Source organism: Mesorhizobium sp. M7A.F.Ca.US.010.02.1.1 (genome assembly GCF_004023085.1).
In the GTDB taxonomy this organism is placed as follows: domain Bacteria; phylum Pseudomonadota; class Alphaproteobacteria; order Rhizobiales; family Rhizobiaceae; genus Mesorhizobium.
In genome coordinates this window covers 1-56,447 of record NZ_RZRV01000041.1, presented here as the reverse complement: position 1 = coordinate 56,447, position 56,447 = coordinate 1, and the positions used below count along the sequence as shown (strand labels likewise).

Sequence of the window (56,447 nt, the reverse complement as noted above, 5' to 3'; positions counted from 1 at the left end):
CCCCTACTCCCCTACAACTTATCCCCCTCCACCTCCGTATCTCCCCCCATGAACCTGATCTACGCCGCCCTTGCCTTCCTGATGGCGCTTGTCTTCGGCTTTGTCGGCGTCACCCGCGTCGGATCATGGCTGATCGAGCGCCGCAATCCGCCGATCGGCGAGTTCGCCGAAATCGACGGCGCCCGCATCCATTATGTCCATGTCTCGGCACCCGCCAATGCCGAGCTGCCGCCGATCGTCTTCATCCACGGCGCCAGCGCCAACCTCAGGGACCAGATGCTGCCGCTGCGCCCCTTGCTCGAAGGCCGCGCCGAAATGTTGTTCTTCGACCGGCCAGGCCATGGCTGGTCGGGTCGCGGCACCAACAACGAGAACCCGTCGGCGCAGGCCAACACCATTGCCGCACTGATGGACCATCTCGGCATTAAGAAGGCTATCATCGTCGGCCACTCCTTCGGCGGCGTGGTGACATCGGCCTTTGGCCGGGAGCATCCCGACAAGACGCTCGGGCTGGTCTTCCTCGCACCGGCGACCCACCCATGGCCGGGCGGCGCAACCGCCTGGTACTACAATCTGACCACCATGCCGGTGCTCGGTTGGTTGTTTTCCGAGATGCTGACCTATCCGGCCGGTACACTGCAGATGGCTGACGCCACCACCTGCGTCTTTTCGCCCAACAAGGTGCCGGACAATTATCTCAGCTCGGCCTCTATCCCGCTGGTGCTGCGACCAACAGCCTTTCGTGCCAACGCCACCGATGTCGCCGGGCTCTATCGCTATGCCCTCGGCGCCGCACCGCGCTACAACGAGATCAAGGCGCCAACCGTGGTCATTTCAGGCGATCGCGACAAGGTGGTCTATGCACATATCCATTCGGTCGGCCTGGCGCGCGACATTGCCGGTGCCGAACTCGTCTGGGTGCACAATCTCGGTCACAAGCCAGACTGGATCGCGCCCGACCTGACCGTCGGCGCCATCGAGAAGGTCGCCGGGAAGAGTATAGACCTGCAGGCGATGGCCAGGACCGTGGAGGCGCGCATCGCCGGCGACGCCTACGGCGCCGGCAGATGCGCCGATATCAAGGTACCGCAGGCCGAACTCGCGCCGACCTAAAGCGGATCGCCTGAATCCGTTCAGAGGCGACACGCTTTAGGAATCTAGCGGCTGACTTGTGTGTCCGATCCGATATAGGCGATGCGCAGCATGTTGGTCGAACCCGGTGTCCGCAACGGTACGCCCGCGGTGATGATGACGCGGTCGCCCGGCTTGCCGAAGCCTTCGTCGAAGGCGATGCGGCAGGCGCGATTGACCATGTCGTCGAGGTCGACGGCGTCGGGTGAGACGACGCAATGCGTGCCCCACAAAAGCGACAGCCGCCGCGCCGTGTTGAGGATCGGCGACAGCGCGATAACAGGCACTTGCGGCCGCTCGCGGGCGGCGCGCAGGCCTGTGGTGCCTGATGCGGTGTAGGTGATGATCGCCGCCAGCTTCAGCGTTTCGGCGATCTCGCGCGCGGCCAGCGAAATGGCGTCGGCACCGGTCGCCTCCGGCTCGGAGCGCTGGGCGTTGATGATGCCGGCATAGGTCGGATCGGTTTCGACCTTGGTGGCGATACGGTTCATCATTGCCACGGCCTCGACGGGATAGGCACCCGCCGCCGATTCCGCCGACAGCATGATGGCATCGGCGCCTTCGAAGACGGCGATCGAAACATCGGACACCTCGGCGCGGGTCGGCACCGGTGCCGTGATCATCGATTCCAGCATCTGCGTTGCAACCACCACCGGCTTGCCGGCGCGGCGTGCGGCGCGCGTGATCTGCTTCTGGATGCCGGGCACCGCCTCGAGCGGCATCTCGACGCCGAGATCGCCGCGGGCGACCATCAGCGCGTCGGACAATTCGATGATCTCGGCCAGCCGGGCGACGGCCTGCGGCTTTTCGATCTTGGCCATGATCAGCGCCCGGCCGCGTGCGATCTTGCGCGCTTCGGCCAGATCCTCCGGCCGCTGCACGAAGGACAGCGCCACCCAGTCGACGCCCGTGGCCAGCACGGCATCGAGGTCCTTGCGATCCTTCTCGGTCAGCGCGCCGACCGGGAGGTCGGTGTCGGGCAGGCTGACGCCCTTCTTGTCGGAAATGGTGGTGCCGGCGACGACGGTGCAGACGATCGACTTGCCGTCGCTCTTCACCGCCTTCAGCTCGAGCTTGCCATCGTCGATCAGCAGGCGATGGCCGGCTTCGACCGAGCTCAGGATTTCCGGATGCGGCAGATAGACCCTGGTCGAGGTGCCAGGCTCTGGATTGTCGTCGAGGGTGAAGGTCTGGCCTTGCGTCAGCACTTCCTTGCCGTTGGCGAACTTGCCGACGCGCAACTTTGGCCCTTGCAGATCGGCCAGGATGCCGATCGGCCGGCCAACCGCTTCCTCGACAGCGCGGATGCGTCCGACCAGCGTGCGCATCAGTTCATGGTCGGTATGGCTCATATTGATGCGGAACACATCGGCGCCCGCTTCGAACAGTTTCTTCAGCATCTCCTCCGACGAGGAGGCCGGACCGATGGTGGCTAGGATCTTGACCTTGCGGCTACGTCTCATTGACTGTTTGTTCCCGGGGCGGCTGGAGCGCCTCCCGTTGTGGACTCATCGGTCAGCTGGACCATCCAGCTTGCCTGTTCGCCCGTGTCATATTCCTGGAATCCGGCGCGCTGGAAGCCCCGGGCGACGCAGTCGGTTACGCCGGCGATCTTGAACTCTTTTTCAGCCACGCACATGTTGATCGGGCCGTCCCAGCGTCCACCGCGCTCGGCGTCTTCTGCATAAAGATAGTAAAACCTTGATGACAGCGGCCCTTCGATCAGCGTCTTGCAACTCGATCCCTCGATGTGCCACCAGCCTTCGGTGATCCAGCCGGCCTTGGCGCGATAGCCGATGCCGACACCGACCAGGTTCTGCGTGGCGTTGCAGACGCGGAAATCGGCGCGCGCCGGCGAAGCCACGACCATGGCCGATAGGCCGATGGCAAGAGTGAGGAGCGGCATGGCAAAGGCAGAGCGCATGCGCTGCCCGCCGGCGGAACTCATCCGAAAACCCCTCAAAAACCACATCAGCATCTCTCTGCGCCCCTTTTCGGAAAAGTCCGGGCGCATGTCAACGCACCGTTTTGTCCAATTCCAATCGATTTAGAAAGGCTCCGGCGCACAATTCGCCGACTCGTGCCAGATTTCCGGGGAAACCTTGGCCAAACAACGGCATTGCGCAAGCGTCGTCTTCGTGGAATGACGATAGCACCCTCCCCGGAAGCCAGCGAACAGACCATTTCCCGCCAATGACCCGATCCACAGTTTTCGCGCCTTTCGACATCATCGAGGGCGATCGCAGGCGAGGCATCGTGCTGTTGGGCGATCATGCCCGTCGCGACCTGCCCGACGACTACGGCAGCCTCGGCCTGCCCTCAGCCGAGTTCGACCGCCACATCGCCTATGACGTCGGCGTCGAGGCGGTGACGCGCGAACTGGCTGCCCTGCTCGGCGTGCCGGCGGTGCTTGCCAATTTTTCGCGGCTGCTGATCGATCCCAACCGCGGCGAAGACGACCCAACGCTCATTCGCCAGCTTTATGACGGCACTGTCGTACCTGGGAACTACCCCATCGCTGCCGAGGAGCGCGAGAGGCGGCTCGACGGGTTCTACCGACCCTATCACGACGCCGTCGGCGCCATGATCGCCTCGGTCGCACAGGCTTCCGCCCAGGCGCCCTTCATCTTTTCGGTGCATTCCTTCACCCCTGCCATGCAAGGAATCCAGCGTCCTTGGCACGTCGGCATCCTGTGGGACCTCGACGACCGCGTGGCGCGGCCGTTGATAGACATGCTGGCGCAGGACAAGAACCTCGTCGTCGGCGACAACGAACCCTATGACGGCGCGCTGCGCGGCGACACCATGTACAAGCACGCCATCGTCAACGGCTTCGCCCATGCGCTGATCGAGATCCGACAGGATCTGATATCGGACCAGAAGGGCGCGCTCGCCTGGGCCGAACGGTTGGCGCCAATCGTTGACGCGATCGATCGCCGTCCCGATATACATGTGGTGAAGATGTTTGGCTCGCGCACCGGGCCGCTATGACGGAGGTTTCGATGACCGAACTCAGCGACGAGCAGCAACGCGATTTCGAAGCGGCCGCCTTCCGCCGGCTGGTCGAGCATCTGCGCGAGCGCAACGATGTGCAGAACATCGACCTGATGAATCTCGCCGGCTTCTGCCGCAACTGCCTGTCGAACTGGTATCGGGAGGCAGCCAATGCCGAGGGCGTCGATCTCACCAAGGATCAGTCGCGCGAGATCGTCTACGGCATGCCTTATGGGGAATGGCAGACGCTGAACCAGACCGAGGCCTCCGACGCCAAGAAGGCCGAATTCGAGGCAAGGCGCCCCCAGGACCATTGACGCCGTCGTCCCCGCGATCGCTTAAGGCTATGTTGGCCCAAAATGCTTCCTGAAAGAGCCTTGACTGAAAATTGAATCGATCTAATTTGCCGCGCGAAGCCATTTTCAGCGGGATTCGCCTCATGAACGCATCAACTGCCAAGCTGACTGCCATTCGCGGACGATGGGCGCTCGCGGCCATTTTCCTGGCCAACGGCTTCCTGACGGGCAGCTGGGCGCCGCAGATTCCGGTGTTCCTGACCCGGCTGGAGATCTCGAAGTTCACGCTCGGTCTGCTGATACTCTTATTCGGCGTCGGTGCCGTCGTCGCGATGACCTGGTGCGGCCATTTGATTTCCAGACATGGCTCGCGCACCGTACTGCGCTGGTTCGCCCTGTGCGGCAGCCTCGGTCTGATGGTCGTGGCGCTGGCGCCCAACGTACCGCTGGCGGCCGCGGCCATGATCATCTTCGGCGGCTCGATCGGTGGCATGGACGTTGCCATGAATGCCAATGCCGTGGTGGTCGAACGGCGGCTCTCCCGCGCCGTCATGTCGTCCTCGCACGGCTTCTGGAGTCTCGGCGGCTTCGCCGGCGGCGGCCTCGGCGGCTTTGCCATCCAGCACTACGGCCACCTCGCCCACGCGGCGGCGGTAACGGTGTTTGCCTTCGCGGTGATCGCGGTGGCCGTTCGCCATCTCCTCACCGAAGACAGACCGCAGGCAGCCGAGCACCACAAATTCGCACTGCCGGCAAACCCGCTGGTTTATCTGATCGGACTGATGGCGCTGCTGGCGATGATCTCCGAAGGCGCGGTGCTCGACTGGGCAGCCCTGTATCTGCGCCAGGAACTCGGCGCCGATCTCGCCGTTGCCGGCCTCGCCTACGCCGGATTTTCGGGCGTCATGGCGGTTACGCGGTTCTTCGGCGACGGCATACGCAATCGCTTCGGCGCGGTGACGACGCTGCGCGTGTCGGCCCTCGTAGCCGCGGTCGGCATGCTGGTGGCTGGCCTGGCGCCCTCGCCCTGGCTCGCTATTGCAGCCTTTGCCTTTTGCGGCTTCGGCATCGCCAATATGGTGCCAATCATCTTTTCGGCCGGCGGCAACCAGGAAGGCATGTCTTCCGGCACCGGCATGAGCGTGGTCACCACTATCGGATACTGCGGCATACTGGTGGCGCCGTCGGCGATCGGCTTCGTTGCCGAGCATTCCAGCTTCGGCCCGATCTTCATCACCATGTCGGGACTGCTGATCATCGTGTTGCTGATGGCCGGGCTCGCTCACCGCGCCGAATTCGCGCCAGCACCCGCCGAATAGCGTTTCAGCTCCTCATGCAGAAAATCCACCACCCGGCGGATGCGCACGCTGGTACGCACATCGCGATGCATCGCCAGCCACACCGGCAGAACTGGCAGCGGCAGGTCAGGCAGCACCTTCTCTATCAAAGGATCCCTGTCGGCCAGCGGCTCCTGACCGAGGCCGATGCCGTTTCCCGCCCGCACCGCTTCCCACAAAACGATCTGGTTGTCGGCCCTGAAGCGGAAGCTGCTCCGGGTGACGGGGATGCCATACTGGGTAAAGCCCCTGATGATCTCGTCGCCGCGGTCGAAGCCGACCAGGTCGTGGCCGACAAGATCGGCAGGCTTCAGCGGACGGCCGCGCCTGTCGAGATAGGATTTGGCCGCGCAGGCGCAGAGCTCGATATCGCAGACCCTGCGTGCCATCAGCTCGTTCTGCGCCGGCTTGACCATGCGGATGGCGATGTCGGCATCTCGACGCAGCAGGTTCTCGACCTGGTTGGAAGCAACGATCTCGACCTCGATGCCGGGCTCCTCGATCCCCAGCCGCATCGTCATCTCAGGCAGGACATAGGCCGCCACCACCTCGCTGGCGGCGATGCGCACCGTGCCTTCGATGGCCTCGACCGAACCCAGCGCCAGGAGTGAGAAGGCGCTTGCCTGCTCGCTGACCGCCTTGCCGCGTTCGAACAGCGTGCTGCCGGCCTCCGTCAGTTCGTAACCGTGCCGTCCTCGACGGAACAGTGTGACGCCGAGTGCCCGTTCCAACTCGCCGATGTGACGGCCAAGCGTCGGCTGGCTGGCCGAAAGCTTTCGCGCGGCGGCCGACAGGCTGCCGGATTCCGCCACGGCGACAAAGCTCTTGATCAGGTTCCAGTCGATTTCTGTCATTCATTTATGAATATCAGAACGCCATATGTAGTCAATTTCCATTCGCGTTCGGAGCGACCATATTCCGGCTGCAGACACCAACACGGACTGCAAACACCAACCAGGAGAACTCAGATGACCAAGATCGCTCTCACCACCGCCGCCATCCTCATTTCCGTCAGCGCCGCCTTTGCCGGCAGCGACAAGTTTGGCTCGAACGACGCCAGCCAGCCGGCTGTCACCAGCACCGACAACACGACCACCGCTTCGATCCACAACCCGGATGCGGCCGTCCGGCAGCCGGTCACGCAAGGCAGCAACCGCGACCTCTTCGGCAACCGCTGATCTCGATCGCGCTTGTCGCTGATCCCGATCGCGCGTCCAGACCGACCACGCAAATCCCAACCCAGGAGTGCTTCCAATGACCAGTATCGCAATTCTCGGTGCCAATGGCCGGCTCGGCCGCGTGGTCGCCAAGGCCTTCATCGACGCGGGCTACGAGGTCCGCGCCGTCACCCGCAACGGCAAACTGCCAACTGAACTTGAAGGCGCTACGGCCGTTGCCGGTGACGCGCTCGACCGGGAAGCGCTGATCCGCGCCACGGAAGGTGTCGACATCATCTTCAACGGCCTCAACCCGATCTACACCGAATGGGTCAAGTGCCTGCCGATCGCCGAGAATGTCATGACCGCTTGCCATGCCAACAACGCACTGCATCTCTTTCCCGGGACCGTATACAATTACGGATCGCCGATGCCGGAGGTGATCACGGAAGACACGCCGTTCCGCCCGACGACCGACAAGGGGCGCATCCGCGTCGCCATGGAGGACCTGTTTCACCGCGAGGCCGAAGCACGCCGCGTCCGCACCATCATTTTGCGGGCCGGCGACTTCTTCGGCGGCACCGGCAGCGGCTCGTGGTTCGACTTGGTCGTCGCTGCCAAGATCAACAAGGGTATCTATACGGCGCCCGGCCCGGTCGACCTCGTACATGAATGGGCCTACCTACCGGATCTGGCCAGGGCTTTCGTCGGACTGGCGCAGAACCTGGACAAGCTCGGCGCTTATGAAGCCTTCAACTTCCCCGGCCATCCCGTCACCGACCTGGAGATCAAGGCAGCCGCAGAGAAGGCGCTTGGGCGTCCGCTCAAGATGACCTCGATGGCCTGGTGGGTGCTGCGCGCCGGTAGCCCGTTCGTGGCGATGTGGCGTGAGATCGTGTCGATGTCCTATCTGCGCTTCGAACCGCACCAACTGGCGTCGGCAAGGCTGGAAGGCATCATCGGCGCGATCCCGCACACGCCGCTGGATCAGGCCGTCACTGAAGCTCTCGGGGATATCGGCATTGCCACCGTGACCGGCGTTGCGAAAGCTGCCTGACGTCCGCGATGGCGGGCGATGCTCCTCCGCACATTGACAATCTCCGCGGACTGAGAGGGCGCCTCAGAGCCGTCCCATCAACAGCAGCACCATAAGCACCACCAGCACCACGCCGACAATACCCGAGGGCCCATAGCCCCAGGAGCGCGAATGTGGCCAGGCCGGCACCGCGCCGATGAGGATAAGGACCAGGACGATGATGACGATGGTGGTGATCGGCATGAGAACCCCGCAATTCGACGTTTCGCCCAAGAACAATGCAAAAGGCCGCCCGGTTGTTCCGGGCGGCCTTTTGCGGTCAAATCGGCATTGGTCTATTCGGCGGCTTTCGGAAAGGCGATATCCGGCTCGGCTCCGGTATCCTGCCCCTGCGCATCGGTCGAGGAAATCTCGCCCTTGCCACGCCGGAACAGCCGGCTGAACCAACCGCGCCGTGCGCCCGGCTTGACCTTGGCGCGGGTGAACACGATCAGCATCGACGGCGTCACCACCAGCGTCAGCACGGTGGCGAAGGACAGGCCGAAGACGATCGCCGAGGACAGCGAAATCCACCATTGCGTCGACGGCGCGTTGATCGTCGTCTCGTGATGGAAGATTTCCAACCCGAGGCCGAAGGCGATCGGCAGCACGCCGAGAATGGCCGAAACAGCCGTCAGCACCACCGGACGGGCGCGCTCGCGGCAAGTCTGCAGCACCGCCTCGACCTTGTCCCAGCCTTCTTCACGCAGCCGGTCATAGGTGTCGATCAGCACGATGTTGTTGTTCACCACCACGCCGGCCAGAGCGATGACGCCGATGCCCGACATGACGATGCCGAACGTCTCGCCTGTTATCAGCAGGCCGAGGAACACGCCGATCGTCGCCATGACCACGCAGGACAGCACCAGCCAGACGCTGGTGAACTTGTTGAACTGCGCCAAGAGCACCAGGAAGATCAGGAAGATCGCCGCCCCGAAGGCCTTGCTAAGAAAGGCGCTGGCTTCGGCGCTGTCCTCGTTCGAGCCGGCCAGCTTCCAGCGGATGCCGCTGCCGAGATCCATGTCGGAGACGGCTTTGGTGACCTGCTCCTGCACAGCCGCGACCTGAGCGCCGGCGGCGACGTTGGCCTGGACGACCACCGTACGCGCGCCGTCGATGCGGTTGAGGATGCCGACCGTCGGCTCGGGCTTGCGCACGACGAAGTTCGAGATCGGCACCGAGCCTTGTGAGGTCTGCACCCTGAGTTCGTCGAGCGTCGACAGCGTGCGCCGGTCTTCGGGCAGCCGCAGCCTTATGTCGACCGCGTCGTCGGCTCCGGCAGGCCGGTATTCCGAGAGCTTCAGCCCGTTGGTCACCAGTTGCACCACCGTCCCGACCGAGGTTGGGCTGATGCCGTACTGCGCCGCCTTGGCACGGTCGACCTCGAGCGCCCAGTCGACACCGGGCGGCGGCAGGCCGTCGGAAATATCAATGACGCCGGGCACCTTGCCGATGCGCGCCGCAACCTCACGGGCCTTGTCGTCGAGCCCCTTGGGGTCGACGGCCGAAAGCCTGATCTGGATCGGCTTGCCGGTCGGCGGACCGGCTTCCGGCACGCGCACCTCGACATCGACGCCGGGAATGCCGGCCATGACGCCGCGCAGATCGTCCAGGATGTGGTTCGCCGCCTTGCGCTCGCGCCAGTCGATGAATTCGTACTGGATGACGCCGACGACGTCTTCGGGGATATCCTGGCCGCCGCCTTGCGTCTTGCCGACGCGGGTGTAGACCGACTTCACGCCCGGCCAGCCGAGCAGCCTGTCTTCCGCGATCTTGGTCGCGGTATCCATTTCGGCCAGCGAAAGATTGCCGCGCGCATGCACGTAGAGCAGGCCGTAATCCGGTTCGACATTCGGGAAGAACTCGACGCCGGCGCCGTATTTCGAATAGGCAAAGCCGACGCCGAACAAGAGCGCGACGGTCAGCACCAGCACGGTGATGGGGAAGCGCACCGCCTGCTTGACGATCGCCATGTACCAGCCGTCGCGATTGTCATCCTCATGATGCGGCGGCGCCTTGGCGAAGATCGCACCCAGCGTCGGCGCGAAGACAAGCGCATAGAGCATCGAGGCCGATAGCGTGACGATCAGCGTGATCGGCATGTACTTCATGAAGTCGCCGATGATGCCCGGCCAGAACAGCAGCGGTGAGAAGGCGGCGATGCGCGTCATCGTCGCGGCGATGACCGGACCGGCCATGCGCTTGGCTGCGAGCGCGAAGGCTTCCTCCTTCGGCATGCCTTCGCTCATCCGCCGTTCGGCGAACTCGGTGACGATGATGGCGTCGTCGACCAGCATGCCGACGGCCAGGATCAGGCTGAACAGCACGATCATGTTGATCGTGTAGCCCATCATCGCCAGCAGCAGGATGCCGATCAGGAACGACGACGGAATCGCAAGCCCGATGAGCAGCGAGGCGCGGCCGGACAGCGCGTAGAGGATGACGATGAACACCAGGATGACGGCGATCATCACATGGTTCTGCAGGTCGCCGAGCAGCTGGTTGACGAAGACCGACTTGTCCTGCGTGTAGGTGACGTTCATGCCCTCGGGCATCGACTTGACGAACTCGTCGGACACCGTTCGCACCTTGGCGATGGTGTCGATCAGGTTGGAGCCGATGCGCTTCTTGACTTCGATGGCGATGGCCGGCTTGCCGTTGAGACGGGTCACCGTCTCGGCATCCTTGAAGGTCGAACGGATCGTCGCGATGTCCTTGGCCTGCACCACGGCATTGGGGCCGGCGACCACAGGCAGTGCGGCGACATCCTCCGGCGTTTCGATCAGCGACGGCACCTTGACGGCGTATTTGCCCTCCGAGCCTTCGATATTGCCGGCGGCGACCAGGCTGTTGGAGTTGCCGACCGCACCGATCAACTGATCGAGCTGCAATCCATAGGAAGACAGCTTCATCGGATCGATGACGACCTCGACGAGATCGTCGCGCGCACCCTGCAGCGAGCCTTCGAGAACACCGGGAACCTCCTCGATACGGTCGCGTAGTTCGCGCGCGGCGGCGGTCAGCACGCGTTCGGGCAGATTTCCCGAGAGCGTGACGACGAGCACGGGAAATTCGGAAATGTTGACTTCGGTAACGACGGGTTCTTCCGCCGCCTGCGGCAGGTCGGCCTTGGCGTCCTGCACCTTGCTGCGCGTGTCCTGCAGCGCGGTGGCCAGATTGGTCTGCGGCTGGAATTCGACCAGCACGTAGCCGCCGCCCTGGAAGGCGGCCGAACGCATCTCCTTGAGGCCCTTCAGGCTTTTCAGCTTGCTTTCCATCGGCCGCAGCAGAAGCCGCTCCGAATCCTCGGGCGAAATGCCCTGATAGATCAGGCTGACATACATCATCGGAATCGGAACGTCGGGCTCCGCTTCCTTTGGCGTCGCCTGATAGGCGACCCAGCCCGCCAGCAGAAGGAAGACGAGGACCGAAATGGTCAGGCGGGCATTGTTGATTGCGAGTCTGACGATATCCATGGCTAACGCCTGTTCTTGAATTTCCACGAGCTGCGTCGCAGCCGATTGTCCCCGCCCAGGGCTAGTCCGTCGCGACTTGTGCTACGCTACTGGGTGCCGGTCGTCGCCTCGCCGAGCAGCTTCTTGATGATCGCCTGGTCGGCCTCGACCGGATTGACCAGATCGCCTTCCTTCACCAGTTCCTGGCCGGCGACGATGATGCGGGCGTCGGCCGGTATGCCGCCGAGGACGAGGCCGGTCGGCGTGTCGTCAACGAGGTCGATCGGGAAGAACGCCACCTTGTTGTCCTTGCCGACGGCACGGATGCCGAGGTCGCCCTTGTCGCCGAGCGTCACAACCGAGCGCGGCAGCAGCACCGCGTCGGTCGGCTGTGCGTTGAGCGCGATTTCCGCCGTCATGCCGGCCGGCACGGAGCCGTCGGCATTGGGGACGGCAACCTCGACGCGGAAGGTGCGGGTCGCCGACGAGGCGTCGCGGCTGATGTAGCGCACGGTGCCTTCGACCGTCTGGCCGCTGACCAGCCGTATGGTGGCCTTGTCGCCGAGCTTGAGATAGCCGAGATCGCGCTCGCTGACTTCGCCACGGGCAATCACCGGATCAAGCTTGAGGATGGTTGCCACCTCGCCGCCTTGCATGACGGAACTGCCAAGTTCCACCGGCACCCGGTCGATAACGCCGTCGAAAGGCGCCTTCACCTCGTTGCGGTCGAGTTCGGCCTGTGCCGTTTCCAGCAGCGACTGCGCCGAGGTCAGGTTCGAGCGCGCGGTGTCGAGCTGCAGCTTCGGCAGATTGCCGGTCTTCATCAGCCGCAAGGCTGCGTCCAGCTCGGCCTGGCGCTGCACCACCAACTGCTTGGCGTTGTCGACCATCGAGATCTTTTCTTCCGCCGCAAGCATCAGCACCAGATCCCCCGTCTTGACGTGATCGCCTTGCTTGACAGGTAGCTTGTCGATGACACCGGCGACGCGCGTCGCCAGCACCGCCCGCTTGTCGGCTTCGGTCAGCCCGGAAATGCGGATGGCGCGTGCATAGGTCTTGCGTGGCGGCGTCACCACCGCGACGGTGCGCAGCGGTGCCTTAGGCTCGGCTTCCGCCGTCTTCGGCTTGCTTGCGTCCGGCGCCTTGGCCTGTTCGGCTTCGGCTGCCTTGGCTTTGTTGGCGGCTACGCTGCCGACCGACGAAAACTCGCCTGTCGCCATCCACGCCGCGAAACCAATGAGCACAACAACGGCTGCAAGCTTGTGAAACCTGATTCTCATCGTCGTTTTTTCCACTGCGGGTTCGGCCAGCGTCCTCATAACGCGGGCGCGTCGCCGATATGGGTGCGCGCCGAGCCGTGTTCAATTTGCCGTGATCGGCGAAGCGCGCTTCTACATCAAAGTTGCACCGCAATATAGTCTGAAAGTTGCAAGATCATTGCGCCGGCGGACAAGATGCGCCGGCCGCTGCCCAGTTTTCGATCGCTTGATAGGTTGCTTCGGCGGAGCCCGGGGCTGGTTCACGACCCGATCCTGGCGCCCAGCCCCAGGCGACCAATCTGTCGTCGCGAACATGCAGCGCGATATCCTTCAAGCTACGGTTGCCGTTGCGCAGGGGATCCTTGATCTGGGCGCAGATTTCGGCCGAGGATTTGCCGAACCAGGCCATCTCGGCTGGCGCCAGATGCCAGTTCTCGGCCCCGGGCGGACCGTGCAATGCCTTGGAATTGCTGGCGAAATGGCAAGTCGTGCAGCGCAGGCCCGGATTGCCGAAGCCCGACCCGTCAGCACCCCGCTGGACATTGAAGGCGTGAACGCGCGTACCGCCGTAATGCGCACCCGACCAGCGCGGCCGCTCGTCCGCGACATGACAGTCGGCGCAGCGCGGATGCGAGAACACCGCATAGACCTTGTCCCATTCGGACAGGCCTTTCGCCGCGTCGACGGTCGCCGGCGCCGGCATCTGGCTCTCTTGCGCGATCGCAAACGGCGCTGCGAGCACGAGCATGGCAGCAGGCGTCAGCATGATGAGGAGCTTCTTCATGCGAAGGCCACCGTTTTCGACAGCGGCAGCGTGCGGACGCGCTTTCCGGTGAGCGCGAAGATGGCGTTGGCGAGCGCCGGAGCCGCCGGCGGTGTGCCGACCTCGCCGACGCCGCCCATCTTGTGGAAGTTTTCCAGGATGGCGACTTCGAAGACCGGGCACTGGAAGATCCGCATGGCGTCGAAATCGTGGAAGTTCGACTGTTCGACCATGCCGTCGGCGAAGGTGATTTCCTGACCCATAGCTGCGGAGAGTCCGTAGATGGCGGCCGAAATCAGCTGCGCCTCGATGATGCCGGGATCGAGCGCGGTGCCGACATCGGCGGCGATCCACACCTTCTCGATGCGGATGCCGGCCGGCGTGTCCGCCACCTGGACGATCTCGCCGACCCAACTGCCGAAGGACAGCGTGAAGGCGATACCCCTGGCCTTGCCGGCGGGCAGCGCCTCGCCCCATTTCGCCATCGCGGCGACTTTCTCCACCACCTTCACCGCCGAGGGATAAGCGGCCATCAGTCTCTTGCGCATCTCGACCGGATCGATTTTTCCGGCAATGGCGATCTCGTCCATGAAACCCTCATGGAAGAAGCCGTTGACCGAACTGCCGACCGAGCGCCAGGAGCCGACAGGGATGGAGACCGGCGCCGCGATACCGCTGACCCGGTAGTTCGGAATGGTGTAGGGCTGGTCATAGGCACCGTCGACGATGCTCTTGTCGGGACCGAGCGGCGATATCGAAGGAAACAGCCGGCGCAGCATGCCGGCAATCACCGATGGCGAGGCCATCCTCATGTCGACGGCGACCGGCATGCCATCGTCGCCGAGCCGCGCCTGGAACTTGCCGATAGCGGCCGGCCGGTAGGCGTCGTGGCGCATGTCTTCTTCACGCGTCCAGGTCACCTTGATCGGGCGCCCGCCCGTCTCCTTCGCCATCAGCGCGGCGCACAGCGCGTAGTCAACCTCGACGCGCCGGCCGAAACCGCCGCCCATGAAGGTGGTGTGCACAGTGATCTTGTCCTGCTCGATGCCGACCGCGTTGGCGCAAAGCTGCCGCACCAGGGTCGGCGCCTGGTTGCCGCACCAGATGTCGAGCGCGCCGTCCCTGAGCTGCGCCGTGGCGTTCATCGGCTCCATCGTCGCATGCGCCAGATAGGGCACCGCATAGTCGGCCTCGACGATCCTTTCACGCGGCGCGTCGGCAAAGGCGGTGTCGACGTCGCCATTGTCGCGCATCACCGACCCCTTGGTGCCGAGCGCCTGCTTCAGGACATCTGAAATAGCGGCGCTGCTGAGCGGGTATTCGGGATCGGACCACTGGGCATCGATCGCCTCGGCCGCCTTGAATGCCGCCCATGTGTTGTCGGCGATGATGCCGAAGCCATGGCCGTAATTCGTCTCCAGCGGCACGATCTTGATCACACCGGGCATTTTCTCGGCTTTCGAGAGGTCCGCCTTGATCGGCGCCGACCAGAAGCGCGGGCTCATCTTGACCGTGCCGTAGACCATGTCCGGCAGCCTGACATCGATGCCGAAGATCGGCGCCCCGGTCACCTTGGCCAGCATGTCGATGCGCTTTTGCGGCTTTCCCAGCAGTTTCCAGTCGGCCCGGTCCTTGAGCCTGACTTCGGCCGGCGGCGCCATCGCGGCGGCGGCCGCGGCGACCGCGCCATAGGTCAGCGACTTGCCGGACGCTTTGTGCAGGATCGAACCGTCGGCCGTTTCCAGATCGGCGGCGGCGACACCGAGTTTTTGCGCCGCAGCCGCGATCAGCATCTGCCGGGCGACTGCACCCGCTTGCCGCATCTTGTCAAAACCGTCGCGTGTCGAAGCCGAACCACCGGTGCCCTGCAGGGCAAGGAACTTGCCGACCACACCGAGACCCGAGCGCACCGCCTGCGCGGTCATGCTCTCGTCGAAGAAGGCGAACGGACCGCCCTCTTCGAGGATCGCGGCGTTGTAATAGGCATGGGAGGCGGGGCCGTGCTCGACCTTGACCCGGTCGAGGCTCACATTGAGTTCTTCGGCGACCATGACGGCGAGCGTCGTCGAAATGCCTTGCCCCATCTCGGCCCGCGGCGCGACGATGGTGAGGGTGTTGTCGGCGCCGATCTTCACATAGGGGTTGAAGGTCGCCTCGCCCTTGCCGAGCTCGGCCTCGAGCGGGTTCGGAAAAGGCTTGCGATAATAGTAGTAGCCGACGGCAACGCCGCCCGCGACGGCGGCAGCGCCGATCAGAAACGTGCGGCGGGCGATCTTTCCGACACTGGCCATGGTCAGAGCCCCGCCGTCTTGAGCGCCGCGGCCTTCTTGATGGCCGAGCGGATTTTGGGATAGGTGCCGCAGCGGCAGAGATTGCCGCCCATGGCGTTGTCGATATCGGCGTCGCTTGGGTTGGCGACTTCGTCGAGCAGCGCCACCGCGCTCATGATCTGGCCGGGCTGGCAGTAGCCGCATTGCGCGACCTGTTCCTCCAGCCATACCTGCTGCACCGCATGCAGTCTGCCTGCTGTGCCGATGCCTTCAATGGTCGTGACAGCGCCACTGACCTGCCCAACCGGGAGTGAGCAGGAACGCATCGGCTGACCGTCCACATGCACCGTGCAGGCGCCGCAGGCGGCGATACCGCAGCCGAATTTCGGCCCGGTCTTGCCAATGAGATCGCGCAGCGCCCACAGCAGCGGCATGTCAGGATCGGCATCGATATCGAAAGACTGACCGTCGACGGTAAGGCGCATGGGGATACCCTTTGTTGTCGTCCACTGCCAAGGGCGAAGCGTCCCCTCGGCCGTTTGGCCCAATACAGATTGACAAATTTCGTCATTTTGTCAAATAGGATTTTGCAGGATAGAATTGCTCCATGAACCAGATCGAAGACATCGCCGCCACAGATCCCAAACGCGTCCGTATCCTGGATGGCGCGATGAAGGTGTTTTTGGCCTATGGCTTCACCCGCACCACCATGGACGACATCGCCCGCGCCGCAGACATGTCGCGCCCGGCGCTCTATCTCTTGTTCAAGAACAAGACCGACATTTTCCGCGCCATCGCCATGATGATCCTGTCGCGCTCGGTCGAGGCGGCAAAGATTGCCCTATCCGGCGATGGCCCTTTCATCGAGCGCATGATCCGCGCCATCGACGAGGCGTTCATCTCGATGATGGGCGCCGTTGTTGCCTCGCCGCACGGCGCCGAACTGCTGGACATGAAATCGAGCCTTGGCGATCTGGTCGGCTGCTGGCGCGGCGGGCTTGGCGAACATATTGCCGCCGCGATCCAGGGCGAGGCAGCCAGGAACGGCGTCGACTTGGCGGCCAGGGGCCTGTCGACACAACTGCTCGCCGACATGCTGCTCGACGGGTTGGAAGGCATGAAGGCGCGGATCAGAGATCCGGAGGGACAGCGGCAGGCGGCCGCTGCCCTGATCAGGGTGATCGACCTAACCTTGAAAGCTCGATGAAACCAGCTGTATCGGGTTTCAGTTCAGGCCCGACGGCGAACCACCTCCGGATTTTTGCGCACAGCGAGGAATTCCTTGACCCGCCGGCCGGGTGCCGGACCGCGCACCGGCTTGAAGCCGTCATCGAGTTCACCGGAGAGATCGAGCGTCGGTCGCTTGCCGACGGCGTCGTAATTCTCTTCCAGCCAGTCGCTGGCGGCTGTGCGGCCGAGGTCTCTGAGATACGTCAGGAACGCCCATTCGGCATTGACCTTTGATGACGCCGACAGGTCCTTGAACGCCTCGTCGGCATCGATGCGGTGCATGCGGATGTCGCGATATTCGCCATGCGGCAGACGGCCGGCGGCGATCAGTTCCTTGACGAAGGCGATCGAGCGGAATTCTCGCAGCAGCCCGGCGTTGAAGGTGATCTCGTCGATGCGGTTCTGGATCTCGTTGGCGCTCCTTGGCGTTCCCTCCCGCACCACCGGATTGATCTGCACCAGGAGCACATCCTCGGTCGCCGCGGTCTTGAAGAACGGATAGAGCGCCGGGTTGCCGCCATAGCCGCCGTCCCAGTAGGGCACGCCCTTGATCTCGACGGCGCGGAACAATTGCGGCAGACAGGCCGAAGCCATCACCACGTCGAGGTCGATCTCGCCGTCGGAAAAAACGCGCAACTGTCCGGTCTCGACATTGGTCGCCGAGATGAACAGTTCCATCGACTTGCAGGCGCGGACATTGTCGAAATCGATCTCCTGCTCCACCACGTCGCGCAGCGGGTTAAGGCCGAGCGGATTGGCGACGTAAGGCGAGAACACCCGCGACATGGTGTCGAAGAAGACATAGCCAGGCGTATTCTCGATCGACCAGTTGCCCCAGGCGACATCCCACGGCATGCGCTGCACTGGGCTGAACCGGCCCTTGGCCGCCACCGCGCGCCAGAAATCCTCAAGTTTTTGCCGCGCTCCCTCGACACCGCCGCGCACATATCCGTCGGCCAGCGCCACCGCGTTCATGGCGCCGGCGCTGGTGCCGGACACTGCTGATATCTCCAGCCTGCCGTCCTCCAGCAGCCGGTCGAGCACACCCCAGGAAAAGGCCCCGTGCGAGCCGCCGCCCTGAAGTGCGACGTTTATCTTCTTCGTCTCCTCCGCCTTGCCGTTTTTGGTCATGGCGTCGTCCTTGGTTCGTTTTGGGTAGATGAGAAGATTTCGCGCCTCACGCGGCGGTCCAGCCGCCATCTACCGAGAGATGCGTGCCGTTGATCTGCGCTGCCGCGTCCGAGCACAGGAACACCGCCGCTGCCGCGATCTGCTCCACCGTGACGAATTCCTTGGTCGGCTGCTTGTCCAGCATGACCTCACGGATGACGGTCTCGCGGTCCATCTGATGGGCCTTCATCTGATCGGGGATCTGCGCCTCGACCAGCGGCGTCAGCACATAGCCCGGGCAGATGGCGTTGCAGGTGATTTTTTCGCGCGCCAGTTCGAGCGCGACGGTCTTCGTCAATCCCATGATGCCGTGCTTGGCCGAGACATAGGCCGACTTGAACGGCGACGCGACCAGGCCGTGTGCCGAGGCGATGTTGACGATCCGCCCGCCGCCGGCCTTTTTCATCAGCGGAATGGCGGCTGCAATGGTGTGGAATGCCGACGACAGGTTGATGGCGATGATGGCGTCCCATTTCTCGATCGGGAATTCTTCCACCGGCGCGACATGCTGGATGCCGGCATTGTTGACCAGGATATTGACCGAACCGAATGTTGCGGCCGCCTTGGCGACAAGCGCCCGGCATTCCGCCGGTTTCGACATATCGGCCTTGATGTAGGCGGTCTTCACTCCATACTGTTTGGCAATCGCGTCGGCCATGGCGTGGTCGGCGGTCGTGTCGGAGAAAGAGTTGACGACGACGTTGCGGCCTTCGGCCGCCAGCGCCTGGGCGATGGCCAGGCCAATGCCCGATGTGGAGCCGGTGATGACTGCGGTTTTTCTGGCGGCCAAGGGCGGAATCCTCTGGTTACGGCAAGAATGCATCTATGTTGCAGTGCAGCATATATGCTCAATACGACGCAATAACAGCGGCCAGATTTGTGGGCGAGATGAAATTTTCGTCATAAGCGGCCACACGGCCGCTCACCAGGAGGATATCGTTTGGATCGCCGGTCGCTCGCCAGGCGCCGATAAGCCTCAGGCAGCCAGCTCCGGCACAGGCCCGACATAGCGCGACTGCGGGCGGATCAGCCGCCCGATCGTCTGCTGCTCGCGCGCATGCGCGATCCAGCCGGCGACGCGCCCGGTGGCAAAGACATTGCTGAAAGCTTGTGGCGGAAAGCCCGCCGCCTCCAGCAGCAGCGCGGTGTAGAACTCCACATTGGTCTGCAGCGAGCGCGACGGCTTGGCGATCCGCAGCACGTCGAGCGCTAGCTGTTCCACTGTCTCCGCGAATGCCAGCCGGCGGCCGGTTTCGCCCTCGCCGCCGAGTTGCCGCACGACGGACTTCAGCACATCGGCGCGCGGATCGCGCACGCGGTAGATGCGGTGGCCGAAGCCCATGATGCGCCTGCCGTGCGCGATCTCGTCGCGAAGCCAGCCGGCGGCATCGCCATGCGCCTGGATCGCATCCAGCATCTCGATCACCGGACCGGGCGCCCCGCCATGCAGCGGCCCCTTGAGTGCGCCGAGCCCGGCCAGCACGGACGATGTCAGGCCGGCCAGTGTCGAAGCGACCACGCGGGTGGCGAAGGTCGATGCGTTGAGGCCGTGGTCGCAGACGGTCACCAGATAGGTGTCGAGCGCCTTCGCCAGCGCCGGCGAGGCGACGCTGCCGTTCAGCATCCTCAACATGTCGGCGGCATGATCGGCCCGGCTGTCCGGCGCGATCGGCTCCTCGCCGCGCTGCAGGCGCAGCAGGGCCGGCGTCAGCACGGCGGGCGCTGCGATGAGCAGCAAGGCGTTCGTCGATGTGTCGCCGTCCGGCAGCAGCGCCATGCCGGCGCGCATGGCGCTGTAGACATCGAGCGACGCCAGCCGGGGCAACGAGGGCAATAGTCGCTCGAACACCTCAGCACGTGCCTGGCCCAGCGCACCCGTCAGCTTCGCATCGCCGGGAAGATTGTCGAAGAAGCCGTCGAGCAGCAGGCGCATCACCTGAGCATAGTCCCAGCGGCCGGCCAGCTCGGGCAGCGAATGACCTCGGATCGTCAGACGGCCGCCAAGACCATCCACATCGGAAAGCACGGTTTCCGCCGCCACCACGTCATCGAGCCCATTCGCCATAGCCTGTCTCCTTGAAGCATTTCCAGATCGGAGATAGAGATGGGCAACGTTTCCATCAATCTTGATCAATAGAATCAATATTGGGGTTCGATATGTCGGAGTGGTTGTCCAGGGAAGAAGCGCTGGAGAGGCTCAAGGTGCGGGCGCAGACGCTGTACGCCTATGTCAGCCGTGGGCGCATCGGCATGCGGCCCGACCGCGCCGATCCGCGCCGCAGCCAGTATCGTGCCGACGATATAGAAGCGCTGGCAACGCGGAGGGCGCGCGGACGGAGCCCATCAGCCATCGCTGAAAGCGCCATTGCCTGGGGCGAGCCCTCGATCGCAACGGCGATCTCGACCGTCTCGCACGGTCGGCTCATCTATCGCGGGCAGGACGCCGCGGTGCTCTCCGGGCACGCCACACTGGAAGAAGCCGCCGCCGTTCTCTGGGCTCTGCCGGAACCGGCGGCTTTCGAAGCACCATCGCCGGACGCACCCCATCAAGCTGGCCGGGCTGCGGCCTTTGCGCGACTTGCCGTGCTTGCCGGCCAGGGGCGCCCATCGCTTGGGCGCAGCGCCGCCTCGCTGCATGCCGACGCCGCGCACGCGGTCGGCGTGCTGGCCGCCGCGCTGGGCGCACCGGCGGGGCCGGATCCGGTCCATCAGCGGCTTGCGCAGGACTGGTCGGTGGATGCCGGCGGCGCAGATGCGATCCGCCGCGCGCTTGTCCTGCTTGCCGATCATGAGCTGAATGCATCGACCTTCGCCGCGCGCGTCGCAGCCTCCACCGGCGCGCCGCTGGCCGCTTGCCTGCTGGCCGGGCTCGCGACGCTGTCAGGCCCTCGCCATGGCGGCGCCGGCGAGGCGGTGATGCAACTGGCCGAGGATGCTGCGCGGCATGGCACCGATGCGGCGATTCGGCGCTGGCTCAGCCATGACCGGCCGCTGCCGGGGTTCGGTCATCAGCTCTATCCCGACGGCGACCCCCGAGGGGCAGCGCTTCTGTCGGTGATCGAGGTTGACGGCACACTATCGTCGCTGCGCGACGCTGCCTTTGCGGCGACCGGCGCGCTTCCCAACATCGACTTTGGGCTGGCCGCGCTGACGCGCAGTCTTGGCTTGCCGCGCGATACGCCGTTCCGCCTGTTTGCGCTCGCACGCAGCGTCGGCTGGGCAGCGCACACGGTCGAACAGATAACAGGCGGAGGCCTTATCCGGCCGCGCGGCCGCTACGAGGGAATACTGCCGTAAGATCGCGAGAGCGCCAGGCGCTCACGACATCGTGTCGAGTTTGCGCTGCATGGCCGCGATCTGGTCCTTCAGCTCCTGAAGGTCGTCGGGCTTGTCAGCCGTTTCCTTCCTGGCCGGCTCGGGCGTTGGCGCAGCCGCCGGCGTAGAGCCAGCGGGCGGGAACGGCGTGAACAGCCGCATCGCATTCTGGAACATTTCCATGTTGCGGCGTGTCTGTTCCTCCAGCGCCTTGATCGGCGTAGTGATCTTCATCATGTCGAGCGGCGACTTGCCGATCGCCCCCTTCATCTGCTCGCGAAAGCGCTCCTGCTCCTTGGAAAAGGCGAGCATCGACTGTTCGAGGAAGCTCGGCACGATCATCTGCATCTGGTCGCCGTAATAAGCGATGAGCTGGCGCAGGAACGGGATCGGCAGCATGTTTTGCCCGTCCTTGTTCTCCAGTTCGAAGATGATCTGGGTCAGCACCGGATGCGTGATGTCGTCGCCGGTCTTGGCGTCCTGGACGGTGAACTCCTCGCCCTTCTTGACCATCTCGGCGAGGTCCTCGAGCGTCACATAGGTGCTGGTGCCGGTGTTGTAGAGGCGGCGATTGGCGTATTTCTTGATGATGATCGGATCGTCTTTAGCGGCCATCTACATCCTCCCGGGGACACCGGCGCGCCTCTGAGCAAGCCGCCGATAACGATTGTGCCTTTTTTTTGAGGATATGCGCAAAAGCTTCACAATTCCAAGCAGTTTGTGCAGTGCGGGATCACTAAATGCTGCATAGCAGGCAAAATATGCTGCGCAGCAATGGACGAATGGCCGCCATGGCAAGGCACGACCTGCTTGCGGCGCATGGGCGCCCTGCCTATTTCCGGTTTGACTTGGGGTTGGGAAAGGGCAAGAAAAGTCCCTAACGACAGAACGACACCCTTGAAGTCTGGAGAAGAAAATGTCCGCTTCCATCGTCATTGCCAGCGCGGCGCGCACGCCGGTCGGCTCCTTCAACGGCGCCTTTGCCGCCACCCCGGCGCATGAGCTCGGTGCCGTTGTCATCAGGGAATTGCTGTCACGTGCCGGTGTCGAACCAGGCGAGGTCGACGAGGTCATCCTCGGCCAGGTGCTGACCGCCGCGCAAGGCCAGAACCCGGCCCGCCAGGCATCGATCAATGCTGGCTTGCCCAAGGAAACCACAGCCTGGGGCCTCAATCAGGTTTGCGGCTCGGGCCTGCGTGCCATTGCGCTCGGCATGCAGCAGATCGCCACCGGCGATGCCAAGGTCATCGTCGCCGGCGGCCAGGAATCGATGTCGCTTTCGACCCATGCCCAGCACCTGCGCGCCGGCGTCAAGATGGGCGACTTCAAGTTGATCGACACCATGATCAAGGACGGGCTGTGGGATGCCTTCAACGGTTATCACATGGGCAACACCGCCGAAAACGTGGCACGTCAGTTCCAGATCACCCGCGAAGACCAGGATCAGTTTGCGCTGGCTTCGCAGAACAAGGCCGAGGCCGCGCAAAAGGCCGGCAAGTTCAAGGACGAGATCGTCGCCGTCACACTCAAGGGCAAGAAGGGCGACACCATTGTCGACCAGGACGAATACATCCGCCATGGCGCCACGCTCGACGCCATGACCAAGCTGAAGCCGGCCTTTGACAAGGACGGCACGGTGACCGCCGCCAACGCCTCCGGCATCAATGACGGTGCCGCCGGCGCGCTGCTGATGAGCGAGGCGGAAGCGGTGAGGCGCGGCATCACCCCGCTGGCACGCATCGTGTCCTGGGCAACCGCCGGCGTCGATCCGCAGATCATGGGCACCGGCCCGATCCCAGCATCGCGCAAGGCCTTGGAAAAGGCCGGCTGGTCGGTCGGCGATCTCGACCTGGTCGAGGCCAACGAGGCCTTTGCCGCGCAGGCCTGCGCCGTCAACAAGGACATGGGCTGGGACCCCTCGATCGTCAACGTCAATGGCGGCGCCATCGCCATCGGCCACCCGATCGGTGCTTCCGGCGCCCGTGTCTTCAACACGCTGGTCTTCGAGATGCGCCGGCGCGGCGCCAAGAAGGGTCTCGCTACCCTGTGCATCGGCGGCGGCATGGGCGTCGCCATGTGTATCGAAGCACTCTGAAGAACTCACCAACCGGGCGGCGCGAGCCGCCCGTTCTGTATCCAGTGCCTGCCAAGCCCGACAACAGGGCGGTATCAAAAAAAGGGGAAATGCATGACCAAGGTAGCAATCGTCACAGGCGGATCGCGCGGCATCGGGGCGGCGATCTCGATCGCATTGAAGACCGTCGGCTATTCGGTTGCCGCGAACTACGCCGGCAATGACGCCGCAGCGGCGAAATTCAAGGCCGAGACCGGCATTCCGGTCTACAAATGGTCGGTCGCCGACTATGATTCCTGCGCGGCCGGCATCAAGCAGGTCGAGGCCGATCTCGGCCCGGTCTCGGTGCTAGTCAACAATGCCGGCATCACCCGCGACGCCATGTTCCACAAGATCACGCGCGAGCAGTGGAAAGAGGTCATCGACACCAACCTGTCCGGCGTCTTCAACATGACGCATCCGCTGTGGAGCGGCATGCGCGACCGCAAGTTCGGCCGCGTCATCACCATCTCGTCGATCAACGGCCAGAAAGGCCAGGCCGGCCAGGTCAACTATTCCGCCGCGAAGGCTGGCGACATCGGTTTCAGCAAAGCCCTCGCTCAAGAGGGAGCTCGCGCGGGCATCACCGTCAACGTCATCTGCCCTGGCTACATCGCCACCGAGATGGTCAAGGCGATCGACGAGAGGGTGCTCAACGACCGCATCATCCCGCAAATCCCCGTCGGCCGCCTCGGCGAACCGGAAGAGATCGCGCGCTGCGTCGTCTTCCTCGCATCCGAAGATGCCGGCTTCATCACCGGCTCGACCATCACGGCCAACGGTGGCCAATACTTCGCCTGATGACGTGGCGATGTAGGAGATCGACGGGCCGGCACACCGGCCCGTTTCCGGCACGGTCCCTTTGACGTGCTCGCGACCGTAGCTGACCCAATTCGGCACGCGAAGGTTAACAGCCGGCAGCCGCCCTGTGCAAAAGCTCCCTGGCAACCTGTGGATTCTCGGTGGATAAACTGTTCACAACACAAGATATTGGGGTGAACAAATCGGGAAAATTACGCCATCGCCGATTCGTCGCCGATTCGTTCCGGCTATGAGCTGAACGTTAACGACGACAGCCGGAATCGCCTGCCCAACTGCTTAACGCAGGTTAAGAAAGATCAACAATTTCATAATGTTGGTCGAGGCGCGCCAAGCCACCGTGATTGTTTCCAGGCAAAGGTTAACGGCAACGCCCTCTTAGCATCAAACGGGCCAGTTCAGCGATTCAGCATGTGGTGCGACTCGCGGTCGCGAAATCCACATGTAGCCGTGAACAAAAGCTGAATCTGCAGGAGTCACTGATTCGTCGCCGATTCGTTCCAGACTCGTTCTATCCGTTAATCCGCAGCCGATTGAAAGCTTGACAAAACCACCTTCTCGCCGCCGACGGAACATTCCGCTTTCGCTTCGCGCCCGAAATCCCTATGTGTCGCCTGTCATACGCGCCATTTGAGGCACGCTCCCGACAACCAGAGGCCAAGAAGCCTTATTTCCAGGTCCCAGAAGCCTTATTCTAGGTTGATGAACATCCAGCCCAAACACACCGAGCCGCTGATCCTGTCGGGCCGCGACGTGACCGCCGTGCTCGGGCCGACCAACACCGGCAAGACCCATCTCGCAATCGAGCGCATGGTGGCGCATGAGAGTGGTATCATCGGCCTGCCGCTCAGGCTGCTGGCGCGCGAGGTCTACGCCCGTGTCTGCGAAAAGGTCGGCGCCCACAAAGTGGCGCTGATCACCGGCGAGGAAAAGATCCAGCCGCCGGGCGCCAGATATTCGGTCTGCACTGTCGAGGCCATGCCGCGCGAGACCGACGCCGCCTTCGTCGCCATCGACGAAGTGCAGCTCGCCGGCGACCTCGAGCGTGGCCACATCTTCACCGACCGCATCCTGCATCTGCGCGGCCGCCAGGAAACGCTGCTGCTCGGTGCAGCCACCATGCATGGCATTCTGCAGCGCCTGCTGAGGGGTGTCTCGGTGGTGACGCGGCCGAGGCTGTCGCATCTTGCCTATGCCGGCTCCAAGAAGCTGACCCGCCTGCCGCGGCGCACGGCGATCGTCGCCTTCTCGGCCGACGAGGTCTACGCCATCGCCGAGCTGATCCGCCGCCAGCAGGGCGGTGCCGCCGTTGTGCTCGGCGCGCTCTCGCCGCGCACCCGCAACGCCCAGGTGGCGCTGTTCCAGTCCGGCGATGTCGATTATCTCATCGCCACCGATGCCATCGGCATGGGTCTCAACCTCGATCTCGACCACGTCGCCTTCGCCCAGAACCGCAAGTTCGACGGCTTCCAGTATCGCAACCTGACCGCGGCCGAGCTCGGCCAGATCGCCGGCCGCGCCGGCCGGCATCTGCGTGACGGTACGTTCGGTGTCACCGGCCAGGTCGACCCGCTGGACGAAGAGCTGATCAAGAAGATCGAAGGCCATGATTTCGATCCGGTGAAGGTGCTGCAGTGGCGCACCGCGCATTTCGACTTTGCCAGCCTCGACGCGCTGAAGCGCTCGATCGAGACCAACGCCCCCGTCGAGGGACTGACGCGGGCATTGCCTGCCGTCGATGCACAGGCGCTCGAGCATCTATCGCGCGACGAGGACATTCGCGCACTCACCACCAATGCCAAGCGCGTGGCGCTGCTGTGGGAAGCCTGCGCGCTGCCCGACTACCGCAGGATCGCGCCGGCGCAGCATGCCGACCTCATCGCTTCCATTTACACGGACCTCGCACGCTACGGCCATGTCGACGAGAATTACATGGCCGAGCAGGTGCGCCGCGCCGATACCACCGAGGGCGATATCGACACGCTGTCGCATCGCATTGCCCAGATCCGCACCTGGACATTCGTGTCGAACCGGCCCGGCTGGCTGGCCGATCAGGCACACTGGCAGGAAAAGACGCGCGAAATCGAAGACAGATTGTCGGATGCGCTGCATGAGCGGTTGACGAAACGCTTCGTAGACCGCAGGACTTCCGTCCTCATGCGGCGCCTTAGAGAAAATACCATGCCCGAAGCCGAAATTAGTCCTACCGGAACCGTCCTTGTCGAAGGCCACCATGTCGGCGAGTTGCAAGGGTTCCGCTTCACCGCCGACCAGACCGCCGGCGGCGAAGACGCCAAGGCGGTGCGCACCGCCGCCCAGAAGGCGCTGGCCGCCGAGTTCGAAGCGCGCGCCGAACGCTTCGGCGCCTCGGCCAATGGCGACATCGCGCTTGGCTCGGATGGTACGCTGCGCTGGATCGGCGCGCCGATCGGCACGCTGGTATCAGGCGAAGACGCGCTGAAGCCGCGCCTGGTGCTGCTGGCCGACGAACAGCTGACCGGCCCGGCGCGCGACAAGGTCGCCGCGCGTGCAGAGCGATTCGTCAATTTCCAGATCGAGTCGCTGCTGAAGCCGCTGGTCGACCTCAGGAACGCCGACCAGATTTCTGGCATCGGCCGCGGCATCGCCTTCCAGCTGGTCGAGAATTTCGGCCTCATCAACCGCCGCGACATCGCCGAGGAGATGAAGTCGCTCGACCAGGAAGGCCGCGCCGCCCTTCGCCGGCTTGGCGTGCGCTTCGGCGCCTACCATGTCTTCGTGCCGGCGCTGATCAAGCCGGCGCCTGCCGGGCTGGTGACATTGCTGTGGGCGCTGAAGAACGACGGCAAGGACAAGCCGGGCTTTGGCGACGTGGTCCATGCGCTCGCCTCGGGTCGCACCTCGGTGGTGATCGATCCTGCTTTCGACAAGACGTTCTACAAGCTTGCCGGCTACCGCAATCTCGGCCGTCGCGCCGTGCGCATCGACATACTGGAACGGCTGGCGGATCTGATCCGTCCGGCGACCAACTGGAAGCCCGGCCTCGGTCAGCGCCCGGACGGCGCCTATGACGGCCAGTCCTTCATGGTGACGCCGCCGATGATGTCGATCCTCGGCGCCACCGCCGACGACATGGAAGAAATCCTCAAGGGTCTCGGCTATCGTGCCGAGCCGAAGCCGGCCGTCGAGGTCAAGGCGCGGCTCGAAGCACAGGACAATGCCGCGCGCGAAGCGGCGGTGGCGAAGCTTGCGACGGAAGAAGCTGCACGAGCCGAGCAGGCCGAAGCGGCGGAAGCCGCGGCAACGGATGCCGCAGCAGAGGCAGCAATCGAAGGGTCGGAGCCGGCATCGGACGCAGTGGCCGTTTCGGAAACCGCGGCCGAAATTCCCGCCGAAATCACCCCCGACGCCGCGGCTGAACCTGCTGCGCCTGCCGTGGAAGAACAGGCGGACGCTCCTGTCGAAACCGTGCAAGACGAAGCGCCTGTAGCCGAGGCTGCGCCCGACGTCGCCGAACCGGCGCCGATTGAACCGCAGGCAGAGACTGAGACTGCCGAGATCGAAGTTGCAGCGGCAGAAGAAGCCGCAACGGCCGAGTTGGTGTCAAATGCCGCGCCGGCAACGGACGCCGCGCCGGACGAACCTGTGGCGGTGACTGAAGCAGCCGCCGGCGAACCCGCTCCGGAAGCCGAAGCGCCAAAACCCATCCTGTTGTGGCGTCAGGGCCGGTTCGAACAGCGTCCGCGCAACCGCGACGACAACCGAAGGAACAATCGCCCACGCAACGGACAAGCGCGCGGTCGAAGCGATGCACCCGTGGATACCGCCGGCGCACCGGCCGTAGCTGCACCCGGAGAACGGCCTGCCCATGAAGGCCGGCGCGATGGAGCCGGCAAGCCGCGCTTCGACCGCTCGAAATTCAAACCCAAGCCGCAGGCCGAAGGCGAACAGCGGCGTGACGGCAGGCCGCAAGGCGAGCGTCCCGACCGCCGTGAGGGCCGTCCCGACTGGAAGGGTGGCAGGCCGGATGCCAAAGGTGGTCCGCAAGGCGGCAAGCCGGCCTTCCAGCCCAAGCCGCGCGAGGAGCGCCCGGTGCGCTTCGACCCGGATTCGCCCTTCGCCAAGCTCGCCGCATTGCGCGACCAGTTGAAGAAGTAGAACCCGGCTCGCTTCGATGGTTGCCGAAGGCCGCCAGCGCATCGACAAATGGCTGTTCTTCTCACGCGCCGTGAAATCGCGCTCGCTGGCGGCAAAACTGGTCGTCGCCGGCCGCGTTCGCATCAATCGCGACAAAGCAGCGCAGGCCTCCGATCAGGTCAAGCCAGGCGACGTCCTGACCATCACGCTCGAGCGCCGCATCTTCATCTGGAAGGTGCTCGGCGCCGGTACGCGGCGCGGCCCGGCCGAGGAGGCCCGTACGCTTTACGAGGACATGTCGCCACCGCCCGCACCGAAGGGCGAAGCCCCTCCCGATGCAATTCCGGGGCTGCGCGAGGCCGGCAGCGGCCGCCCGACCAAGAAGGAACGTCGCCAGACCGACCGATTGCTCGGCGAAGACTGATGCCTGGCGTCCAAAAACACGCAGCGGTTTTGGGACAACGGCACGCCTGAGGCGAGAACTGAGCCCGGCAAACAGACGCTCTGCGGGACATGACTGACTTCCGCCGGGCCTTCAGTCTGGAATTCCATTCCGGAAACACCGGCACCGTCCGCAATGGCTACCCTTGCAAGCGGTCGACAAAGGCGTTACCTGACGGAAAAAGCCCAACAAAATGGGACGTCCCGGAGCCGACCGATGACCTATGTCGTGACCGACAATTGCATCAAATGCAAATACATGGACTGCATCGAAGTCTGTCCGGTCGACTGTTTCTACGAAGGCGAGAACATGCTCGTCATCCATCCCGACGAGTGCATCGACTGCGGCGTTTGCGAGCCGGAATGCCCGGCCGACGCGATCAAGCCTGACACCGAACCCGGCCTCGACAAATGGCTGCAGGTCAACACCGAATACGCCGACAAATGGCCCAACATCACCGCCAAGAAGGAACCGCCGGCCGACGCCAAATCCTTCGACGGCGAGGCCGGCAAGTTCGAGAAATACTTCTCGGCAGAGCCCGGCGAAGGCGATTGACAACACGGCCGCAAAGGCCGGTATTACGCTGGGTAAGAGGCACGTCGCATTAACCGGCTTGACAGGCGGCGCTGGCCTGTGGCCTTCGCTTGTGCAGCAAAACCTTGATTCTTCCGACTTTTTGTGTTACATCAGCGAAACATGCCGGTGACACAACGTCGATTTATGGCGCAGACGCCCCAAATCACTGAAAGGTGAAAATCCCATTCGGACCAGAGCGATCTGGGCCAGGCGGTCGCAATGTCGCGTTTGCCGGTCCGGCTTTTCCGATGGGTTCATCTGTTGTGCGGCTAACGATCGGCTTCCCCGATCGCGCGAGTTCGGACCGGCAGGACGCCGGTGCCACAACAAGGAGTTCAGGGCGTAATGGCAACGATCACCCCGCAGAAGAAGTCCACCGCTGCGCGTCACGGTTTCAAGACCGGCGAATACATCGTCTACCCGGCGCACGGCGTCGGCCAGATCGTCTCGATCGACGAGCAGGAAGTTGCTGGACACAAGCTGGAACTGTTCGTCATCGACTTCTCGAAGGACAAGATGCGCCTGAAGGTTCCGGTTGCCAAGGCGACCTCCATCGGCATGCGCAAGCTGTCGGAAGAGGATTATGTCGAGCGCGCGCTGAAGGTCGTGCAGGGCCGCGCCCGCGTCAAGCGCACCATGTGGTCGCGCCGCGCCCAGGAATATGATGCGAAGATCAATTCGGGCGACCTGATCTCGATCTCGGAAGTCGTGCGCGACCTCTACCGCGCCGACAACCAGCCGGAGCAGTCCTATTCCGAGCGCCAGCTCTATGAGGCGGCGCTCGACCGCATGGCCCGCGAGATCGCGGCCGTCAACCGCATGTCGGAAACCGAAGCCGTGCGCTTGATCGAGGTCAACCTCAACAAGGGCCCTAAGCGTGGCGCCAAGGCCGACAATGAAGAGGCCGAGCAGGAAGAAGCTGCCTGATCCTTCTCGCCTTTGATTCGAGAGATCCTGCCTGAAACGATTGGAGGCTCCGGTTTGACCGGGGCCTCTTTTGCTTTCGGGCGGCGGCTTCGATGTTGATGATGTACTGCGCACCAGCGTGCTGCATCGCGGCTTGCTGGCGCGCTCCGGGCCGTCCAGCGCGCGTTTTCGGTTAACGTTTGTCCCCACTTGTCGCCTTGCCAGCAAAGCAGACCGCAGCAATGGTTTCGCGCAATTCCTCGTCGGCGATCGGCTTGTGCAGGATGCGGCTGCCGCTGGCGCTGATCTCCTTGAGGCGCGAAGGCGAGGTATCGCCGGTGATGATGATGGTCGGGACAACGCGGCCGATATGGGCGTGAAGCGCACGGATCGCGTCGGTGCCGGTGGTGTCATTCTCGAGACGGTAGTCTGCGATGATCAGGTCGACCGGCGCATCGCCGGCAGCCAGCGCCGCCGCATGGGCCTTCCGCGCCTCTCCGGCGGAGCGGCCGGGATAGACACGATGTCCCTCCAGGCCGAGCAAGCGCACCATGGCATCGAGAACATCGCCCTCGTCCTCGACCACGATGATGCCTGCGGTACTGCTGGCCGGCGATGTCGTGTCGACCGCTAAGCGAGCTTGCACCGCGCCGGCCTTCGCGACGGTGATGGAAAACAGGGAACCGCGTCCGGATGTCGAAGCCAATTTCAGGGGGTGCCGCAACAGTTCGGCGGTGCGGCGAACGATGGCGAGCCCGAGTCCCAGGCCTTGCGTGCGGTCCCGCGCCGGGTTCTGCAACTGCACGAACTCCTCGAAGACCATCCCCTGCTGATCGGCGGGGATGCCGGGGCCGCTGTCCAGGACCTGTATCTCCACACATGCGCCGCGCCGGCGACAGCCCAGCAGGACACCACCTTGCTTGGTGTAGCGAAAGGCATTCGACACCAGGTTGTTGAGAATGCGCTTCAGCATCATCGGGTCGCTGTCGACGTAGAGGCCGCTGTCGACCACGCGCCACCTAAGTCCGCGCTGTTTCGCCTCGGCGGCGAATTCATTGCGAAGATCACCAAAGAGGTCGCGCAGCGGCACCGCCTCGCTCGCGACCGTGACGATGCCCGCATCGAGCCGGGAGATATCGAGCAAAGCGTTGAGCAGCCCACTGAAGTTGCTGACAACCGATTTCGCTCGGCTGGCCAGCTCGCGCGCCTCGCCGGAGGGTACGTCGCCGCGCTGCCCCAAAACGGCAAGCGTCGAGACCAGCAGGCTCAGGGCATGGATCGGTTGGCGCAGATCGTGACTCGCCGCCGCCAGAAAACGCGTCTTGGCACGGTCGGCGGTCTGCGCCCTGTCGCGTTCCTCTTGCAGATGCTCGACCAGCGTTTCGTTCTCCAATCGCAGGCTGACGGTTTCGCGCAGCATGCGGTAGGTGATACGGCAGTAGTAGAAATTGATCGCCACCAGCGATGCGAGCAGGAACAGGAAGGCGCCGGAAATATCGCTTTGGGTGGTCAGGCAGCGCAGGGCGACCGGCACCACCGTTGCCAGGATGGAACCAACCAGCGCCGGTGGAAAGGCCGACAGAGACGGCACCGTGCCGCAGACGAGACCAGTCAGGACAATGACCGTGAAGGACAGCACGATCGGCGCCTCGGGCATGAAGCCGACCCAGCCAAGCACACCCCACAGAAGGCCCGACATGCAGGAAAACGCCGTAGCCAGCCATGCCCAGCGCAAGATCGAGTGGCGATCCCGGGCGCGGCTGAAAAAACGGCGCGACGCCAGCACCCGGATAGCCGTCAGCAGATACAGCGCCGCTAGCCAGCCGATCAGCCAATTGGTGGAAACGGCCGTTCTCAGCACATAGACCGCCGCCATCGAGATCACGATGTTGGAGATGACCACGCCGTAGGAATTGCGATACAAGAGTTCGATCAGGGCCTGGCGTATCTTGTCTTCCTGCATCGAAGCCCTCCAATTGCCCCAAGTATTCTCCGGGCGGTCTTCCCCGGTACCGTTGATCTACCGGCAACCTGTTTCGCATAGATTGGCGATCGATCCATATACGCCGCTGCAGTCCTGGATGGTGCCCTGATGAATCGCCCGCTCACCGCCATACTCGCCGACGACCATGCCATCGTGCGCGAGGGGCTGAAGCTGCTCATCTCGGCAATGGACAATGTCTCGGTCGTCGCCGAGGCTGCGGATGGCGAGGCGCTGCTTGGCCAGCTGCGAAGCACGCGCGCCGACCTTTTGATCCTCGACCTCGGCATGCCAGGTGTCGCCGGGATGCAGTTCATCGCCACCATCAGGACCTTGGCGCCACGCCTGCGGATCGTGGTGCTGACGGCCAATATCGAGCCGAGGACGGTGCGCGCCGCGCTCAGTGCCGGGGCCAACGCCTACCTGACCAAGGACGGCGATCCCGAGGAACTTGGCGCCGCCATCGAAGCGGTCAAGAACGGAGGCACATATCTGGCGAAAACCGTTCGCTTCGCCGTCAGCGATATGGGCAGGGGCAGCGAGCCGATAGCCGCACAGGAAATCCTCTCCCCGGTGCCGCTGACGCGGCGCGAACGGCAGATCCTTCAACTGGTGGCGCAAGGCATGATCACGCGCGACATCGCCGAACGGTTGGGGATCAGCCTGCCGACCGCTCGCAAGCATCGCGAAAACCTGATGGGCAAGCTCAATCTCCACAACACCGCCGAACTGACCGCCTACGCGGTTCGTCTGGGATTGCCCGCCGGCTGACATCGCAGCCGCGACGATGGGCAACCCCGCAACGTCCCCTTAACCATCGGCAGATTAGCCAAGCCCGATCACGATCCAAATACGGCATCTGCCGTATGTTTTCGGCCTGACCCCCAGCCTACTCCTCCCACGGCTTGATCACATGGGAGGAGCCGTCATGCCGTCGCTGGATCTTTGGATTCCGTTCGCCCTCGCAACGCTCGCCTTCGCCTGCATGCCAGGGCCGGCGATTCTCTACATGACCGCGCAAACGCTGGCCCATGGCCGTCAGGCGGGATTGATGGCGGCACTGGGTGTTCATCTCGGCTGTTACGTGCACATCCTGGCCGCGGCGGTCGGACTCGCCGCACTGATGGAACACGCGCCGGTCGCTTTCTCGATGATCCGATTGGCGGGCGCCACATATCTCATTTCGCTGGGCCTTGCCATGTTCCTGGGCTGGAACCGGATGGGCGAGGACGGTGCCAGGCCGGCCCCGAACACATTTCGCGACAGCATGGTCGTCGAGATCCTCAATCCCAAGACGGCACTGTTCTTCCTGACCTTCCTGCCGCAGTTCGTGGATCCGTCAGCCGCCCTTGCCGTAGGGTTGCAATTCCTCATCCTCGGCATCGTCGTCAATCTCATCTTCTCGATGGCCGACCTGGCGGCGGTCGGCATCGCCTCGCTCGCCGTTGGCCGGTTCACTGGCGGCGGCGCCGGACGGGTGATCCCCAAGACATGCGGTTCGATCCTCATCGGACTTGGCGTGGCGCTCGTCAGCCATCATATCTGAACCTGCAAATGAAAAGCCGCGGCTTCAGGGGAGAGCCGACTGTGAAATTTTAGCGGCTGCCGACAGCAAGGGCAGTATGCCGGAGGGCGGCTGACGGCCTGCTCGCGCATCCGGCAACATATCCCGGAAACCGGCGCCCCTTCAGGGGCCATCACCCGAATTCAACACACTCTGGGCCGCGCGCTTACGCGCCGCCGCCTTCCTTCTCAGCCTCCTGCTTCAGCGTCGCAATGAAGCGCTTGGTCCGCTGCTGCTCCGGATTGTTGAACAGCACCGCGGCCGGTCCCTTCTCGACGACGACACCGGCATCGAGGAACACCACTTCCTGGGCGATCTTGGAGGCGAGGCGCAGATCATGCGTCGCCATCACCATGGTCGTGCCTTCGCTGGCGAGCTTGCCGAGCACGTCGACCACCTCTTGCGCCAGCTCCGGGTCGAGCGCCGAAGTCGGCTCGTCGCAGAGCAGCACTTTCGGTGACGGCGCCAACGCGCGGGCGATCGCCACGCGCTGCTGCTGGCCGCCGGACAAGGTCGCTGGCCAAGCATCGGCCTTGTGCGCCATCCCCACCTTCTCCAGCAAAGCCAGCGCCCGCTCGCGTGCCCTCTCAGGCGGCCATCTCAGCACCGTCACCAGCCCTTCCATGACATTCTCGATCGCGGTGCGATGCGGAAACAGTTGAAAATTCTGAAACACCATGCCGGTCTGCAGCCGCAGGCGCTGGATATCCCTGGCCGGAACCCTGCCGCCGGGGTGGAATTCGAGCGTCTCGTCGCCGATCCGCACCGTGCCCGAAGTCGGAATCTCCAGGAGGTTGATGCAGCGCAGCAGGGTGCTCTTCCCCCCGCCCGAAGGTCCGACCAGCGCCGTGACGCTGCCTTCGGCAATGGTGACTGTCACGCCCTTCAACACGAGATTGTCGCCGAAGCGCTTTTCGATGTTGCTGAGGCCGATCATGAGCGTGCCTCCAGGAAGCCGCCATAGCGGTTGAGCCGGATCTCCAGCCGCGTCTGCAAGGCCGACAGCACCGAACTCAGCGCCAGATAAAGGATCGCCGCCTCGACATAGAGGATCAGCGGCTCATAGGTGGTGGCGACGATGCGCTGCGCCGCCTGGAACATCTCCGGCACGGTGATGGCGGCGGCCAGCGACGTGTCCTTGACCAGCGAGATGAAGGTGTTGGAGAGCGGCGGCACCGCGACCCGGCCGGCTTGCGGCAGAATGGTGCGCCGCATCGCCTGGCCCCAGGTCATGCCGATCGAATAGGCGGCTTCCCACTGGCCTTTCGGCACCGAGCCTATGGCCGCGCGGATGATTTCCGACGTGTAGGCGCCGATGTTCAAGGTAAAGCCGATCAGCGCCGCCGTGAAGGCGTCGAGCAGGATCCCGACCGACGGCAGGCCGTAGAAGATGAGGAACAGCTGCACCAGGAGCGGCGTACCGCGGAAGATCCAGACATAGAAGCGCACCAGCGCGACCAGCGGCTTGGGGCCGAACAGCCGGGCGAGTGCAGCACCCAGGCCGACCGTCAAGCCGAGAGCAAAGGACAATAGCGTCAGCGGCACGGTGAAGATCAGCGCCGCCCACAGGAGCGAAGGCAGCGACTCCAGCATCAGTTGCAGCCAGTGCGGCACGTAAGACCCTCCAGATTGGTCGAAGCAGCTTGGTCAAAGCAAGAATGCGTCGGCCATATCACGACAAAAGCGGCGGGCCGTCAAAGACGGCTCGCCGCTCGATAGTCTCATGGGCGGCGGACCGGCCCGCCTCCCGGATTACTTCGAAACGTCCTGGCCGAAATAGGTGTCGGAGATCTTCTTGTAGGTGCCGTCGGCCTTGATATCGGCCAGCGCCTTGTTGATCGCGGCGACCAGCTCCGGGTCGCCCTTGCGCACGATGACGCCGGAATAGTCGGCGTTTTCCTCTTGCGCGGCGATCCTCACATTGGCGTCGGGCTTGTGCTTCTTGAAGTCGAGGAACGACAGACTGTCATTGATCGTGGCGTCGGCGCGGCCGGTCAGAAGCAGCTGGATCGACTGGTCGAAGCCATCGGTGCCGACCAGTTCGGCGCCGTTCGTTTCGGCCAGCTTGCCGAAATTCGAGGTCAGCGACTGCGCCGACTTCTTGCCCTTGAGATCGGCGAAGCTCTTGATGTCGGTGTTGTCGCCGCGCACGATCAGCACCGCCTTGGAGGCGATGTAGGGATCGGAGAAGTCGTACTTTGCCTTGCGGGCGTCGGTGATGCCGACCTGATTGATAACGGCATCGTAGCGATTGGCGTCGAGGCCGGCGATCAGTCCATCCCACTTGCCTTCGAGGAACTCGGCCTTGACGCCAAGCTTGTCGGCGATCGCCTTGGCGATTTCGACGTCGAAGCCGACCAGTGCACCGGACGTGTCATGGTAGGTGAACGGCGCATAGGTGCCTTCCGTGCCGACCTTGATGACACCGGCGTGCTTGATCTGGTCGAGATTGGCGCCGGCATGGCCTGCAGTGACAGCCAGGGCCTGCAGCGTTCCGGCGATGATGAGCGACTTGAGCCATTTCATTTTTCTGTGATCCCGTCCTTGGCCGGCTGGCCGGCATATTTGTGAGCGCTGGAAGCTGACAGATGCAAGCCGAAAAAATAAGGAACAGAATTTCAAAAATAACCGGTTTATGAAACCTAATTCTCCAAATGGCACTTTCTGCTCGTCATCCCAGCCATCACGAACCGTCCTGGAAATCCTTCAGGCAACACAATCCGGCCGCCACGGTCGCGGAACCTTTCCCGCGCATGGCAGTTCTGGCTGTTGTAGGGCACGACGCCGCCATTTCAACCCGGGCGCCAGCCAAGTTTGCAAAGTCATCCGCACCACCCAGGGAGCGCCTCATGATGGAAGACACGGCAGGACGGATCATGGTCCGCGCGGCAATGAAGGCTCCCTACCTCGAGCGTGACGAAGAGCATCGGCTTGCATTGCTCTGGAAAGAGGACAACGACCAGAACGCGCTGCACAGCATCACCGTCGCCCATATGCGGCTGGTCATTTCCATGGCCTCCAAATTCCGCCATTACGGCCTGCCGCTCGGCGACCTGGTTCAGGAGGGTCATGTCGGACTGCTCGAGGCCGCCGCCCGCTTCGAGCCGGAGCGCGAGGTGCGGTTCTCGACCTATGCGACATGGTGGATTCGCGCCTCGATGCAGGACTATATCCTGCGCAACTGGTCTATCGTGCGTGGTGGCACCAGCTCGGCCCAGAAGGCGCTGTTCTTCAATTTGCGACGCCTGCGCGCGCGGTTGGCGAATGGCACGGAGCCGCTCTCCAACGCCACGCTCTATCGCGAGGTGTCGGAGGCGCTTGGCGTCTCCGAAGCCGATGTGGCGATGATGGATTCGCGGCTCTCGGCGCCCGACTCCTCGCTCAACATGCCTATTGCCGACGATGCGGGTTCGACCGAGCGCATGGATTTCCTGATTTCGGACGATCCGCTGCCCGACGAGATCGTCGGCGACAAGATCGATGTCGCGCGCCGCTCGCTCTGGCTGAGGGAGGCGCTTCGCGCGCTCAACGCACGGGAACTGAGGATCATCGAGGAACGGCGGCTGAACGACGAGGGCGCCACACTCGAAGCGCTCGGCGAAACGCTCGGCATCTCCAAGGAACGCGTCCGCCAGATCGAGGCCCGCGCCATGGAAAAGCTCAAGGTCGCATTGGTGAAGCAGAATCCGGAGTTCATGGCGACTGCCGCCTGAACGGCGGCAGGCGTCCAGCGGCGCCTACTTGTCGGTGACGATCTTGACCTTGTCGCCGGCCGAAACGGCGGCACCCGGCGACAGCGCATTGAGCACGCGGAACAGGTCGAGCTTGCGGTCGACGCCGACCATCTGCGCCGAAAGCGAACCCATCGTCTGCCCAGGCTGGACGGTGACGACGCGGATGTGCAGCGGCTTCAGCGCCGCCTTTTCGGCAGCGCTCAAAATCCGGAACGAGCCGCTGACCGAGCGGGCGATCGTGTCCAGCGACGTGCTGGCGGAAGGGGCCGCGGTCAGCAGCCGGTAGACCTGGCCGCCGGCGCGGATCACCGCAATGTCGAACTGCCAGCCTTCGGCGCCGGCATGCGCGGTCGCCGCCTCATTGCCGTTGATGGTTTCCTGCTTGACGCTGCTGTCGACGAGACCAGCCACCCAGCCGCTGCGGATATAGTCCGTCAGCGCCCGGTTCTTGTCGATGGAAACGCCATCGAAACGGATCGCTATGTCGCCGGGGCCGGTGGCCGTCACCGCTGCCGCCGAATTGTCGATGATGAAGCCGTCCGGCACCGTGAACGACACGCCAAGGCCCGGGTGCAGGAAGGTTTCGCCGCGCACATAGCCTTCCTCGGGTGTGTCGCCATAGAGCAGGCCGTCTATGCCGGCGAGGAAGGAATCGCGGTCGCGCGTGCCGACGCCCGGCGCGCCGAACTGGCGGGCATGGCGCTGCGCCAGATCGATGCGCTGCGGCGTGTTGGGGTGCGTGGCCAGGAAGTCCAGGCTGGCATCGGTGGCGCCGCTGATCGAGCGGAAATCGGTATAGGCCGACATCGATTGAAGGAAGCGGCCTGCGGCGAAAGGATCGTAGCCGGCCTCGCCGATCGATTTGATGCCGATGGCGTCGGCTTCCAGCTCCTGGTTGCGCGAAAATTGCGCCAGCCTCAGCTTGCCACGGATCAACGCCGCCTTGGCGGTCGGGCTGTCGCCGAGCACGTCCGAAACCACCTTGGTGGCCAGGCCTTCCTCGGCCTCCAGTTGCTGGCGCTGCAGGCCGTGATTGGCGGTGACGTGGCCCATCTCATGCGCGATGACGGCGGCAAGCTCGGCCGAATCATTGGCCAGCGCCAGGAGGCCGCGGGTGATGTAGAGATAGCCGCCCGGCAGCGCGAATGCGTTGACGTTGGGCGAATTTAAAATGGTGATGCGATAGGTCTGTGTCGGGTTGGCGGACACCACCGTCAAACTACCGACCACCTTGGCGACCATGCGTTCGAGCTTGGAGTCGGAATATTCACCGCCATAAGTCGCCAGGATGCGCGGGTGCTGCGCCTTGGCCAATTCGGCGAGCTTGTTGTTGGCGCCGACATTGTCCACCGTGATCGGCTTGTCGGAAGGCTGGAAGCCGGATTCCTGAACTTCAGGCGGCGTGAACATCTGGCAGCTTGCCAACGCCACGGCAAAGCCAGCCAGCGCGAGAAAGCGCGCCAGCGGTTTCATTCCCAATGTGTTAGCGCCGATCGCCAGAACGGCTTCCTTTCGGGTCCCGGCGCATGATCACGAAAATCGGGGGCGATCTTCGGAACGTGTCATGCGCTATCTCAAACTGCTGCAGCATCCGTGCCCGTCCCTTAGGGCGGCGGCGGATACTGCAGGCAAATCACGGCCTGTGCAGGACCGGTAGGGCGACCTAGCCACACTCCCCCGGTCATGGCAAGCAAACGCCACATCGCCTGGAGCCGGTTTGACCGTAAATTATGTCCGCTTCCGGGCAACATCGCGTGATGTGGAATATCCAGCACCCGCGCCGATATAGCGCCGGAACGCCTCCGGACCAGCCCCGGTAAAGAAATCATCAGCCTTGCCGGTTGCGGCCACCAACCCATTGTCGACAAACACCATGTGCTCGCCGATGCGGCGTGCATCCTCGGGCTGGTGGGTGACAAATAGCACCGTCATGGCGCGTTCGGCATGAACGGCAGCAACCAGATCCAGCATCTCGTCGCGCAAAGCGGGTCCGAGCGAAGCAAAGGGCTCGTCGAGCAGCAACACCGGTCGGTCGCGCACCAGCACGCGGGCCAGTGCGACGCGCTGGCGTTCGCCCCCGGAGAGCTCGCGCGGTAGGCGTTTCTCCTTGCCCGCGAGACCGGTGCGCGCAAGCGCCTCGGCGACCGCGGCGCGGTCCGCCTCGGTCAGTCCCAGGGAGGGCGAGCGGCCGAGCCCGACATTCTGCTCGACGGAAAGATGCGCGAAGAGATTGTTCTCCTGGAACACCATCGACACCGGCCGCGCCGAGGCCGGCTCGGTGCTGACATCGGCCCCGCCGATCAGCACGCGGCCCGATTGTGGGGTCTCGAAGCCGGCGACCAGATTGAGCAGTGTCGACTTGCCCGAACCGCTCGGACCCATGATGGCGGTGATCTTCGCCGTGGCGAACTCGACGTCGAAGACAAGTGGCGCATCGCCATAGCTGCCATAACTGAACGACACATTGTCCAGCCGCACCGGCGCGCCCTTTTCGAGCCTGTTGGCCGCCCTCTCACGCATCGCGGACCTTCTCCCTTCCCAGCCAGTGCGCCGCCACGATCAACGCGAGACAGACGAAGCCGAGCAGCAGTGCCAGGCCGGCGGCATCCTCGGTGCGGTAGCTGCCCATCCGTGCCAGAAGAAGGTAGGGCAATGTCTGCACGGAATCACTGCCGAACAGGGCAATGACACCGAGATCGCCGAGCGACAGCGCCATGGCGAAAGCGAAGGCCGTGGCGAGCGGTCGCCGCAGCGACGGCCAGTCGACCAGCATCAGCCGGTTCCAGCCCGCAATGCCGAGCAGTGCGCAGAGCCGTTCGTGACGCTCGCTCGCCGCATCATAGGCGGGACGCACGGCGCGCAGGGCGAACGGCATCGCCATCACCGCATTGACGGTGACGACCATGACCGGGGCGATGGCAAAGACATCGCCGGCATGGCGCAGCAACACGAACCAGCCGGCGCCGACGACGATCGGCGGCACGACAAGGACAAAACCGGCGCCTGTATCGGTGGCGCGTTCGAGCAGTGTCTTTGCGCCGGCACGGCGGTTCAGCGCCAGTGCCCGCCGCGCCATGGTCAGCGCCAGCGACAGCATCACCGAAAGCAGCGCCGACAGAAAGGCGAGCGCCGCGCTGGTCAGCGTTGCCTGCCGGACAGTGGCCTCTCTGGCCAAACGGCCGAGGTCCGCACCCAGCCCGGCCACCACGGTTGCCGCCATCGGCCCAACGACGAACAGCAGCGCCAGGATGATGACTAGCGCGTTCAACCAGGTCTCGCTCCGATTGACCGAGAGATAGCGGCGTTGCGCGACCGGCAAATTGGTGTCGCCGACCACATTGGCGCCCAGGCGCGTTAGGGCCAGCACAACGATAAAGGTCAAGGCGATCTGCAACAGCGTCAATGTAACGGCCCGGGCGGGATCGAAATCGAAGCGCAGCGCCTGGTAGATGCCGACCTCAAGCGTCGTCGCGGCCGGCCCGCCGCCGAGCGTCAGCACGATGGTGAAGGATGTGATGCAGAGCATGAACACCAGCCCGGCGACGCCGGGCAGTGCGGCGCGCAGCGTTGGCCATTCGATTAGCCGGAACGCCGGCCGCGCCGCCATGCCGAGCTGGCTCGCCAACCGCCATTGGTCGGCCGGTATGGTCTGCAGCGCCTCGAGGAACAGCCGCGTCGCCAGCGGCAGGTTGAAGAAGACATGGGCGACGAGGATGCCGGACAGGCCATAGATGCCCGGCCAGCTTCCCCCGCCGATCACAGCAAACACGCCGGCGAAATAGCCGGCACGGCCATAAAGCGCCAGGATGCCGAGTGCTGCGACAATAGCCGGCAGCGCCAACGGCACGGCGAATATCTGCAGGATGAAGGCGCGACCGAAGAAACGTGGATGTCGCGACAGAGCGCGCGCCACGAACAGCGCCGGGATGACCGAAAGCAGCGTCGAGAGCGCCGCTTGCCAGAGCGTGAAGCGAATGACGCGAAGCAGATAGGGATCGAAGGCTGCCCAGGCGCCCGAGAAATCATGGGCGCCCTCGAAAAGCAGGCCGGCAAACGCGCCGCCGATCAGCAGCGCGATTGCAGCGAGCGCGAGGGTGCCAGCGGTGATGCGGGGGTCAGACGCGCGTTGCACGCTGGACCACCATTCTTTCCATCGCGGCAATTACAAAGGATTGCGTTCCTTGGCGCCCCCCTCTGTCCTGCCGGACATCTCCCCCTCCAGGGAGGAGATCGGCCGCCACCCATGCTTCCGCTAGTCTCCAACGTTGCCGGACTATAACCAGCAACGACACTGCCAATCTCCCCCCTTGAGGGGGAGATTGCCGGCAGGCCAGAGGGGGGTGGAGTGGCGCGAACATCAAAAGAACTCGCAAGCCTACTTGCTCATCACCGCCAGCCACTCATCGACCCAGGCCTTGCGGTTGGCGGCGACCTCGTCGGGGCTGAACAGCAAGGTCTTGGTCGGCTTGACCAATTTGTCGAAGGCCGGATTGAGCGGCTTGTCGGTCTTGCCGGCCGGGAACATCCAGTTGGTCTCGGGGATGGCATCCTGGAATTTCGGCCCGGTCATGAAGGCGATGAACTTGGCCGCCAGCGGGTTCTTGGCCCCCGCCGTGGTGATACCCGCGACTTCTATCTGCAAATACTCGCCCTCCTCGAACGACGCTGCCTGATAGCGCTCTGTCTTCTCGGCGACCATGTGGTAGGCCGGCGACGTCGTGTAGGACAGCACCATCGGCGCCTCGCCCTTGGTGAACAGCCCATAGGCCTCGCTCCAGCCCGGCGTCACGGTCAGCACTTTCGCCTTGAGCTTGGCCCAGGCCTCGGGCGCCTTGTCGCCATAGACCGACTTGACCCACAGAAGCAGACCGAGGCCCGGCGTGGAGGTGCGCGGATCCTGGATGACGATCTTGTCATCGGCACTGCCCTCGACCAGTTCTTTCAGGCTTTTCGGCGGGTTCTTCAGCTTCTCGGAGTCGTAGACGACGGCGAAATATCCGTAGTCAAAGGGGACAAAAGTATCGTCGCTCCAGCCACCCGGCACGTTGACATCAGTTACGCCGCCATGCGGCGCGAACAAGCCTGACGCCTTGGCATCGGCGGTGAGATTGGTGTCGAGGCCAAGCACGATATCGGCCTTGGTCGACGCGCCTTCCAATCTGACGCGGTTGAGCAGCGCGACGCCGTCGGCGACCGAGACGAACTCGACATCGCAGCCGCATTCGGCCTCGAACTCCTTCTTCACCACGGGACCCGGACCCCAGTCGGCGGTAAAGCTCTCATAGGTGTAGACGGTGAGTTTGTCCTTGGCCAAGGCCGGTCCGGACAGGACCACGGCCATTGCTGAGACTAGAGCGTATAAATGCGTGCGCATCGGCGCCTCCTTCGTTCGAATTAAAAGGAATTGAGGCGTCGGACTGTCCGAAACGTCTAATCCCTCCGCCGGTACAAACCGGATCAGGTTCAGCGGGTTGGCGAGACTGCCTCTCAGCCGGTCCGCGAAGATCGCGTCCGGCACCCCGTTAGAGCGTTTCGACACATAGGCCGGGCCGATCCCCCATGCAAGTGGGAGTTTGCCGCCTTCCGTTTCCCGTGCCGGGCTGGTAAGGGCCACACGATATGAGCACATTCACCATCCTGCTTGGCGGCGATCTCATCCGCACGCCACGGCTCGACCGCCAGGCCGAAGGCTCCCGCGTCATCGCCGCCGACGCCGGCATCGGGCATGCGCGGCTGCTGGGTCTCGTGCCCGAACTGTGGGTGGGCGATTTCGATTCCGTGCCAGCCAAGCTGCCTGACGATCTCGCTTCCGTGCCGCGCCGGACCTTCCCGGCGGAAAAGGACCAGACCGATGGCGAACTGGCCATTGCCGCCGCACTCGAGCGCGGCGCGACCCGCCTGGTGCTCGCCGGTGCTTTCGGCGGCAAGCGCGCCGACCACGCTTTCCTGCATCTGGCGCTTGCCCTCCGGCTGGCCGAGGCCGGGACTGATGTGCTCCTGACCAGCGGCGCCCAGGAGGGCATTCCCCTGCTGCGCGGAACGGCCGGCTTCGACTATGCCGATGGCACGCTGTTTTCGGTGCTCGGCTTTTCCGAGCTCGCCGGCCTGACCGTCACCGGCGCCAAATGGCCGCTGAACCACGTCAAGGTGGCGTTCGGTTCGTCGCTGACCATCTCCAACGAGGTCAAGGGCCGCCTCGAAATCGCACTGGACCATGGCCGCGCGATGCTGCTCGCTCATCCCTATCCCTTACCTGAAAGCTGACATGGCCCCGCCTCTTCTCAACCTCGACGGGATAAAACTGACCTTCGGCGGCACGCCGCTGCTCGACGGCGCCGCCTTGACGGCTTCGGCCGGCGACAAGATTGCACTGGTCGGCCGCAACGGGTCGGGCAAGTCGACCCTGCTGAAGATCGCCGCTGGCCTGATCGAGCCGCAGGACGGCGAGGTGTTCCGCCAGCCTTCGGCAACTATCCGCTATTTGCCGCAGATGCCGGACATGGAGGGCTTTGCCACCGTCCGCGCCTATGTCGAGGCCGGGCTTGGCCCCGCCGACGATCCCTACCGAGCCAGCTATCTGATGGAGCATCTCGGACTGTCGGGTGAGGAACGTCCGAATGATCTGTCGGGCGGCGAGGCGAGGCGTGCTGCCCTTGCCCGCGTGATGGCGCCGGAGCCAGACATCCTGCTGCTCGATGAGCCGACCAACCATCTCGACCTCTCGGTCATCGAATGGCTGGAAGAAGAACTCATCCGCACCTCCTCGGCACTGATCGTCATCTCGCACGACCGCCGCTTTCTCGAACGTGTGTCGCGCGCCACCATCTGGCTCGATCGCGGCCAGACCCGCAGGCTGGACAAGGGCTTTGGCCATTTCGAGGAATGGCGCGACCTGGTCCTGGAGGAAGAAGAGCGCGAGCAGCATAAACTCGGCCGCCAGATCGTTCGCGAAGAGCATTGGCTGCGCTACGGCGTGACGGCGCGGCGCAAGCGAAACATGCGCCGGCTCGGCGAGTTGCAGACCATGCGCCAGCGTTTTCGCGGCCATCGCGGTGCCGAAGGGTCGGCGACCATGGTGGCGAGCGACGCCGCCGAGTCCGGCAAGCTGGTGATCGAGGCGAAGAACATCGAGAAGAGCTTTGGCGATCTCACCGTGGTCAAGGGGTTTTCGACCCGCATCCAGCGCGGCGATCGCGTCGGCCTGGTCGGGCCGAACGGCGCCGGCAAGACGACGCTCTTGAAGATGCTGACCGGCGAGATGAAGCCGGACGTCGGTTCGGTGCGGCTCGGCACCAATCTGGAGATCGCCACGCTCGACCAGAAGCGCGAGGCGGTCGACCCGCAGGAGACGCTGGCGCAATATCTCACCGACGGGCGCGGCGAGAACCTCGTCATCAATGGCGAGCAGCGCCACGTCGTCTCCTACATGAAGGATTTCCTGTTCAAGCCGGAGCAGGCACGCACGCCGGTGCGCGAGTTGTCCGGCGGAGAACGGGCACGGCTCTTGCTGGCGCGGGTGCTGGCGCGGCCGGCAAACCTTCTGGTGCTCGACGAGCCGACCAACGATCTCGATATGGAGACGCTGGAACTGCTGCAGGAACTGGTCGCCGGCTTTGCCGGCACCGTCATCCTGGTCAGCCACGATCGCGATTTCCTCGACCGCACCGTGACCAGCCTGATCGCGCCGGATGGTGAAGGCCGCTGGATCGAATATGCCGGCGGCTACTCCGACATGCTGGCGCAGCGCGGCGGCACCAGGCTGGACGACCGCAAGGCGCGTGCGAAGGCCGAAAACGGCGAAGCGCCAGTGACGACCAGAAGTGAAGCGGCCGCGCCAAAGGGGCCGGCGAAGAAACTGTCGTTCAAACAGAAATTCGCGCTGGAATCGCTGCCCAAGAAAATCGAGGCTGTGACGGCTTCGATCTCAAGGCTGGAGAACAACATCGCCGATCCGGCCTATTACGAGCGCGACCCGGCCTCCTTCCAGAAAACCATCGCCGCCCTCGACAAGGAGCGCGCCACGCTGGCGGCGCTGGAGGAAGAGTGGCTGGAACTGGAGATGCTGCGCGAGGAGATGGAAGGGTAAGGGATTGTGTGTGAACTTTTATGCGCCTACATTATGCGCATAAAAGAGAGCGATTTCCATGCTTCAATCGACGTCAAAACCTCAACGGCAATCCGTCAACACGTCCATCGATTCCCAGTTGATCAGCGACGCGAAAGCGTTGGGCATCAACATTTCCCGTGCCGCCGAGGCGGGGATCGCGAAAGCGATTGCGGCGGAAAAGACGCGTCGATGGCAAGAGGAAAACAAAGAAGCCATTGAAAGCTCCAATGAATATGTCAGGCGCAACGGACTGCCATTAGCCAAATACCGGCTGTTTTGATGGCACGTTACGATCTTTATCGGAATGCTGAAGGCGGCGGCTATTTTCTCGATGTTCAGTCCGACCTTCTTGAAGGACTGAGCACAAGAGTCGTCATTCCGTTGATGCCGCCCAACATAGCACCGGTTCCGGGCCGCCGACTAAATCCGACCTTCGCTATCGATGGCAAAGATCATGTAATGGTCACGCAGTTCATGTCAGCCTTGATGGCCTCTGAATTGCCGGATGCCGAGGGAAATCTCTCCCGGCACCACGACGACATCGTCGCCGCGCTCGATATGTTGTTCCAGGGCTTCTGAGTCAACGAGGCTTCGGGCCGGCTTCCTTCTCAGCCCGCCGTCTTCGCCTGCCAGGCCTTGATTGCCTCGTCGAACACCTTCTCGCCGGGAATGCCCTTTTCCATGGTCAGCAGTGCCCGCCGTCCGGTCTTGTAGACGACCGGTACGTCGATCCAGTCCTGGCCGCGAAGCAGGGTCATGTTGGCGTCTTCGTCGGCCTTGGTATCGTTGAGCGCGACGAGGAAGAAGCCGTCGGCGATCTTGGCCGGAATGCCGATCAACGGGCTGCCGGCATCCTGCTCCGAACCCTTCATGGCGACGCGCAGGATGTTGTCGACACCGCCGCCCTCGAAACCGTCGGGCGTCAGGAAGATCATCTCGATGATATGGCTGGCCGGCAGTGTCTGGTCGGTGTTGCGGCGGATGGTCATGCGCAACTGGATGTCCTTGCCGGGAATGGTGGCCTCGGCGCGGATCGCCGGCTCCGGCGGCAGGTCGCCACCGGGCGATTCCTGCACCAGCGACCAGACGATGTTGCCGGGCTCGGCGGAACCCTGGGCAGTGCTGGTACGCTCCTCATAGAAGATCGCCTTCTGGCCGACAGGCAGAGCGGCTTCCGCAGGCGCAGCTGCCGTGGCGGGCGGCGCGGCGCCGGCCGGTGCGGTCGGCGTGCCGGCAGCATCGGCTGGCGCTGCCGGGGCAGCTCCGTTGGCAGGCGGTGTTGCGGGGGCGGCACCTGTAGCGGGGGGCGCTGCCGCGGCAGGTGTGCCTGCGGCCGGAGCGGAAATCGCCGGTGGGTTCGTCGCCGAGGGCGGCGTGGTCAGCGCGGCGACCGATTCGCCTTCGCCGATGCCGCTTTGGCCACCGGCCGGACCCGGGTCGACTTCACTGCCCTGCGGCGTCAGCCGCTGCGTGAATTTCGTGCTTTCGGCTTCCGTGCCGCCAGCCGCGGGCGCCGGAGGCGTTGCCGCGGCATCGGTTGCCGGCTTGGCAGGCGCTGGTTTCACCGGCTCGGTCTTGGCGACCTGATTGCCGCCAAACCCAAGCATTTTGCCGAAGGCATCCTTGTTCAGCCAGATTCCGTAGCCGCCGCCGGCTACGACCAGAAGAGCGACGACGGCCGCGATCAGCCCACCATAGCTGCGCTTGCGCTCGGCGGGACGCAGGCGCTGGAAGGTATCCGACACCGGCTCTTCGTCGCTGGAAAAGACATCGGCCTCGTCCTCCTCCTCGTCGGCATCCATACCTGGAAGAGGCGTGTCGGCGCGAGCCAGCTGGGAAGGCGCCGGCGTCGCCCTTTGCCAGCTCGGCTCGACCTTGGCGGCAGGTGGTGGCGCGGGCTGATAAGATTCAGGCTTTGCAGCGGGCGGTGCCGGCCAGGCTGATTCGGCCTTGGCCGGCTGCCGTGTATGGGTTGGCTGATTCTTGTTGCGATCGATCGACGAAAAGATGTGTTCCAGCTCCGCCAGCGGATCGGTCTCCGGCAGGCTCTTGGCATAGTCCCGCTCGACACTCGCGATCGCGTCTTCCAGCGAACGCATCTGCGTGGCTATGGCTTCGGCGGCCGGCGGCGGCGAATATTCCTCAAGCTTCTTCGCCAGCATGGTGCGAACGCTGGCATAGATGCGCGTACGCTTTTCCGGCGTCTCGTCACCATGCTTGCCGAGCGCCTTTTTCAGAATAGCAACGTAATCTGCCATGCTTCAGTCGACCTGTATTTTGTTTCCGCGCCGGCCCCCGCAAATCGGCCGCGATGCCCGGAAAGGCTTCAGAAACTAGTCTTGAAACGGATCGGTCACAAGTATCGTGTCGTCCCGTTCGGGGCTGGTGGAAAGGAGTGCGACCGGGGCGCCGATCAGCTCTTCGATGTAGCGGACGTATTTGACGGCCTGGGCCGGCAGATCGTTCCAGCTGCGCGCGCCGGCAGTGGTGCCTTTCCAGCCCTCGAGCGTCTCGTAGACCGGCTCGACACGTGCCTGCGCGCCCTGGCTGGCCGGCAGATAATCGATCATCTCGCCGTCGAGACGATAACCTGTGCAGACCTTGATCTCGTCCAGCCCGTCGAGCACGTCGAGCTTGGTCAGCGCGATGCCCTTGATGCCGTTGACAGCGACGGCCTGGCGTACCAGCACCGCGTCGAACCAGCCGCAGCGGCGCTTGCGGCCGGTGACGACGCCGAATTCATGGCCGCGCGTGCCGAGGAATTCGCCGACCTCGTTCTTCTGCTCGGTCGGGAACGGACCCTCGCCGACGCGTGTCGTATAGGCTTTGGTGATGCCGAGCACATAGCCGATAGCGCCTGGGCCGACGCCGGAGCCGGCGGCAGCCTGTCCGGCAACCGTGTTCGACGAGGTCACGAATGGATAGGTGCCGTGGTCTATGTCAAGCAGCGTGCCCTGCGCGCCCTCGAACAGGATACGCTCGCCAGCCCGGCGCTTGTCGTCGAGGATTTTCCAGACCCGGTCCATATAGGGCAGGATGTCGTCGGCGACCGAGGTCAGTTCCTGCATGATCGCGTCATGCGTGACTTCCGCATGGCCAAGCCCCCGACGCAGCGCATTGTGGTGCGTCAGCAGCCTGTCAACCTTCACGGGCAGTGTTTCCAAATCCGCCAAGTCCATCACCCTGACCGCGCGCCGGCCCACCTTGTCCTCGTAGGCGGGGCCGATGCCACGACGGGTCGTGCCAATCTTCGTCCCGGAATTGGATGCGGCGTCCTCACGGAATCCGTCCAGCTCCCGATGCAGGGACAGGATAAGCGCTGTGTTTTCGGCTATTTTCAGGCGATCCGGCGCCACTTCGACACCTTGAGCCTTGAGCTTGGCCACCTCGGCGACGAAAGCGTGCGGGTCAAACACGACGCCATTGCCGATGATGGACAGCTTGCCCTGGCGCACGACGCCCGACGGAAGCAACGACAGCTTGTAGACCTTGCCGTCGACGACCAACGTATGGCCGGCATTGTGGCCGCCCTGGAAACGCACCACGACATCGGCGCGCTCCGACAGCCAGTCGACGATCTTGCCCTTGCCTTCGTCACCCCACTGCGAGCCGACGACCACCACATTGGCCATGTTTCTTTTCCCTTGAGACGCCGCCAAGCGGCTTGAATATGGTTCGAAACGACAGGCCTCTATAACGTCAAGACCTCGCGAGCGCGACCTTTCTTTGCCGTCGAAAATGCCCTGAGGCACAACAATTTTCGGCTTTGACATCATTTACTTGGGCGAGCGAGGGCAATAGGCCGGCAAACACCGCAGCTCCGGCGACTGGAATCCCGCGATGCATCGAAGCGCCTACATATTCCTGCTGCTCACCACCTTGCTCTGGGGCGGAAATTCGGTGGCCGGCAAGCTGGCGGTCGATCACGTCTCGCCGATGACGCTGGTCTTCCTGCGCTGGGTTCTGGCCGTGGCGATCATGCTGCCCATCGGCTGGAAGACCATCCAGAAGGACTGGTCGGTCGTCCGCAAGCACTGGTTCGTGCTGGTCGCCCTCGGCGCCAGCGGCTTCACCCTGTTCAACACCATCTTCTACACGGCGCTCAACTACACGACAGCGATCAATGTCTCGATCGAACAGGCGGCGATGCCGATCCTGATCATGACTGCCAATTTCGTCTTCTTCCGCCTGCGCGTGAACTGGGCTCAGATTGTCGGCGTCGTGCTGACCATCGCCGGCGTGATCCTCACCGCCTGCCATGGCGACCCGCGCCGGCTGTTGACGCTGGAACTCAATTTCGGCGACGCCATCATGCTGGTCGCCGTGTTTCTCTACAGCGGCTATTCGGTCGGACTGCGGTTGAAACCGGTGATGCATTGGCAAAGCCTGATGCTGGCCCTGTCGGTTGCGGCACTCGTCACTTCGCTGCCGTTCTTCCTGTGGGAGGTCGTCGCCGGCAAGGTCATCATGCCCGACGCGCGCGGCTGGACCGTCATCGTCTATACGGCGATCGGCGCCTCCGTCGTTTCGCAGATCTTCTACATCAGAGGCAACGAACTGATCGGCGCCAACCGCGCCGGCCTGTTCATCAATCTGGTGCCGATCTTCGGCACGCTGCTTTCGGTGCTGATCGTCGGCGAGACGTTCCACCTCTATCAGGCATTGGCTTTGGTGCTCGTGCTGGGCGGCATCGGGCTTGCCGAATACAGCGGGCGCAAGATGGCGTTGGCGGACCACCGCGGATGACATGTGGCGGCTGACGCTCTCCCCGTTGCAGTGATTCACGCGAACAGCATGGATTTAGCCATTGGCCCGGAAACAGCGGCATAAACCCTGCCGCGTCCCCACTTGGAACATTTCACCTCCAGCGGAGTTTGAACGGCAGGGAGGCGACATGATGAGCCACAACCCTCGCAGCACGGCAAGCATCGCTGGTCACCCTATCCATCCCATGCTGATTCCGTTTCCGATTGCTTTTTTCGTCGGCACCTTCGTTTGCGATCTTATCTTCTGGCGAACAGCCGATCCCGGATGGGTCACCGGGTCGCTTTGGCTTCTCGGCGCAGGCCTGATCATGGCAGCCCTGGCTGCGCTTGCTGGCCTGACGGATGTTCTCGGCGATGTTCAGATCCGCAATCTCACGACGGCATGGCTTCATGCCGGCGGCAATGTACTCGTCGTGTTGATCGAGCTTTACAACTGGTACTCGCGGTATGCCGACGGAGCGGCGGCCGTGATGCCAACCGGCTTCGTCCTATCGCTGATCGTGGTTCTCATCCTGCTGTTTACGGGCTGGAAGGGTTGGGAACTGGTCTACCGACATCGCGTGGCTGTCTCCGATGGCTCGGACGAGTTGACCTGAACCGGCCGCCGCGGCGGCCGGCATCAAACGAGGGGGTGGGCGACCGCCTGTCCTCGATCACATCGCGTTGACGTCGAACTGCAGCCGCTTGGCCGAGTCGATCGACTTATGCGCCTTGACCTTTTCCAGCACGGCTTCCGGGAACGGCGCGTCGAGATAGAGCAGCGCTATGGCATCGCCGCCCGGCCGGTTGCGGCCGAGCTGGAAGTTGGCGATGTTGACGCCATTCTCGCCGCAGACAGTGCCGAGCAGCCCGATAATGCCCGGCGCGTCGGCATTGGTGGTGTAGAGCATGTGCTGGCCGACCTCGGCATCGAGGTTGATGCCCTTGATCTGGATGAAGCGTGGCTTGCCATCCGAGAAGCATGTGCCGGCGATCGAGCGCGTCATGTGCTCGGTCTTCACGGTCAGCTTGATATAGCCGTCGAACACGCCCGATTTGTCGCGCTTGACCTCGGCGACAATGATGCCGCGCTCCTTCACCATGATCGGCGCCGACACCATGTTGACGTCCGAGACCTGAGGCCGGATCAGCCCGGCAAGTGCGGCGCTGATCAGCGCGCGCGTGTTCATCGTCGCGGTGGAGCCGTCGAACAGGATCTCGACCTCCTTGATCGGATCCTCGGTGACCTGGCCGACGAAGGCGCCGAGCACTTCGGCAAGCTTGACGAAGGGCTTCAGCCGCGGCGCCTCCTCGGCGGTGATCGACGGCATGTTGATGGCGTTGGAGACAGCGCCCTTGATCAGATAGTCGGCCATCTGCTCGGCAACCTGCAGCGCGACATTCTCCTGGGCCTCCGTCGTCGAGGCGCCGAGATGCGGCGTCGCCACCACATTCTCCATGCCGAACAGTTCGTTGTTCTCGGCCGGTTCGACCTCGAAGACGTCGACGCCGGCGCCGGCCACCTTGCCGCTTTTCAGCGCCGCGATCAGGTCGGCCTCGACGATCAGACCGCCGCGTGCGCAATTGATGATGCGCACGCCCTTCTTCATCTTGGCGATCGCCGCGGCATCGATGATGTTGCGCGTCTTGTCGGTCAGCGGCGTGTGCAGGGTGATGAAATCGGCGCGGGCGAACAGTTCGTCGAGTTCGACCTTGTCGACGCCAAGCTCCTCGGCACGGCTGTCCGACAGGAACGGATCGAAGGCGATGACGTGCATCTTGAGGCCAACGCCGCGTGTCGCGACGATCGAACCGATGTTGCCGCAGCCGATGACGCCCAGCGTCTTGCCGGTGATCTCAACGCCCATGAAGCGGTTCTTTTCCCATTTGCCGGCATGGGTCGAGGCGTTGGCTTCAGGGATCTGGCGCGCCAGCGCAAAGATCATCGCCACCGCATGTTCGGCTGTGGTGATCGAGTTGCCGAAGGGCGTGTTCATCACGATAATGCCCTTGCGGCTTGCCGCCGGGATATCGACATTGTCGACGCCGATGCCGGCGCGGCCGATGACTTTGAGATTGGTAGCGGCGTTGATCAGCTTTTCGGTGACCTTGGTCGCCGAGCGGATGGCGAGGCCATCATACTGGCCGATCACTTCGGCGAGCTTTTCCTTGTCCTTGCCCAGATCGGGCAGATAGTCGACCTCGACGCCACGATCCTTGAATATCTGCACGGCGGTGGGGGAGAGTTTGTCTGAGACGAGAACGCGGGGCGCCATGGCGGCCTCCTTGAAATGGATTTGATCCTGATAGGAATGGGCGGCCCGGAGGCCGCCGCGAATGATCTCAGGCCGCCGCTTTGAGCGACGCCTTCTGCGCGGCGAAGGCCCAGTCGAGCCAGGGCAGCAGCGCCTCGAGATCCGACGTCTCGACCGTCGCGCCGCACCAGATGCGCAGGCCGGGCGGTGCGTCGCGATAGGCACCGATATCGTAGGCGACGCCTTCCTTGTCGAGCACCGACACCAGCCCCTTGGCGAAAGCCGCCTGCCCGTCGGCGTCGAGCGCGGACACGTCCGGGTCGGTGAAGGACAGGCAGACGGACGTGTTCGACCGTGTCGCCGGCTGGACGGCGAGATGACCGAGCCAGGAGGATTTGCCGACAAAGCGATCGAGGACGGCCGCATTGGCATCCGCCCTGGCGATCAGCGCGTCGAGGCCGCCGGTCGACTTCGCCCAGTTGAGCGCATCGAGGTAATCCTCGACGCACAGCATCGAGGGGGTGTTGATGGTCTCGCCCTTGAAGATGCCTTCGATCAGCTTGCCGCCCGAGGTCAGGCGGAAGATTTTCGGCAGCGGCCATGAAGGCTTGTAGGTCTCCAGCCGCTCGACGGCGCGAGGCGACAGGATCAGCATGCCGTGAGCGCCCTCGCCGCCCAGCACCTTCTGCCAGGAGAACGTGACGACATCGAGCTTTTCGAAGTCGAGCCTCTGCGCGAATGCGGCGGAAGTCGCATCGCAGACGGTCAGGCCCTTGCGGTCTGCGGGAATGAAATCGCCGTTCGGCACGCGCACGCCCGACGTGGTGCCGTTCCAGGTGAAGACCACATCGCGGTCGAAATCGATCCTGGTAAGATCAGGCAGTTCGCCGTAGCGGGCTTCGATCTTGCGCACGTCGGCGAGCTTCAACTGCTTGACCACGTCGGTGACCCAGCCGGAGCCAAAGCTCTCCCAGGCGACCATGTCGACGCCGCGCTCGCCGAGCAGCGACCACAGCGCCATCTCGACGGCGCCGGTGTCCGACGCCGGCACGATGCCGATGCGGTAACCCGCCGGGACCTGGAGAATCTCCCGCGTCAGCTCGATCGCCTGTTCGAGCTTGGTCTTGCCGATCTTGGCGCGGTGGGAACGGCCGAGCGCGGCATTGTTCAGCGCCTCGACCGACCAGCCGGGACGTTTCGCGCAGGGACCTGAGGAAAAATTGGGGTTTTCCGGACGGAGTCCGGGCTTCGTATGCGTCGTCATCGTGGTCTATCCTTCCAGATAGTGGCCCCTCGTTGGGGAGGGGTGGCCCACGGACGGCGATATGCGTTCAGGCTTCGGGCGTCAAGAGGAAAGTTTTTGTCGCTGCCGGGATACCGGCGATCCCTGATCGGGATGTCGTGACTTCAAACGCAAACGGCGGACCCCGAAGATCCGCCGTCCTGAACCTCGTGCTCGCCGCGCCTACCAGAGATCGTAGCGCAGCCCGAGCTTGACCTGATGGTTGCTGATACCTTTTTTGACCGGATAGGAGGTCAGGCTCTCAGCCGTCACATATTCAGCGTCCGGGGCGGAGAAATACTGATAGCCCAGGTCGACGGAAACGTTCTTCGATACCTGATAGGCGAGGCCCGCATTCAGCGTGTAGGCCAGCGAGTACTGGGTCTTGCTGTCACTTACGGCGAAATCGTCCGTGTCGTCGCCATTGTCGGTGAAATAGCTTGCCGACAGGCTGCGCTTGCTGCGGACGACCCCGATACCGGCGCCGAGATAGGGTGTGATGCCGACATAGGTGCCAAGATCGACATAGCCGTTGAGTATGCCCGACAAGGCGTAGTTCTTCAGGGATGCCGACGCCACGGTCGGCTCTGCCGCAGTCGCTGAATCGTCATAGCCGACGCCGATCTCGTTGCCAGGCAGATAGCCGAGATTGAGGTCGGCGCGCAGATAGTCGTTGAAATGGTAGCCGAAGCCGATGCTGGCAAAGATCGGATCTTCTTTGTCGCTGAAGCTTGCAGGTGGCGAAGGTGTGAAGGCGAAATCCTCATTTTTGAAGCTCTTCTGCGCCAGATAGGAGACGTCGCCGCGCAGGTACCAGCCGGAACCGACCTCGACCGGGACATAGTCGGGCGCCTGGTCGACATAGATCGGCGGGTCATAATCGGCCGCGTGCACCGGCGTCAGCGGCAGGAGGGCTAGTGCACCGAGCGCCAGCGCCATACGCGATGTAAGTTTCATGGTCCCCGACTCCCGAATTTGGCGCAGCCCGCAATCGCAGCGGCAGCCATCGTTTCAAGGAGCATTGTTAACCATAGTGGTTAAGTGCCGGTTAAGGCTAACAGAGCGTTAGCGGATTCATTTCCGCTGTTGATTCTAGGCGGCCAAACGAAAAACCGCCCGGCTTGAGGCCGGACGGTTTTCGAAGAATTCAAGTGATGAAGAATTCAAGTGATGTAGATGGCGTTACTTGGTGTAGATCGGCTCGGGTTCGGGCTGGTAGGCGACGACCGGCGCGGCGCAACCGTTGCTGCCGCCGAACTGATAGCGCAGGCCACCGCGCACTTCGTGGGTATTGAAGCCGTGATCGAAGCCCGGCCCCGCGCTGCTCGTATCAAATTCGAACATGCGGCCGCCCTGGATATGGGAGAAGCGGTAGCCGGCGTCGAGGATGACCTTGTCGGTCAGGCAGTACGAGGCGCCGGCCATGACCGCGTAAGCGAAGCGCCAGTTGGATGATCCGGGATTGGTCTCAGTGGTGTTCGGGTCATAGACGGTATCCCACTTGACCCGGGCACCGCCGATACCGGCGCCGACATAGGGCGTGATGCCGTGCCAGGTGCCGATATCGACATAGGCATTGGCGAGCAGCAGCAGGGCGCTCATCTTCGACACTTCGGTCGAGGTCGTGGTGGCATCCGAGGTGCCGCCGTTGAAGTTCGATTTGAACCAGTAGTCGGCGGTCAGATCGGTCCGGAAGTGGTCGTTGATCTTGTAGCCGATGCCGGCGCCGAGCGAGAAGCCGCCCTTGAGCTTGCCGTAGTCGAAGGACTTGCTGCCGGCGACTCCGACAGGAGGTCCGCAAGGGCAAGGCTCGGCTCCGTAAGTGATGTAGTCAATGTCACCTACCTTCGACTTATGATAGCCGATATCGCCACGGATATACCAGCCGCCGACCTCGACCGGCTGTTCGTAGACGGCCTGAGGCGGAGCCTCTTCAACCATCGGTTCCGGCAGGTCGGCTGCGAACAACGGTCCTGCCAGGCCCGCGAACAGTAAGGCGAGCAGGGCCTTTCGTGCTGTCTTGAACATGCTTGTCACCCCTGAGAAGCTCGGAACGGCGAACCCGCCCGAAATGCGATTGGCTTTCAGTCGTGGATAATGAATTGCAAAGGTTAAAGGGCGTTTAACCCTGTTGCTTAACCACGAATCTCGAAACTCTAGGGATTGGCGCGAGATTTACGGACACCGAAAAAAGTGGCGGCTGACAAGAAAAAGCCCGCCGAGGGGCGTAATGCAGTTCACTTAAGTTGGGCTGGATGAGGATCTGGTAAGACCTATCGAACAGGATGGAGATTCGTTTCCATCCTGTTCGTGTTTTGAGATGCCAGGTCGCATAGGACATACAGCCGATTTATC

At 63.6% G+C, this 56,447-nt stretch carries 50 protein-coding genes and 1 riboswitch; of the genes, 23 read left to right on the top strand and 27 right to left on the bottom strand.

Annotated features, from left to right (window positions below; translation table 11 throughout):
• Positions 1–48: 48 nt before the first annotated feature.
• A complete protein-coding gene (locus EOA19_RS28810; protein WP_128305538.1) occupies positions 49–1,113 on the top strand; it encodes an alpha/beta hydrolase in 1,065 nt (354 codons plus the stop codon).
• 44 nt (positions 1,114–1,157) lie between these two features.
• Here the strand turns inward: EOA19_RS28810 and pyk are convergent, their stop codons facing one another.
• A complete protein-coding gene (gene pyk / locus EOA19_RS28805) occupies positions 1,158–2,594 on the bottom strand; it encodes a pyruvate kinase (RefSeq protein ID WP_023810921.1) in 1,437 nt (478 codons plus the stop codon).
• Positions 2,591–3,079 (bottom strand): DUF1036 domain-containing protein, encoded by a 489-nt coding sequence (locus EOA19_RS28800; protein WP_127260459.1) that lies wholly within the window; start codon positions 3,077–3,079, stop codon positions 2,591–2,593. The genes pyk and EOA19_RS28800 overlap by 4 nt, the downstream gene beginning before the upstream one ends.
• Before the next feature lie 245 nt (positions 3,080–3,324).
• Between EOA19_RS28800 and EOA19_RS28795 the strand changes: the two genes are divergently transcribed.
• The 3 genes from EOA19_RS28795 to EOA19_RS28785 all read left to right on the top strand — a co-directional run bounded on the left by EOA19_RS28795 (position 3,325) and on the right by EOA19_RS28785 (position 5,740).
• Positions 3,325–4,122 carry an N-formylglutamate amidohydrolase gene (locus EOA19_RS28795; RefSeq protein ID WP_128305537.1) on the top strand — a complete coding sequence of 266 codons (798 nt, stop codon included), beginning with the start codon at positions 3,325–3,327 and terminating at the stop codon, positions 4,120–4,122.
• Positions 4,123–4,133: 11 nt separating this feature from the next.
• Positions 4,134–4,442, top strand: a complete 309-nt coding sequence (locus tag EOA19_RS28790) for a DUF1244 domain-containing protein (protein ID WP_128305536.1) — start codon at positions 4,134–4,136, stop codon at positions 4,440–4,442.
• Positions 4,443–4,564: 122 nt separating this feature from the next.
• Positions 4,565–5,740, top strand: coding sequence for an MFS transporter (locus tag EOA19_RS28785; protein WP_128305535.1), 1,176 nt, complete (start codon positions 4,565–4,567; stop codon positions 5,738–5,740).
• Here the strand turns inward: EOA19_RS28785 and EOA19_RS28780 are convergent.
• Entirely contained in the window at positions 5,704–6,612 is a 909-nt protein-coding gene (locus EOA19_RS28780; protein WP_128305534.1) for a LysR family transcriptional regulator, read from the bottom strand. The two genes, EOA19_RS28785 and EOA19_RS28780, sit on opposite strands and share 37 nt — an antisense overlap.
• Before the next feature lie 114 nt (positions 6,613–6,726).
• Here EOA19_RS28780 and EOA19_RS28775 point away from each other — a divergent pair, with 114 nt between their 5' ends.
• Entirely contained in the window at positions 6,727–6,936 is a 210-nt protein-coding gene (locus EOA19_RS28775) for a DUF680 domain-containing protein (RefSeq protein WP_128305533.1), read from the top strand.
• A gap of 76 nt (positions 6,937–7,012) precedes the next feature.
• Positions 7,013–7,972 (top strand): SDR family oxidoreductase, encoded by a 960-nt coding sequence (locus tag EOA19_RS28770; protein ID WP_128305532.1) that lies wholly within the window; start codon positions 7,013–7,015, stop codon positions 7,970–7,972.
• Positions 7,973–8,035: 63 nt separating this feature from the next.
• On the opposite strand, the gene EOA19_RS28765 is transcribed toward EOA19_RS28770, so the two are convergent.
• The 6 genes from EOA19_RS28765 to EOA19_RS28740 form a co-directional block, all read right to left on the bottom strand.
• Positions 8,036–8,194 (bottom strand): DUF3309 family protein, encoded by a 159-nt coding sequence (locus EOA19_RS28765; protein WP_023810914.1) that lies wholly within the window; start codon positions 8,192–8,194, stop codon positions 8,036–8,038.
• Between the two features lie 92 nt (positions 8,195–8,286).
• On the bottom strand, positions 8,287–11,466 hold the full coding sequence (locus EOA19_RS28760) for an efflux RND transporter permease subunit (RefSeq protein ID WP_128305531.1): 3,180 nt from the start codon (positions 11,464–11,466) through the stop codon (positions 8,287–8,289).
• An 86-nt stretch (positions 11,467–11,552) separates the two neighbouring features.
• Positions 11,553–12,725, bottom strand: coding sequence for an efflux RND transporter periplasmic adaptor subunit (locus EOA19_RS28755; protein WP_031213157.1), 1,173 nt, complete (start codon positions 12,723–12,725; stop codon positions 11,553–11,555).
• Between the two features lie 154 nt (positions 12,726–12,879).
• On the bottom strand, positions 12,880–13,488 hold the full coding sequence (locus EOA19_RS28750) for a hypothetical protein (RefSeq protein WP_128305530.1): 609 nt from the start codon (positions 13,486–13,488) through the stop codon (positions 12,880–12,882).
• On the bottom strand, positions 13,485–15,758 hold the full coding sequence (locus EOA19_RS28745) for a xanthine dehydrogenase family protein molybdopterin-binding subunit (protein ID WP_128305529.1): 2,274 nt from the start codon (positions 15,756–15,758) through the stop codon (positions 13,485–13,487). Before EOA19_RS28745 ends, EOA19_RS28750 begins: the two co-directional genes overlap by 4 nt.
• 2 nt (positions 15,759–15,760) lie before the next feature.
• The gene (locus EOA19_RS28740; protein ID WP_128305528.1) at positions 15,761–16,222 is read right to left on the bottom strand and encodes a (2Fe-2S)-binding protein; all 462 of its coding nucleotides are present in this window, start codon (positions 16,220–16,222) and stop codon (positions 15,761–15,763) included.
• 122 nt (positions 16,223–16,344) lie between these two features.
• Between EOA19_RS28740 and EOA19_RS28735 the strand changes: the two genes are divergently transcribed.
• Positions 16,345–16,944 carry a TetR/AcrR family transcriptional regulator gene (locus EOA19_RS28735; protein WP_128305527.1) on the top strand — a complete coding sequence of 200 codons (600 nt, stop codon included), beginning with the start codon at positions 16,345–16,347 and terminating at the stop codon, positions 16,942–16,944.
• A gap of 23 nt (positions 16,945–16,967) precedes the next feature.
• On the opposite strand, the gene EOA19_RS28730 is transcribed toward EOA19_RS28735, so the two are convergent.
• The 3 genes from EOA19_RS28730 to EOA19_RS28720 all read right to left on the bottom strand — a co-directional run bounded on the left by EOA19_RS28730 (position 16,968) and on the right by EOA19_RS28720 (position 20,202).
• The gene (locus tag EOA19_RS28730; RefSeq protein ID WP_128305526.1) at positions 16,968–18,098 is read right to left on the bottom strand and encodes a patatin-like phospholipase family protein; all 1,131 of its coding nucleotides are present in this window, start codon (positions 18,096–18,098) and stop codon (positions 16,968–16,970) included.
• 46 nt (positions 18,099–18,144) lie between these two features.
• The gene (locus EOA19_RS28725) at positions 18,145–18,936 is read right to left on the bottom strand and encodes a 3-hydroxybutyrate dehydrogenase (RefSeq protein ID WP_164893067.1); all 792 of its coding nucleotides are present in this window, start codon (positions 18,934–18,936) and stop codon (positions 18,145–18,147) included.
• Positions 18,937–19,113: 177 nt separating this feature from the next.
• Positions 19,114–20,202 carry a citrate synthase/methylcitrate synthase gene (locus tag EOA19_RS28720; protein WP_128305524.1) on the bottom strand — a complete coding sequence of 363 codons (1,089 nt, stop codon included), beginning with the start codon at positions 20,200–20,202 and terminating at the stop codon, positions 19,114–19,116.
• A gap of 92 nt (positions 20,203–20,294) precedes the next feature.
• Between EOA19_RS28720 and EOA19_RS28715 the strand changes: the two genes are divergently transcribed.
• Complete coding sequence (locus EOA19_RS28715; RefSeq protein WP_128305523.1) at positions 20,295–21,434, top strand: citrate synthase; 1,140 nt, start codon at positions 20,295–20,297, stop codon at positions 21,432–21,434.
• A gap of 21 nt (positions 21,435–21,455) precedes the next feature.
• On the opposite strand, the gene phaR is transcribed toward EOA19_RS28715, so the two are convergent.
• Positions 21,456–22,067: a polyhydroxyalkanoate synthesis repressor PhaR gene (gene phaR / locus EOA19_RS28710; protein WP_128305522.1), complete on the bottom strand. Its 612-nt coding sequence runs from the start codon at positions 22,065–22,067 to the stop codon at positions 21,456–21,458.
• Between the two features lie 301 nt (positions 22,068–22,368).
• Here phaR and EOA19_RS28705 point away from each other — a divergent pair, with 301 nt between their 5' ends.
• From EOA19_RS28705 to EOA19_RS28680, 6 genes are all read left to right on the top strand, one after another.
• Positions 22,369–23,547: an acetyl-CoA C-acetyltransferase gene (locus EOA19_RS28705; RefSeq protein WP_128305521.1), complete on the top strand. Its 1,179-nt coding sequence runs from the start codon at positions 22,369–22,371 to the stop codon at positions 23,545–23,547.
• Positions 23,548–23,640: 93 nt separating this feature from the next.
• Positions 23,641–24,366: an acetoacetyl-CoA reductase gene (gene phbB / locus EOA19_RS28700; RefSeq protein ID WP_023814310.1), complete on the top strand. Its 726-nt coding sequence runs from the start codon at positions 23,641–23,643 to the stop codon at positions 24,364–24,366.
• Positions 24,367–25,086: 720 nt separating this feature from the next.
• Positions 25,087–28,521, top strand: coding sequence for a helicase-related protein (locus EOA19_RS28695; RefSeq protein WP_128305520.1), 3,435 nt, complete (start codon positions 25,087–25,089; stop codon positions 28,519–28,521).
• Positions 28,522–28,537: 16 nt separating this feature from the next.
• On the top strand, positions 28,538–28,924 hold the full coding sequence (locus EOA19_RS28690; RefSeq protein WP_127297242.1) for an RNA-binding S4 domain-containing protein: 387 nt from the start codon (positions 28,538–28,540) through the stop codon (positions 28,922–28,924).
• A gap of 234 nt (positions 28,925–29,158) precedes the next feature.
• On the top strand, positions 29,159–29,497 hold the full coding sequence (gene fdxA, locus EOA19_RS28685) for a ferredoxin FdxA (protein ID WP_023699302.1): 339 nt from the start codon (positions 29,159–29,161) through the stop codon (positions 29,495–29,497).
• 366 nt (positions 29,498–29,863) lie between these two features.
• Positions 29,864–30,445, top strand: coding sequence for a CarD family transcriptional regulator (locus EOA19_RS28680; RefSeq protein ID WP_013529179.1), 582 nt, complete (start codon positions 29,864–29,866; stop codon positions 30,443–30,445).
• Between the two features lie 172 nt (positions 30,446–30,617).
• Here the strand turns inward: EOA19_RS28680 and EOA19_RS28675 are convergent, their stop codons facing one another.
• Positions 30,618–32,387, bottom strand: coding sequence for an ATP-binding protein (locus EOA19_RS28675; protein WP_128305519.1), 1,770 nt, complete (start codon positions 32,385–32,387; stop codon positions 30,618–30,620).
• A 129-nt stretch (positions 32,388–32,516) separates the two neighbouring features.
• Here EOA19_RS28675 and EOA19_RS28670 point away from each other — a divergent pair, with 129 nt between their 5' ends.
• Positions 32,517–33,176, top strand: coding sequence for a response regulator transcription factor (locus tag EOA19_RS28670; RefSeq protein WP_128305518.1), 660 nt, complete (start codon positions 32,517–32,519; stop codon positions 33,174–33,176).
• 157 nt (positions 33,177–33,333) lie between these two features.
• Positions 33,334–33,951, top strand: coding sequence for a LysE family translocator (locus EOA19_RS28665; RefSeq protein WP_023814305.1), 618 nt, complete (start codon positions 33,334–33,336; stop codon positions 33,949–33,951).
• Positions 33,952–34,135: 184 nt separating this feature from the next.
• Here EOA19_RS28665 and EOA19_RS28660 read toward each other — a convergent pair whose 3' ends face one another.
• From EOA19_RS28660 to EOA19_RS28650, 3 genes are all read right to left on the bottom strand, one after another.
• Complete coding sequence (locus EOA19_RS28660) at positions 34,136–34,906, bottom strand: amino acid ABC transporter ATP-binding protein (RefSeq protein ID WP_023814304.1); 771 nt, start codon at positions 34,904–34,906, stop codon at positions 34,136–34,138.
• The gene (locus tag EOA19_RS28655) at positions 34,903–35,583 is read right to left on the bottom strand and encodes an amino acid ABC transporter permease (RefSeq protein ID WP_031213968.1); all 681 of its coding nucleotides are present in this window, start codon (positions 35,581–35,583) and stop codon (positions 34,903–34,905) included. The genes EOA19_RS28660 and EOA19_RS28655 overlap by 4 nt, the downstream gene beginning before the upstream one ends.
• A 138-nt stretch (positions 35,584–35,721) precedes the next feature.
• Positions 35,722–36,495, bottom strand: coding sequence for an amino acid ABC transporter substrate-binding protein (locus EOA19_RS28650; RefSeq protein ID WP_128305517.1), 774 nt, complete (start codon positions 36,493–36,495; stop codon positions 35,722–35,724).
• A gap of 323 nt (positions 36,496–36,818) precedes the next feature.
• Between EOA19_RS28650 and EOA19_RS28645 the strand changes: the two genes are divergently transcribed.
• Positions 36,819–37,682, top strand: coding sequence for an RNA polymerase factor sigma-32 (locus EOA19_RS28645; protein WP_023814301.1), 864 nt, complete (start codon positions 36,819–36,821; stop codon positions 37,680–37,682).
• A 24-nt stretch (positions 37,683–37,706) separates the two neighbouring features.
• Here the strand turns inward: EOA19_RS28645 and EOA19_RS28640 are convergent, their stop codons facing one another.
• The 4 genes from EOA19_RS28640 to thiB all read right to left on the bottom strand — a co-directional run bounded on the left by EOA19_RS28640 (position 37,707) and on the right by thiB (position 43,077).
• Positions 37,707–39,176, bottom strand: a complete 1,470-nt coding sequence (locus EOA19_RS28640) for a M48 family metalloprotease (RefSeq protein ID WP_128305516.1) — start codon at positions 39,174–39,176, stop codon at positions 37,707–37,709.
• Between the two features lie 255 nt (positions 39,177–39,431).
• On the bottom strand, positions 39,432–40,223 hold the full coding sequence (gene thiQ / locus EOA19_RS28635; RefSeq protein WP_128305515.1) for a thiamine ABC transporter ATP-binding protein: 792 nt from the start codon (positions 40,221–40,223) through the stop codon (positions 39,432–39,434).
• Entirely contained in the window at positions 40,216–41,835 is a 1,620-nt protein-coding gene (gene thiP / locus EOA19_RS28630; RefSeq protein WP_128305514.1) for a thiamine/thiamine pyrophosphate ABC transporter permease, read from the bottom strand. The genes thiQ and thiP overlap by 8 nt, the downstream gene beginning before the upstream one ends.
• Before the next feature lie 243 nt (positions 41,836–42,078).
• On the bottom strand, positions 42,079–43,077 hold the full coding sequence (thiB, locus tag EOA19_RS28620) for a thiamine ABC transporter substrate binding subunit (RefSeq protein WP_127297428.1): 999 nt from the start codon (positions 43,075–43,077) through the stop codon (positions 42,079–42,081).
• 43 nt (positions 43,078–43,120) lie between these two features.
• A riboswitch (TPP riboswitch) is annotated at positions 43,121–43,235 on the bottom strand.
• 87 nt (positions 43,236–43,322) lie between these two features.
• On the opposite strand from thiB, the gene EOA19_RS28615 reads away from it, so the two are divergent.
• From EOA19_RS28615 to EOA19_RS28600, 4 genes are read left to right on the top strand one after another with little or no spacing between them, the layout of a single operon-like run.
• On the top strand, positions 43,323–43,967 hold the full coding sequence (locus tag EOA19_RS28615) for a thiamine diphosphokinase (RefSeq protein WP_127297429.1): 645 nt from the start codon (positions 43,323–43,325) through the stop codon (positions 43,965–43,967).
• Position 43,968: 1 nt separating this feature from the next.
• On the top strand, positions 43,969–45,789 hold the full coding sequence (locus EOA19_RS28610; RefSeq protein ID WP_128305513.1) for an ABC-F family ATP-binding cassette domain-containing protein: 1,821 nt from the start codon (positions 43,969–43,971) through the stop codon (positions 45,787–45,789).
• A 58-nt stretch (positions 45,790–45,847) separates the two neighbouring features.
• On the top strand, positions 45,848–46,090 hold the full coding sequence (locus tag EOA19_RS28605) for a type II toxin-antitoxin system CcdA family antitoxin (protein WP_128305512.1): 243 nt from the start codon (positions 45,848–45,850) through the stop codon (positions 46,088–46,090).
• A complete protein-coding gene (locus EOA19_RS28600) occupies positions 46,090–46,389 on the top strand; it encodes a CcdB family protein (RefSeq protein WP_127297430.1) in 300 nt (99 codons plus the stop codon). The genes EOA19_RS28605 and EOA19_RS28600 overlap by 1 nt, the downstream gene beginning before the upstream one ends.
• A 29-nt stretch (positions 46,390–46,418) precedes the next feature.
• Here EOA19_RS28600 and EOA19_RS28595 read toward each other — a convergent pair whose 3' ends face one another.
• Positions 46,419–48,068: a hypothetical protein gene (locus EOA19_RS28595; RefSeq protein ID WP_128305511.1), complete on the bottom strand. Its 1,650-nt coding sequence runs from the start codon at positions 48,066–48,068 to the stop codon at positions 46,419–46,421.
• A 75-nt stretch (positions 48,069–48,143) separates the two neighbouring features.
• The gene (locus EOA19_RS28590) at positions 48,144–49,442 is read right to left on the bottom strand and encodes an adenylosuccinate synthase (protein WP_127267133.1); all 1,299 of its coding nucleotides are present in this window, start codon (positions 49,440–49,442) and stop codon (positions 48,144–48,146) included.
• A gap of 208 nt (positions 49,443–49,650) precedes the next feature.
• On the opposite strand from EOA19_RS28590, the gene EOA19_RS28585 reads away from it, so the two are divergent.
• Together EOA19_RS28585 and EOA19_RS28580 are read left to right on the top strand one after the other, a co-directional pair.
• A complete protein-coding gene (locus tag EOA19_RS28585; protein WP_128305510.1) occupies positions 49,651–50,556 on the top strand; it encodes a DMT family transporter in 906 nt (301 codons plus the stop codon).
• Positions 50,557–50,707: 151 nt separating this feature from the next.
• Positions 50,708–51,172 carry a DUF2231 domain-containing protein gene (locus EOA19_RS28580; protein WP_128305539.1) on the top strand — a complete coding sequence of 155 codons (465 nt, stop codon included), beginning with the start codon at positions 50,708–50,710 and terminating at the stop codon, positions 51,170–51,172.
• Between the two features lie 57 nt (positions 51,173–51,229).
• On the opposite strand, the gene serA is transcribed toward EOA19_RS28580, so the two are convergent.
• From serA to EOA19_RS28560, 4 genes are all read right to left on the bottom strand, one after another.
• Positions 51,230–52,831, bottom strand: a complete 1,602-nt coding sequence (gene serA / locus EOA19_RS28575; RefSeq protein WP_023811867.1) for a phosphoglycerate dehydrogenase — start codon at positions 52,829–52,831, stop codon at positions 51,230–51,232.
• 67 nt (positions 52,832–52,898) lie between these two features.
• Entirely contained in the window at positions 52,899–54,074 is a 1,176-nt protein-coding gene (locus EOA19_RS28570; protein WP_128305509.1) for a phosphoserine transaminase, read from the bottom strand.
• 201 nt (positions 54,075–54,275) lie between these two features.
• Positions 54,276–55,049, bottom strand: coding sequence for an outer membrane protein (locus EOA19_RS28565; RefSeq protein ID WP_023811865.1), 774 nt, complete (start codon positions 55,047–55,049; stop codon positions 54,276–54,278).
• 225 nt (positions 55,050–55,274) lie between these two features.
• Positions 55,275–56,120, bottom strand: a complete 846-nt coding sequence (locus EOA19_RS28560; protein ID WP_128305508.1) for an outer membrane protein — start codon at positions 56,118–56,120, stop codon at positions 55,275–55,277.
• Positions 56,121–56,447: the final 327 nt, after the last annotated feature.

Coding starts and splice junctions, on each gene's coding strand:
- EOA19_RS28745 (WP_128305529.1), bottom strand. CDS start 15,758: ATGGCCAGTGTCGGAAAGATCGCCCGCCGCACGTTTCTGATCGGCGCT.
- EOA19_RS28755 (WP_031213157.1), bottom strand. CDS start 12,725: ATGAGAATCAGGTTTCACAAGCTTGCAGCCGTTGTTGTGCTCATTGGT.
- EOA19_RS28590 (WP_127267133.1), bottom strand. CDS start 49,442: ATGGCCAATGTGGTGGTCGTCGGCTCGCAGTGGGGTGACGAAGGCAAG.
- EOA19_RS28670 (WP_128305518.1), top strand. CDS start 32,517: ATGAATCGCCCGCTCACCGCCATACTCGCCGACGACCATGCCATCGTG.
- EOA19_RS28800 (WP_127260459.1), bottom strand. CDS start 3,079: ATGAGTTCCGCCGGCGGGCAGCGCATGCGCTCTGCCTTTGCCATGCCG.
- EOA19_RS28640 (WP_128305516.1), bottom strand. CDS start 39,176: ATGAAACCGCTGGCGCGCTTTCTCGCGCTGGCTGGCTTTGCCGTGGCG.
- EOA19_RS28605 (WP_128305512.1), top strand. CDS start 45,848: ATGCTTCAATCGACGTCAAAACCTCAACGGCAATCCGTCAACACGTCC.
- thiB (WP_127297428.1), bottom strand. CDS start 43,077: ATGCGCACGCATTTATACGCTCTAGTCTCAGCAATGGCCGTGGTCCTG.
- EOA19_RS28560 (WP_128305508.1), bottom strand. CDS start 56,120: ATGTTCAAGACAGCACGAAAGGCCCTGCTCGCCTTACTGTTCGCGGGC.
- EOA19_RS28660 (WP_023814304.1), bottom strand. CDS start 34,906: ATGATCGGCCTCAGCAACATCGAAAAGCGCTTCGGCGACAATCTCGTG.
- EOA19_RS28570 (WP_128305509.1), bottom strand. CDS start 54,074: ATGACGACGCATACGAAGCCCGGACTCCGTCCGGAAAACCCCAATTTT.
- EOA19_RS28675 (WP_128305519.1), bottom strand. CDS start 32,387: ATGCAGGAAGACAAGATACGCCAGGCCCTGATCGAACTCTTGTATCGC.
- EOA19_RS28595 (WP_128305511.1), bottom strand. CDS start 48,068: ATGGCAGATTACGTTGCTATTCTGAAAAAGGCGCTCGGCAAGCATGGT.
- pyk (WP_023810921.1), bottom strand. CDS start 2,594: ATGAGACGTAGCCGCAAGGTCAAGATCCTAGCCACCATCGGTCCGGCC.
- EOA19_RS28715 (WP_128305523.1), top strand. CDS start 20,295: ATGTCGGAGTGGTTGTCCAGGGAAGAAGCGCTGGAGAGGCTCAAGGTG.
- EOA19_RS28690 (WP_127297242.1), top strand. CDS start 28,538: ATGGTTGCCGAAGGCCGCCAGCGCATCGACAAATGGCTGTTCTTCTCA.
- EOA19_RS28705 (WP_128305521.1), top strand. CDS start 22,369: ATGTCCGCTTCCATCGTCATTGCCAGCGCGGCGCGCACGCCGGTCGGC.
- EOA19_RS28565 (WP_023811865.1), bottom strand. CDS start 55,049: ATGAAACTTACATCGCGTATGGCGCTGGCGCTCGGTGCACTAGCCCTC.
- EOA19_RS28680 (WP_013529179.1), top strand. CDS start 29,864: ATGGCAACGATCACCCCGCAGAAGAAGTCCACCGCTGCGCGTCACGGT.
- phbB (WP_023814310.1), top strand. CDS start 23,641: ATGACCAAGGTAGCAATCGTCACAGGCGGATCGCGCGGCATCGGGGCG.
- EOA19_RS28580 (WP_128305539.1), top strand. CDS start 50,708: ATGAGCCACAACCCTCGCAGCACGGCAAGCATCGCTGGTCACCCTATC.
- EOA19_RS28750 (WP_128305530.1), bottom strand. CDS start 13,488: ATGAAGAAGCTCCTCATCATGCTGACGCCTGCTGCCATGCTCGTGCTC.
- EOA19_RS28775 (WP_128305533.1), top strand. CDS start 6,727: ATGACCAAGATCGCTCTCACCACCGCCGCCATCCTCATTTCCGTCAGC.
- EOA19_RS28765 (WP_023810914.1), bottom strand. CDS start 8,194: ATGCCGATCACCACCATCGTCATCATCGTCCTGGTCCTTATCCTCATC.
- EOA19_RS28735 (WP_128305527.1), top strand. CDS start 16,345: ATGAACCAGATCGAAGACATCGCCGCCACAGATCCCAAACGCGTCCGT.
- EOA19_RS28730 (WP_128305526.1), bottom strand. CDS start 18,098: ATGACCAAAAACGGCAAGGCGGAGGAGACGAAGAAGATAAACGTCGCA.
- EOA19_RS28665 (WP_023814305.1), top strand. CDS start 33,334: ATGCCGTCGCTGGATCTTTGGATTCCGTTCGCCCTCGCAACGCTCGCC.
- EOA19_RS28695 (WP_128305520.1), top strand. CDS start 25,087: ATGAACATCCAGCCCAAACACACCGAGCCGCTGATCCTGTCGGGCCGC.
- EOA19_RS28790 (WP_128305536.1), top strand. CDS start 4,134: ATGACCGAACTCAGCGACGAGCAGCAACGCGATTTCGAAGCGGCCGCC.
- EOA19_RS28740 (WP_128305528.1), bottom strand. CDS start 16,222: ATGCGCCTTACCGTCGACGGTCAGTCTTTCGATATCGATGCCGATCCT.
- EOA19_RS28600 (WP_127297430.1), top strand. CDS start 46,090: ATGGCACGTTACGATCTTTATCGGAATGCTGAAGGCGGCGGCTATTTT.
- EOA19_RS28810 (WP_128305538.1), top strand. CDS start 49: ATGAACCTGATCTACGCCGCCCTTGCCTTCCTGATGGCGCTTGTCTTC.
- EOA19_RS28770 (WP_128305532.1), top strand. CDS start 7,013: ATGACCAGTATCGCAATTCTCGGTGCCAATGGCCGGCTCGGCCGCGTG.
- phaR (WP_128305522.1), bottom strand. CDS start 22,067: ATGGCCGCTAAAGACGATCCGATCATCATCAAGAAATACGCCAATCGC.
- EOA19_RS28585 (WP_128305510.1), top strand. CDS start 49,651: ATGCATCGAAGCGCCTACATATTCCTGCTGCTCACCACCTTGCTCTGG.
- EOA19_RS28720 (WP_128305524.1), bottom strand. CDS start 20,202: ATGGCGAATGGGCTCGATGACGTGGTGGCGGCGGAAACCGTGCTTTCC.
- EOA19_RS28795 (WP_128305537.1), top strand. CDS start 3,325: ATGACCCGATCCACAGTTTTCGCGCCTTTCGACATCATCGAGGGCGAT.
- EOA19_RS28780 (WP_128305534.1), bottom strand. CDS start 6,612: ATGACAGAAATCGACTGGAACCTGATCAAGAGCTTTGTCGCCGTGGCG.
- EOA19_RS28610 (WP_128305513.1), top strand. CDS start 43,969: ATGGCCCCGCCTCTTCTCAACCTCGACGGGATAAAACTGACCTTCGGC.
- EOA19_RS28645 (WP_023814301.1), top strand. CDS start 36,819: ATGATGGAAGACACGGCAGGACGGATCATGGTCCGCGCGGCAATGAAG.
- serA (WP_023811867.1), bottom strand. CDS start 52,831: ATGGCGCCCCGCGTTCTCGTCTCAGACAAACTCTCCCCCACCGCCGTG.
- thiQ (WP_128305515.1), bottom strand. CDS start 40,223: ATGCGTGAGAGGGCGGCCAACAGGCTCGAAAAGGGCGCGCCGGTGCGG.
- EOA19_RS28650 (WP_128305517.1), bottom strand. CDS start 36,495: ATGAAATGGCTCAAGTCGCTCATCATCGCCGGAACGCTGCAGGCCCTG.
- EOA19_RS28785 (WP_128305535.1), top strand. CDS start 4,565: ATGAACGCATCAACTGCCAAGCTGACTGCCATTCGCGGACGATGGGCG.
- EOA19_RS28760 (WP_128305531.1), bottom strand. CDS start 11,466: ATGGATATCGTCAGACTCGCAATCAACAATGCCCGCCTGACCATTTCG.
- fdxA (WP_023699302.1), top strand. CDS start 29,159: ATGACCTATGTCGTGACCGACAATTGCATCAAATGCAAATACATGGAC.
- EOA19_RS28615 (WP_127297429.1), top strand. CDS start 43,323: ATGAGCACATTCACCATCCTGCTTGGCGGCGATCTCATCCGCACGCCA.